Source organism: Ruegeria sp. BE9 (assembly GCF_056538765.1).
In genome coordinates this window covers 339356-394803 of sequence record NZ_JBQFTS010000001.1, presented here as the reverse complement: position 1 = coordinate 394803, position 55448 = coordinate 339356, and the positions used below count along the sequence as shown (strand labels likewise).

The 55448-nt window shown below is 56.0% G+C and carries 59 protein-coding genes and 1 tRNA gene (2 of these 60 running past the window's edge); 31 read left to right on the top strand and 29 right to left on the bottom strand.

Annotation, left to right across the window (positions count from 1 at the left end; all coding sequences use genetic code 11):
• Positions 1 to 725, top strand: partial view of an MFS transporter gene (locus ACR0EO_RS01905; protein ID WP_480686729.1) — the 3' portion only. It extends 541 nt beyond the left edge of the window; the window shows 725 of its 1266 coding nt (coding positions 542-1266); the start codon falls outside the window, past its left edge; its stop codon occupies positions 723 to 725.
• 90 nt (positions 726 to 815) lie between these two features.
• Positions 816 to 2069, top strand: coding sequence for a tyrosine--tRNA ligase (gene tyrS, locus ACR0EO_RS01900; protein ID WP_480686727.1), 1254 nt, complete (start codon positions 816 to 818; stop codon positions 2067 to 2069).
• Positions 2070 to 2155: 86 nt separating this feature from the next.
• Here tyrS and ACR0EO_RS01895 read toward each other — a convergent pair whose 3' ends face one another.
• Positions 2156 to 3061 carry a hypothetical protein gene (locus ACR0EO_RS01895; RefSeq protein WP_480686725.1) on the bottom strand — a complete coding sequence of 302 codons (906 nt, stop codon included), beginning with the start codon at positions 3059 to 3061 and terminating at the stop codon, positions 2156 to 2158.
• A gap of 208 nt (positions 3062 to 3269) precedes the next feature.
• On the opposite strand from ACR0EO_RS01895, the gene ACR0EO_RS01890 reads away from it, so the two are divergent.
• Together ACR0EO_RS01890 and ACR0EO_RS01885 are read left to right on the top strand one after the other, a co-directional pair.
• Entirely contained in the window at positions 3270 to 4025 is a 756-nt protein-coding gene (locus ACR0EO_RS01890) for a 3-hydroxyacyl-CoA dehydrogenase (RefSeq protein WP_480686724.1), read from the top strand.
• Between the two features lie 10 nt (positions 4026 to 4035).
• Positions 4036 to 4587, top strand: a complete 552-nt coding sequence (locus ACR0EO_RS01885) for a sugar O-acetyltransferase (RefSeq protein WP_480686722.1) — start codon at positions 4036 to 4038, stop codon at positions 4585 to 4587.
• On the opposite strand, the gene ACR0EO_RS01880 is transcribed toward ACR0EO_RS01885, so the two are convergent.
• From ACR0EO_RS01880 to ACR0EO_RS01870, 3 genes are all read right to left on the bottom strand, one after another.
• Positions 4584 to 6392 (bottom strand): ABC-F family ATP-binding cassette domain-containing protein, encoded by a 1809-nt coding sequence (locus ACR0EO_RS01880; RefSeq protein WP_480686720.1) that lies wholly within the window; start codon positions 6390 to 6392, stop codon positions 4584 to 4586. The genes ACR0EO_RS01885 and ACR0EO_RS01880 overlap by 4 nt on opposite strands.
• Before the next feature lie 41 nt (positions 6393 to 6433).
• Positions 6434 to 7168: a GNAT family N-acetyltransferase gene (locus ACR0EO_RS01875; RefSeq protein WP_480686718.1), complete on the bottom strand. Its 735-nt coding sequence runs from the start codon at positions 7166 to 7168 to the stop codon at positions 6434 to 6436.
• A gap of 96 nt (positions 7169 to 7264) precedes the next feature.
• Entirely contained in the window at positions 7265 to 7741 is a 477-nt protein-coding gene (locus ACR0EO_RS01870) for an outer membrane protein assembly factor BamE (protein WP_480686717.1), read from the bottom strand.
• Between the two features lie 85 nt (positions 7742 to 7826).
• Here ACR0EO_RS01870 and ACR0EO_RS01865 point away from each other — a divergent pair, with 85 nt between their 5' ends.
• From ACR0EO_RS01865 to ACR0EO_RS01830, 8 genes are all read left to right on the top strand, one after another.
• Positions 7827 to 8363, top strand: coding sequence for a YceD family protein (locus ACR0EO_RS01865; protein WP_480686715.1), 537 nt, complete (start codon positions 7827 to 7829; stop codon positions 8361 to 8363).
• Between the two features lie 206 nt (positions 8364 to 8569).
• Positions 8570 to 8776 carry a 50S ribosomal protein L32 gene (gene rpmF / locus ACR0EO_RS01860; RefSeq protein ID WP_037316137.1) on the top strand — a complete coding sequence of 69 codons (207 nt, stop codon included), beginning with the start codon at positions 8570 to 8572 and terminating at the stop codon, positions 8774 to 8776.
• Between the two features lie 23 nt (positions 8777 to 8799).
• A complete protein-coding gene (gene plsX / locus ACR0EO_RS01855) occupies positions 8800 to 9888 on the top strand; it encodes a phosphate acyltransferase PlsX (protein ID WP_480686713.1) in 1089 nt (362 codons plus the stop codon).
• A gap of 21 nt (positions 9889 to 9909) precedes the next feature.
• Positions 9910 to 10881 carry a beta-ketoacyl-ACP synthase III gene (locus tag ACR0EO_RS01850; RefSeq protein ID WP_480686711.1) on the top strand — a complete coding sequence of 324 codons (972 nt, stop codon included), beginning with the start codon at positions 9910 to 9912 and terminating at the stop codon, positions 10879 to 10881.
• A gap of 96 nt (positions 10882 to 10977) precedes the next feature.
• Entirely contained in the window at positions 10978 to 11280 is a 303-nt protein-coding gene (gene ihfA / locus ACR0EO_RS01845; RefSeq protein ID WP_008755922.1) for an integration host factor subunit alpha, read from the top strand.
• A gap of 18 nt (positions 11281 to 11298) precedes the next feature.
• A complete protein-coding gene (locus ACR0EO_RS01840) occupies positions 11299 to 11946 on the top strand; it encodes a MerR family transcriptional regulator (RefSeq protein ID WP_480686709.1) in 648 nt (215 codons plus the stop codon).
• Positions 11947 to 12007: 61 nt separating this feature from the next.
• Positions 12008 to 12084, top strand: a tRNA-Pro gene (locus tag ACR0EO_RS01835).
• A gap of 61 nt (positions 12085 to 12145) precedes the next feature.
• A complete protein-coding gene (locus ACR0EO_RS01830; protein ID WP_480686708.1) occupies positions 12146 to 13225 on the top strand; it encodes a 2'-deoxycytidine 5'-triphosphate deaminase in 1080 nt (359 codons plus the stop codon).
• Here ACR0EO_RS01830 and ACR0EO_RS01825 read toward each other — a convergent pair.
• The 6 genes from ACR0EO_RS01825 to argS form a co-directional block, all read right to left on the bottom strand.
• Positions 13222 to 13446, bottom strand: coding sequence for a hypothetical protein (locus ACR0EO_RS01825; RefSeq protein ID WP_480686707.1), 225 nt, complete (start codon positions 13444 to 13446; stop codon positions 13222 to 13224). The genes ACR0EO_RS01830 and ACR0EO_RS01825 overlap by 4 nt on opposite strands.
• A gap of 64 nt (positions 13447 to 13510) precedes the next feature.
• Positions 13511 to 14167, bottom strand: coding sequence for an SMC-Scp complex subunit ScpB (gene scpB / locus ACR0EO_RS01820; RefSeq protein WP_480686705.1), 657 nt, complete (start codon positions 14165 to 14167; stop codon positions 13511 to 13513).
• Complete coding sequence (locus ACR0EO_RS01815; RefSeq protein ID WP_239343554.1) at positions 14160 to 14954, bottom strand: segregation and condensation protein A; 795 nt, start codon at positions 14952 to 14954, stop codon at positions 14160 to 14162. The genes scpB and ACR0EO_RS01815 overlap by 8 nt, the downstream gene beginning before the upstream one ends.
• Positions 14944 to 15951, bottom strand: a complete 1008-nt coding sequence (gene nagZ / locus ACR0EO_RS01810) for a beta-N-acetylhexosaminidase (protein WP_480686704.1) — start codon at positions 15949 to 15951, stop codon at positions 14944 to 14946. The genes ACR0EO_RS01815 and nagZ overlap by 11 nt, the downstream gene beginning before the upstream one ends.
• A complete protein-coding gene (locus tag ACR0EO_RS01805; RefSeq protein WP_480686702.1) occupies positions 15948 to 17012 on the bottom strand; it encodes an SPOR domain-containing protein in 1065 nt (354 codons plus the stop codon). Before ACR0EO_RS01805 ends, nagZ begins: the two co-directional genes overlap by 4 nt.
• 88 nt (positions 17013 to 17100) lie before the next feature.
• Positions 17101 to 18846 (bottom strand): arginine--tRNA ligase, encoded by a 1746-nt coding sequence (gene argS, locus ACR0EO_RS01800; RefSeq protein WP_480686700.1) that lies wholly within the window; start codon positions 18844 to 18846, stop codon positions 17101 to 17103.
• A 133-nt stretch (positions 18847 to 18979) separates the two neighbouring features.
• Between argS and ACR0EO_RS01795 the strand changes: the two genes are divergently transcribed.
• On the top strand, positions 18980 to 19531 hold the full coding sequence (locus ACR0EO_RS01795) for a putative pterin-binding protein (protein ID WP_480686698.1): 552 nt from the start codon (positions 18980 to 18982) through the stop codon (positions 19529 to 19531).
• Here the strand turns inward: ACR0EO_RS01795 and ACR0EO_RS01790 are convergent, their stop codons facing one another.
• On the bottom strand, positions 19532 to 20674 hold the full coding sequence (locus ACR0EO_RS01790; protein WP_480686697.1) for a deoxyguanosinetriphosphate triphosphohydrolase: 1143 nt from the start codon (positions 20672 to 20674) through the stop codon (positions 19532 to 19534). It lies immediately after the preceding gene.
• A gap of 76 nt (positions 20675 to 20750) precedes the next feature.
• Between ACR0EO_RS01790 and ACR0EO_RS01785 the strand changes: the two genes are divergently transcribed.
• Positions 20751 to 21074, top strand: coding sequence for a HesB/IscA family protein (locus ACR0EO_RS01785; protein ID WP_058277565.1), 324 nt, complete (start codon positions 20751 to 20753; stop codon positions 21072 to 21074).
• A 60-nt stretch (positions 21075 to 21134) separates the two neighbouring features.
• A complete protein-coding gene (xth, locus tag ACR0EO_RS01780; RefSeq protein ID WP_480686696.1) occupies positions 21135 to 21914 on the top strand; it encodes an exodeoxyribonuclease III in 780 nt (259 codons plus the stop codon).
• A 4-nt stretch (positions 21915 to 21918) separates the two neighbouring features.
• Here xth and ACR0EO_RS01775 read toward each other — a convergent pair whose 3' ends face one another.
• Positions 21919 to 23070, bottom strand: coding sequence for an FAD-dependent monooxygenase (locus tag ACR0EO_RS01775; protein WP_480686695.1), 1152 nt, complete (start codon positions 23068 to 23070; stop codon positions 21919 to 21921).
• Between the two features lie 71 nt (positions 23071 to 23141).
• Positions 23142 to 23564, bottom strand: coding sequence for an RNA polymerase-binding protein DksA (gene dksA / locus ACR0EO_RS01770; RefSeq protein WP_170382828.1), 423 nt, complete (start codon positions 23562 to 23564; stop codon positions 23142 to 23144).
• 373 nt (positions 23565 to 23937) lie between these two features.
• On the opposite strand from dksA, the gene ACR0EO_RS01765 reads away from it, so the two are divergent.
• The 5 genes from ACR0EO_RS01765 to ACR0EO_RS01745 all read left to right on the top strand — a co-directional run bounded on the left by ACR0EO_RS01765 (position 23938) and on the right by ACR0EO_RS01745 (position 28072).
• The gene (locus ACR0EO_RS01765; protein WP_480686694.1) at positions 23938 to 24783 is read left to right on the top strand and encodes an AAA family ATPase; all 846 of its coding nucleotides are present in this window, start codon (positions 23938 to 23940) and stop codon (positions 24781 to 24783) included.
• Between the two features lie 116 nt (positions 24784 to 24899).
• Entirely contained in the window at positions 24900 to 25349 is a 450-nt protein-coding gene (locus ACR0EO_RS01760) for an N-acetyltransferase family protein (protein WP_480686693.1), read from the top strand.
• A complete protein-coding gene (locus ACR0EO_RS01755; protein WP_480686691.1) occupies positions 25346 to 26707 on the top strand; it encodes a DUF2927 domain-containing protein in 1362 nt (453 codons plus the stop codon). The genes ACR0EO_RS01760 and ACR0EO_RS01755 overlap by 4 nt, the downstream gene beginning before the upstream one ends.
• 6 nt (positions 26708 to 26713) lie before the next feature.
• Entirely contained in the window at positions 26714 to 26884 is a 171-nt protein-coding gene (locus ACR0EO_RS01750) for a hypothetical protein (protein WP_480686690.1), read from the top strand.
• Between the two features lie 3 nt (positions 26885 to 26887).
• Positions 26888 to 28072 carry a vWA domain-containing protein gene (locus ACR0EO_RS01745; RefSeq protein ID WP_480686688.1) on the top strand — a complete coding sequence of 395 codons (1185 nt, stop codon included), beginning with the start codon at positions 26888 to 26890 and terminating at the stop codon, positions 28070 to 28072.
• Between the two features lie 8 nt (positions 28073 to 28080).
• Here the strand turns inward: ACR0EO_RS01745 and ACR0EO_RS01740 are convergent, their stop codons facing one another.
• Positions 28081 to 28530 carry a hypothetical protein gene (locus ACR0EO_RS01740; protein ID WP_480686687.1) on the bottom strand — a complete coding sequence of 150 codons (450 nt, stop codon included), beginning with the start codon at positions 28528 to 28530 and terminating at the stop codon, positions 28081 to 28083.
• Positions 28531 to 28741: 211 nt separating this feature from the next.
• Between ACR0EO_RS01740 and ACR0EO_RS01735 the strand changes: the two genes are divergently transcribed.
• The gene (locus ACR0EO_RS01735) at positions 28742 to 29431 is read left to right on the top strand and encodes a M48 family metallopeptidase (protein WP_480686686.1); all 690 of its coding nucleotides are present in this window, start codon (positions 28742 to 28744) and stop codon (positions 29429 to 29431) included.
• 42 nt (positions 29432 to 29473) lie between these two features.
• Here ACR0EO_RS01735 and ACR0EO_RS01730 read toward each other — a convergent pair whose 3' ends face one another.
• From ACR0EO_RS01730 to ACR0EO_RS01710, 5 genes are read right to left on the bottom strand one after another with little or no spacing between them, the layout of a single operon-like run.
• Complete coding sequence (locus tag ACR0EO_RS01730) at positions 29474 to 30016, bottom strand: RSP_2648 family PIN domain-containing protein (RefSeq protein WP_480686684.1); 543 nt, start codon at positions 30014 to 30016, stop codon at positions 29474 to 29476.
• A complete protein-coding gene (locus ACR0EO_RS01725; protein ID WP_480686683.1) occupies positions 30013 to 31215 on the bottom strand; it encodes an RSP_2647 family RNA methyltransferase in 1203 nt (400 codons plus the stop codon). The genes ACR0EO_RS01730 and ACR0EO_RS01725 overlap by 4 nt, the downstream gene beginning before the upstream one ends.
• A gap of 38 nt (positions 31216 to 31253) precedes the next feature.
• Positions 31254 to 31526, bottom strand: a complete 273-nt coding sequence (locus ACR0EO_RS01720; protein ID WP_480686682.1) for a hypothetical protein — start codon at positions 31524 to 31526, stop codon at positions 31254 to 31256.
• A complete protein-coding gene (locus tag ACR0EO_RS01715; protein ID WP_480686681.1) occupies positions 31513 to 34302 on the bottom strand; it encodes a [protein-PII] uridylyltransferase family protein in 2790 nt (929 codons plus the stop codon). Before ACR0EO_RS01715 ends, ACR0EO_RS01720 begins: the two co-directional genes overlap by 14 nt.
• Positions 34299 to 34751, bottom strand: a complete 453-nt coding sequence (locus tag ACR0EO_RS01710; RefSeq protein ID WP_480686679.1) for a DUF4440 domain-containing protein — start codon at positions 34749 to 34751, stop codon at positions 34299 to 34301. The genes ACR0EO_RS01715 and ACR0EO_RS01710 overlap by 4 nt, the downstream gene beginning before the upstream one ends.
• 84 nt (positions 34752 to 34835) lie before the next feature.
• Between ACR0EO_RS01710 and ACR0EO_RS01705 the strand changes: the two genes are divergently transcribed.
• From ACR0EO_RS01705 to ACR0EO_RS01685, 5 genes are all read left to right on the top strand, one after another.
• The gene (locus ACR0EO_RS01705; protein WP_480686678.1) at positions 34836 to 35258 is read left to right on the top strand and encodes a DUF2852 domain-containing protein; all 423 of its coding nucleotides are present in this window, start codon (positions 34836 to 34838) and stop codon (positions 35256 to 35258) included.
• A gap of 66 nt (positions 35259 to 35324) precedes the next feature.
• A complete protein-coding gene (locus ACR0EO_RS01700; protein ID WP_480686677.1) occupies positions 35325 to 35756 on the top strand; it encodes an RDD family protein in 432 nt (143 codons plus the stop codon).
• Between the two features lie 77 nt (positions 35757 to 35833).
• A complete protein-coding gene (locus tag ACR0EO_RS01695) occupies positions 35834 to 36658 on the top strand; it encodes an arginyltransferase (protein ID WP_480686676.1) in 825 nt (274 codons plus the stop codon).
• Between the two features lie 6 nt (positions 36659 to 36664).
• Positions 36665 to 37066, top strand: a complete 402-nt coding sequence (locus ACR0EO_RS01690) for a VOC family protein (protein ID WP_480686675.1) — start codon at positions 36665 to 36667, stop codon at positions 37064 to 37066.
• A gap of 245 nt (positions 37067 to 37311) precedes the next feature.
• On the top strand, positions 37312 to 38670 hold the full coding sequence (locus tag ACR0EO_RS01685; protein ID WP_480686674.1) for a dicarboxylate/amino acid:cation symporter: 1359 nt from the start codon (positions 37312 to 37314) through the stop codon (positions 38668 to 38670).
• 41 nt (positions 38671 to 38711) lie between these two features.
• Here the strand turns inward: ACR0EO_RS01685 and ACR0EO_RS01680 are convergent, their stop codons facing one another.
• The 3 genes from ACR0EO_RS01680 to ACR0EO_RS01670 all read right to left on the bottom strand — a co-directional run bounded on the left by ACR0EO_RS01680 (position 38712) and on the right by ACR0EO_RS01670 (position 43214).
• Positions 38712 to 41066: a TRAP transporter large permease gene (locus tag ACR0EO_RS01680; RefSeq protein WP_480686673.1), complete on the bottom strand. Its 2355-nt coding sequence runs from the start codon at positions 41064 to 41066 to the stop codon at positions 38712 to 38714.
• Positions 41067 to 41083: 17 nt separating this feature from the next.
• Positions 41084 to 42010 carry a TRAP transporter small permease subunit gene (locus ACR0EO_RS01675; protein ID WP_480686671.1) on the bottom strand — a complete coding sequence of 309 codons (927 nt, stop codon included), beginning with the start codon at positions 42008 to 42010 and terminating at the stop codon, positions 41084 to 41086.
• A 121-nt stretch (positions 42011 to 42131) separates the two neighbouring features.
• A complete protein-coding gene (locus ACR0EO_RS01670; RefSeq protein ID WP_480686670.1) occupies positions 42132 to 43214 on the bottom strand; it encodes a TRAP transporter substrate-binding protein in 1083 nt (360 codons plus the stop codon).
• A gap of 247 nt (positions 43215 to 43461) precedes the next feature.
• Here ACR0EO_RS01670 and ACR0EO_RS01665 point away from each other — a divergent pair, with 247 nt between their 5' ends.
• Together ACR0EO_RS01665 and ACR0EO_RS01660 are read left to right on the top strand one after the other, a co-directional pair.
• Positions 43462 to 44895 (top strand): cache domain-containing protein, encoded by a 1434-nt coding sequence (locus ACR0EO_RS01665; protein ID WP_480686668.1) that lies wholly within the window; start codon positions 43462 to 43464, stop codon positions 44893 to 44895.
• Positions 44892 to 45539, top strand: coding sequence for a response regulator transcription factor (locus ACR0EO_RS01660; protein ID WP_480686666.1), 648 nt, complete (start codon positions 44892 to 44894; stop codon positions 45537 to 45539). Before ACR0EO_RS01665 ends, ACR0EO_RS01660 begins: the two co-directional genes overlap by 4 nt.
• 58 nt (positions 45540 to 45597) lie before the next feature.
• Here the strand turns inward: ACR0EO_RS01660 and ACR0EO_RS01655 are convergent, their stop codons facing one another.
• Positions 45598 to 45981, bottom strand: a complete 384-nt coding sequence (locus ACR0EO_RS01655) for a bleomycin resistance protein (protein WP_480686665.1) — start codon at positions 45979 to 45981, stop codon at positions 45598 to 45600.
• A gap of 45 nt (positions 45982 to 46026) precedes the next feature.
• Positions 46027 to 46872: a HalD/BesD family halogenase gene (locus tag ACR0EO_RS01650; protein WP_480686663.1), complete on the bottom strand. Its 846-nt coding sequence runs from the start codon at positions 46870 to 46872 to the stop codon at positions 46027 to 46029.
• 422 nt (positions 46873 to 47294) lie between these two features.
• Between ACR0EO_RS01650 and ACR0EO_RS01645 the strand changes: the two genes are divergently transcribed.
• The 3 genes from ACR0EO_RS01645 (at position 47295) to ACR0EO_RS01635 (ending at position 50727) form a co-directional block, all read left to right on the top strand.
• A complete protein-coding gene (locus tag ACR0EO_RS01645; protein ID WP_480686661.1) occupies positions 47295 to 49046 on the top strand; it encodes an acetolactate synthase 3 large subunit in 1752 nt (583 codons plus the stop codon).
• A 67-nt stretch (positions 49047 to 49113) separates the two neighbouring features.
• Complete coding sequence (gene ilvN, locus ACR0EO_RS01640; protein ID WP_480686660.1) at positions 49114 to 49674, top strand: acetolactate synthase small subunit; 561 nt, start codon at positions 49114 to 49116, stop codon at positions 49672 to 49674.
• Positions 49675 to 49974: 300 nt separating this feature from the next.
• A complete protein-coding gene (locus ACR0EO_RS01635; protein WP_480686658.1) occupies positions 49975 to 50727 on the top strand; it encodes a helix-turn-helix domain-containing protein in 753 nt (250 codons plus the stop codon).
• A 14-nt stretch (positions 50728 to 50741) separates the two neighbouring features.
• Here the strand turns inward: ACR0EO_RS01635 and ACR0EO_RS01630 are convergent, their stop codons facing one another.
• The 5 genes from ACR0EO_RS01630 to ACR0EO_RS01610 form a co-directional block, all read right to left on the bottom strand.
• The gene (locus ACR0EO_RS01630; RefSeq protein ID WP_480686657.1) at positions 50742 to 51506 is read right to left on the bottom strand and encodes a DUF2189 domain-containing protein; all 765 of its coding nucleotides are present in this window, start codon (positions 51504 to 51506) and stop codon (positions 50742 to 50744) included.
• A 26-nt stretch (positions 51507 to 51532) separates the two neighbouring features.
• Entirely contained in the window at positions 51533 to 52933 is a 1401-nt protein-coding gene (locus ACR0EO_RS01625; RefSeq protein ID WP_480686656.1) for an amidase, read from the bottom strand.
• A gap of 95 nt (positions 52934 to 53028) precedes the next feature.
• Entirely contained in the window at positions 53029 to 53712 is a 684-nt protein-coding gene (locus ACR0EO_RS01620; RefSeq protein WP_480686655.1) for a M50 family metallopeptidase, read from the bottom strand.
• A gap of 24 nt (positions 53713 to 53736) precedes the next feature.
• Positions 53737 to 54864 (bottom strand): peptide chain release factor 2, encoded by a 1128-nt coding sequence (prfB, locus tag ACR0EO_RS01615; RefSeq protein ID WP_480686653.1) that lies wholly within the window; start codon positions 54862 to 54864, stop codon positions 53737 to 53739.
• Positions 54865 to 54954: 90 nt separating this feature from the next.
• Positions 54955 to 55448 carry the 3' portion of a penicillin-binding protein 1A gene (locus ACR0EO_RS01610; protein WP_480686651.1) on the bottom strand. 1993 nt of this gene lie beyond the right edge of the window, so the window shows 494 of its 2487 coding nt (coding positions 1994-2487); its start codon lies off the right edge, out of view; it ends in the stop codon at positions 54955 to 54957.

Below are 55448 nucleotides of genomic sequence, written 5' to 3'. Positions count from 1 at the left end.
ACATCGTTGTTCTGTGGTGCGGAGTATTTGCCATGTTCGCCGCGGGAATAAGTTTTGCCGGTGTTCGACTACTGGAAGAAGAGCAAAAAAATGCCCCAGATAAGCCTGACAAAGCAAAGCCACTGGCGGAATTGGCTACCGGATTTAAAACCGGCATGGCCTACAAGTGGTATCGGAAGTTCCTAACCGCTCGGCTTGTGTTTGTCTCGGTTGAGTTGGCGATGCCGTTCTACACCATACATGCTGCTACCTTTCACGTAGGGACCAAACACTCGCTTAGCTATTTCGTTATGGCGGCCAGCCTCGGGATGGTAATTGGCTCAGTCTTGTGGGGATGGCTCAGCGGTCGAATTTCGGTCAAACCCGTAATGTGGCTGGGGTGCCTAATCTCGGCTTTCTCTGCCGTGTTGGCGCTCGTCTTTGCCTTCCTGGGTTACGCGCAGGACGTATGGCTTTACGCGCTGGTCATTCTTCTTTTGTCCCTGGGCGGCAATGGCGTGATCTATGGACGCTACTTGTACGTCATCGAGATGACGTCCGAAAAAGAGCGCCCTTACCTAGTTGCCCTCGGTGATGTTTGCGCTGGGTTGGTCGGGATGGTCTTTGCAGCAATCCTCGGAGCCGTCGCGCATCTGCACGATCCAATTACCCCGATTTTCGTATTGGCGGTGCTAAACCTCATCGCAATGCTATACGCCTTTCGCCTTCCCCCAACCAAAAGCTAGAACAGGCGCGTTTTTCTTGGAAAAGGTGCCTTTTCCTTGGCTCCAGCGCCCCCTATACAGTGCCCGCAACTTCAACCCAAAGGGCACGATATGACCTACCATCCCAAATCGGATTTCATCGCCACGATGATCGAGCGCGGCTTTCTCGCCGACTGCACCGATTATCAGGGCCTTGACGAAGCGCTGATCAGTGGATGCAAACCGGCCTATATCGGCTTTGATGCAACGGCCAAGTCGTTGCATGTGGGCAGCCTGATCCAGATCATGATGCTGCGCTGGTTCCAGAAAACCGGCCACCAGCCAATAACGCTGATGGGCGGCGGCACAACCAAAGTGGGTGACCCCTCGTTCCGCTCGGACGAACGCCCTCTTCTGGGCCCCGAACAGATCGACGAGAACATCGCCGGCATCAAAAAGGTATTCTCGGCCTACATCGATTATGACTCAGACGCCGAGAACAAGGCGTTAATGCTGAACAATGCCGAATGGCTGGACGACCTGAACTACCTCGATTTCCTGCGGGACATCGGACGGCATTTCTCGGTCAACCGGATGCTTTCGTTCGAGTCCGTGAAATCGCGGCTGGATCGTGAACAATCGCTAAGCTTCCTCGAGTTCAACTACATGATCCTGCAGGCCTACGACTTCCTTGAACTGAACCGCCGCTATGGCTGCGTTCTGCAGATGGGCGGGTCGGACCAATGGGGCAACATCGTTAACGGTATCGACCTGACCCGCCGCGTGCTGGATCACGAGATTTACGGTCTGACCTCGCCCCTGTTGACCACCAGCGACGGCAAGAAGATGGGCAAGTCTCAGGACGGCGCGGTGTGGCTGAACGCCGACATGCGCTCGCCCTATGAGTTCTGGCAGTTCTGGCGCAATACCACTGATGCAGATGTCGGGCGGTTCCTGAAGCTCTACACTGAAATGCCGGTGGATGAGTGCGACCGTCTGGGCGCGTTGCAAGGGTCCGAGATCAACGAGGCCAAGATCCGTCTTGCCAACGAAGTAACCACCCTTGCCCACGGTGCCGAAGCTGCGGCGACCGCCGAAGCCACCGCGCGCGAGGTTTTCGAAAGAGGTGGTGTTGGCGGTGACCTTCCAACTCTAACGCTCAGCCCTGCCGAGTTGGGTGACGGAATGTCTATTGTACAGATCATCGTAAAATCGGGTCTGGCGAAGTCAGGGAAAGAGGCCAAACGCCTGATCGCCGAAAACGGCGCAAAGTTGGATGACGCGCCACTGACTGATGCAGGACTTATGATTGACGCAGGCGCGCTGTCGTCGCCGATCAAGCTGAGTGCGGGTAAAAAGCGCCACGCCTTGGTTCAGCTAGGCTGATCAGTACTTAAATAAACGCACGTAACGGCCACCCAAACGGGAGGCCGTTCTTTATTGCTAGAGGCTTAATGCCTGCGGCAGTGCGGCTACTTCTTTCCGCCTTTGCCGCCACCATGGCCACCTTTACCGCCGCCTTTTCCATCGCCGCCTTTACCGCCGCCATGGCCACCCTTCCCGTCGCCATTGCTGCCACCATTACCGTGACCGCCGCCGCCGTGACCGGAACCATTGCCGTGGCCGTTGTTCCCCCCACCGTTACCGGTGCCGGGGCCAGAACCACCATTGTTCCCTCCGCCGTTACCGGGGTTACCGTTGTTTCCGTTGCCGTTACCGGGGCCACCGTTGTTTCCGCCGTTGCCACCGCCGTTATTGCCGCTGTTGCCGCCGCCGTTGTTTCCAGCGTTGCCACCGCCGTTGTTTCCACCGTTGCCGCCACCATTGTTTCCGCCGTTGCCGCCGCCGTTGTTTCCGCCGTTGCCGCCACCGCCATTGCCGGGATCACCGCCGCCGTCACCAGGATCGCCGCCGCCGTCACCGGGATCACCACCTCCGTCGCCAGGGTCGCCACCTCCGTCACCGGGACCACCTCCACCGTCACCAGGGCCACCACCGCCATCGCCGGGACCACCGCCGCCTCCGTTGTCTGGGTCGGCCTGAGCAAACTGCTCATTTCCGCGGTTCTCTCCCGGATTTGCCGAAGCCCCAATTGAACCTGTAGGCATATCCGTCAGCAAAGAAGCCAGTCCGGGACATTGTGCTGTGGTGTTGCGAAGGGTCGCTCCAAAGTCGGAACGAGATTGCAACTTTTGTAGGAAACTGGGGGTAACATGCGTACAATCACACATTGCCTGATAGTCCCCGCGATTTGCTGCATCCCGCGCGGTTCTCCAATCGCAAACTTCGGTTGACGCGGATGCACCGCTTGCGGCGACCACCGCCATAAATGGTGCTGCAACCAAGGCAGACAAACCCAATTTCATACTCTTACCCATAACGCTTTACTCCTTGTCCGGCGCTCACTCGACTCGATAAATCTCTGATATCGATGTGAGACTCGCGTATTAAGCAAAGTTAAAAGTCTTATGAGAAAGCTTTGAGAAACGGCGCTAAGCCCTGACGTGTTCACCAAATCTGTGGACAGAGCCCTGTCTCTCAGATTAAATGAACACACGTTCAAATCCTGATGAGAAGGAACCTGTCATGCACTTGTCCACCACAGCCGCAATCGTAACCGGTGGAGCGTCAGGGCTGGGTGAAGCCACCGCACGTCACTTTGCTGAACAGGGCGCTCAAGTCACAATTCTGGACCGAGATACTGAGCGCGGAACAAAAGTCGCCTCTGAAATTGGCGGGTACTTCGCAGAAACAGATGTGACAGACGAGACCTCCGTAGCGGCAGCCGTCGGTTTGGCGAAGGACAAAATGGGCAAGATTTCGGCCGCCGTGAACTGCGCCGGTATTGCCTATGGCATCAAAACGGTCGGAAAAGACGGACCTCACCCGCTAGACGCATTTCAGCGCACCATCGATATCAATCTAGTAGGTACGTTCAACGTTTCGCGCCTGGCCGCAGCAGAAATGGCCAAAAACGATCCGGAACCGGACGGCGCGCGTGGAGTTATTATCAACACTGCCTCGATCGCAGCATTTGACGGTCAAAAGGGTCAATCTGCATATGCGGCGTCTAAAGGCGGTGTGGTGGGAATGACCTTGCCTATGGCGCGCGATCTGGCCTCGACCGGAATCCGGGTGATGACCATCGCACCGGGGATATTCATGACTCCGATGCTGGCTGGCCTGCCCGAAGAAGTGCAACAACAATTGGCAGCTGATGTGCCAAACCCTGCCCGCCTAGGTGACCCGAGAGAATATGGCCGTCTGGCCGGGTTCATTGTTGAAATGGGTTACCTCAACGGAGAAGTGATCCGCATCGACGGCGCCTTGAGGATGCGGTAAATCGGTTAGAATGACCGAGAGGGAAAAAATGCAGGCTGGGCAGTGGTATTGCTGCCTGGATCCGGAACTGGACGAAATGCGCGCAAAAGCGCGCCGCGCGGTTCATGCACACAACACCTGCCCTCCGGACACCCGTGGCGCCATTTCGCCTGAGCTTGCTGATCTGTTCGCTTCAGTCGGACACGAATGCTTTCTAGAGGCACCGTTCCATTGCGCTTATGGGGTGAACGTTCACCTCGGAGCACAAGTCTATTTCAACGCCGGTTGCGTCGTACTGGATACGGCTCCGGTTCGGATCGGCGACAACACTATGTTTGGCCCACATGTTCAGATTTACTGTGCGCAGCACGCCAAAGACCCGACTGAACGAGCGCAAGGGCTGGAGATCGGGCTACCAGTGACCATCGGACGGAATGTCTGGGTCGGCGGAGGCGCCATACTAATGCCGGGTATCACTATCGGTGACAACGCGACCATCGGTGCAGGTAGCGTCGTGACCAAGGACGTTGCGGCCGGAGAAACGGTAGTCGGCAACCCTGCCCGACCGCTGGCCCGCCCCTAAGCGCCTTCGGACTTTTCTTCCAGCGTTAGCCACTCTTCCTCAGCCGCGGCCAGTTTTTCCTGCCGTTCAACCAAAGCATCAGTCGCTTTTTGGAACTTGACCGGTTCGCGCGTGAAAAGCTCGGGGTCAGACATCAGTTCTTCCAGTTTACCGATTTCGGCCTCAAGGCGTTCAATCTCCGCCGGCAGCTTCTCCAACCTGTGCTTTTCTGAGAATGATAGGCCGGGCTTCTGTTGGCTCTCTTGCTTTACTTTCGGCTTGGAAGCTTTTGGCTTGTCAGCTTTCTTTTCAAAAACATCGCCCCTTTGTGCGATGTAGTCCGACCACCCTCCGGCATAGACTGTTGCGCGACCATTGCCTTCCATCGCGATGGTCGTAGTGGCGATCCGATCCAGAAAGTCGCGATCGTGGCTGACCAGCAGAACCGTGCCGTCATAGTCATCCAAGAGTTCCTGCAGCAGATCCAGCGTCTCGACATCCAGATCGTTGGTCGGTTCGTCCAGCACCAACAGGTTCGACGATTTCGCCATCAGCTTGGCCAACAACAGTCGAGCTTTTTCCCCGCCAGATAGAGACTTAACAGCCGCTCTTGCCTGACGTTCGTCGAACAGAAACTCTTTGAGGTAACCGACCACATGCTTGGGCTGCCCGCCGACCATTACCTGATCGGCCTTTCCAGAAACCCGCATCTCGGGGTCGCCGGTCAGGCTGTCCCACAAGCTCATCTCGGGGTCCAATTGTGCGCGGGTCTGGTCAAAAACAGCGACCTCAAGATTGGTGCCCAACGCAACCGAACCCTCATCCGGTTGTTCCTGCCCCAGCAACATCTTCAACAGCGTCGTCTTGCCCACGCCGTTGGGTCCGACAAAGGCTACTCGATCGCCACGCTGCACCAAAAGATCAAAGTTCCGAACGATCTGCTGTGCTCCGAAAGACTTCGCTAAACCTCTGGCTTCAATAACTTTTCGACCGGACTTTGGACCGGCCTCCAACGTCATCGCGGCAGAACCTTGGCGTTTGATCTGCGAGGCTTTCTCGGCCCGCAATGCCTGCAACGCGCGTACGCGGCCCTGATTGCGTTTGCGGCGCGCGCTGATGCCTTCGACGGCCCACTTGGCCTCGGACTTGATCAGCCGGTTGAGCTTGTGGCGCTGTTGATCTTCTTCTTCCCAGATCTTGTCGCGCCAGGACTCGAAAGCGTCAAAGCCCTGCTCTTGCCGCCGCACCATTCCGCGGTCGATCCACAACGTCGCGCGGGTAAGAGCGCGCAGGAACGCGCGGTCGTGCGAGATCAGGACGTAGGCTGCTCGGGTGGCACCCAACTCTCGCTCCAACCAAGCGATGGCTTCGATATCCAAATGGTTGGTCGGCTCGTCCAGCAGCATTAAATCTGGTGCTTCGGCCATTAGCTTAGCCAAGGCTGCGCGCCGACGCTCACCGCCAGAGGCGGTTTCAACTGCGCGGGATGGGTCAAACTTCAACCCCTCTCCTGCGCGCTCAACCTTATAAAGCTCGCCGGGTTCAAGACCGCTTGAGGCATAGTCGCCCAGTGTCGCAAAGCCTTCCATACCCGGGTCTTGTTCCATGTAACCCACCGACTTACCAGGAGGAATCACAATGTCACCGTGATCCGGCTCAACCAAGCCAGCCATAACTTTCATAAGGGTGGATTTACCTGACCCATTCCGCCCTACCAGCGCAACACGGTCGCCCGGCTGAACCACCAGATCCAGCCCCGAAAAAACCGGATCGCCCCCGAAAGTCAGGGAAATGCCGGACATCTGCAACAAAGGAATTCTCGCCATACCCGCCAGCTAAACCGGCAAAGTCAAAGCGTCAACGCCGATTACCTCGCCACCGCTCGCAACAACCGTTTCCGTGCCGGTGGAATAGCTCCGATTTCCAAACCGGTGAAAACATGCAAAGTGTTCATATGGCGATCGACCACCGCATGGTCACTGACCCACCCCCCCATCATCAGATAGGTCCGCAGCAAAGGTGGCATGCGCAGCATCGCCTTTTTCACGTCTGGACGACGGCGAAGACGTGCAGCAAACCGAAACACGTCCGGAGCTTTCACCCGAGGCAACCAACGTTTAGGCGCAAGGTGGCGGTGTTTGAGCATTGCAAACGCGTCAAGGTACTCCGCTGTCTCAGTCCCGGCAAATGACGAACACCCGAACAGCATTCGAATGTCGTTCTGATCAACATACGTGGTCATTGCCCCCCACGCGACGCGAAGAATATCAGGGTCCGTCCAATTGGGATGAATACAGAACCGCCCCATTTCAACTAACCGCCCCTCAAAGCATTCGAGCGCGGAAAGGTCATAGAACTGGGCCGAATAGCTGCGGTGTATTTCAGCCCCGTGCTGCATTGCAAGCATGCGAAAACAACAAACCAGCTGCCCTCCTTCGCGCATGTCTTCGACAAGGATGTGGTCACAGATCGGATCGAAATCGTCCTGATCTGTTTGATCCGTTCCAAAGGCCAGCGTGCGCAGTTGCTGCGCAGCGTCCAAGTCCTGCGTCGAATGCGCAAGGCGCGCTCGGTATCGACCCTTGCCAAGCAATAGTGCCATGGTCGCATCCTCCGCGGTTGCTGACCTGAATTCTTGCTGTGTCTCTATCATAAGACGTGTGAACGTCCTGTGACGGAGACAAGAGCCGACACGGAATTAATTCGAAGCGCCCGGTATATTGGCTGGGTTGAAGTTGCCGATATTACCCAAGAGCTGACGGACCAAGCCCTGCCCCTGAATCGTGGATTCTGTGATACGACGATCCAGCTGAACGACGATGCCATCCTCAAGTCCGAACCGCTCGATGTTGCGGACCACGCCGCGACTGTCAAAACTGATTGCTACCAGCTCGCGCGAAACCACTTCGGGCTTCTTGGGTCCATAGTGGCGAATGCGTGACCGGACATAGTAAAAGCCGGAATCGCGCACCACACCCGACGAACTGGGCGCTCCGACCGCTTCGACCACGCTTTCGCGGGTGTCTACCCCGACCTTGATCTCGGCCAAGTCCTCGGCAGGTGGAATGTATCCATGATTCTTGAAGATCGGCGTACATGCACCGGCGGCTGCCAGGCAGGCCGCAAAGACAAGCGTTTTAGACGCCGGTTTCAACCTGTTCACAACCTTCAACATTTACACCCTCTTGCCTTGCCCCCTTGCGGACCCTATCCGATTACATCAAACCGCAGCCCCGGTTCAACACAGGAAAGGGTCACGAATGAGCAACCATACTTCTCTGCGGGTGGCCGACCTGCCCCAAAACACCCCCACCCCCTTCGAGCTACGCCCTGATGCAAAGGGTTTGGACACCATTAAAGAGGATCTTGGCCTATTGGGCCTCCGCAAACTCAGCTTTGTAGGTGACGTAAGGGCACAAGGGAAACGAGACTGGATTCTGAACGGAAAACTGGGCGCAACGGTGATACAACCTTGTGTCGTGACCCTTGAACCAGTCACCACGCGCATCGACATTCCGGTCGCTCGAGTATTCGTTGCAGATTGGGAAGACCCCGAAGAACCCGAGTTCGAAATTCCTGAAGGGGACGAAACCGAGCAGCTGGGTACCGAAATTGATCCTGCGCTTGTAATGGTCGAAGCCCTATCGCTGGCGCTTCCTCAGTATCCTCGCAAAGATGGCGCGGAACTCGGTCAGTCCGATTTCACAGAGCCGGGAAAACAAGCCATGACCGATGAGGACGTCAAGCCATTTGCCGGACTGGCAGGTTTGCGCGATGCGATGAAAAAAGACGAGTGACATAGGTCTGTTTTCCTGTCATAGCACGCCCTCAGAAAAATCGCTTGAACATGTCGAGAATCGCAGTATTTTCGCGCGCTCATCGGAATTTGGGTTGGACATTGCGGGGCTCGTCGCCTAAACGCGCGTCAAACCACGAGAAAAACGAAGAATGAAACCCGGTCGGCGGCGAATCTGCTGACCCTCAGTAGACAAAGGTTGAGACCATGGCCGTCCAACAGAACAAAGTTTCCAAGTCGCGTCGCAACAACCGCCGCGCACACGACGCTCTGGTTGCTGCAAACCCGAACGAATGTGCAAACTGCGGTGAGCTGAAGCGCCCGCACCACGTCTGCGCGTCCTGCGGCCACTATGATGACCGTGAAGTCGTCGCTCAGGCCGACGAAATCGACCTGGACGAAGACGCGGCCTAAGCCTTTAAAAGCGCAGGCTCGGCATGACAGAACAGCCCACGCAGGCCGATCGGATTACCATCTCGGTTGACGCTATGGGCGGAGATTCGGGGCCCGCAACTGTGGTTGCGGGCATTGCCAAATCGGCAAACGTAAACCCGGAAATCTCCTTTATCCTGCATGGGCCTGAAGAGGTGCTGCGTAAACTTGTCGCCAAACGGCGTGTCCTTCAGGGGCGCGTCGTTTTTCGTGATTGCCCAGACGTGGTCACGATGGAGGACAAGCCAAGTCAGGTTGTGCGCAGCGGGAAGCAGACGTCGATGTGGTCGACGCTGGATTCGGTTCGCAATGGCGAAGCGCACGGAGCCGTGTCCTGTGGCAACACAGGCGCTCTGATGGCGCTTTCGATGATGCGTTTGCGCAAACTGCCGGGTGTGAACCGCCCGGCAATTGCGATTCTGTGGCCATCACGCAACCCGCAAGGGTTCAACGTGATGCTGGATGTTGGGGCAGATGTACGCGCCGACGCCAAAGATCTGCTGCAATACGCACTGATGGGCGCCTCTTACGCTCGGAATGGCATGGCCTTGGAGCGCCCCCGCATCGGGTTGCTGAATGTCGGCACCGAAGAACACAAGGGCCGCGCCGAATTGAAAGAAGCGCACGCAATGATCTCAGAGTTCGCAGAGCAGGCGAACTTTGATTTTGTGGGCTTTGTGGAAGGCAGCGATATCCCCGGCGACAAAGCGGATGTCATTGTAACCGATGGGTTTACCGGCAACGTTGCAATTAAGACGGGTGAAGGTACAGCCAGCCTGATTGGAGATCTCCTGCGCGAGGCCTTCAAATACTCGCCCCTTTCACGATTGGCTTCGGTTCTGGCGATCACCTCATTGCAGCGTTTGAAAAAGCGCATCGACCCACGCCGTGTGAACGGTGGGGTTTTCCTTGGCCTCAACGGAACAGTGGTCAAATCACATGGTGGCGCAGACGCCACCGGAGTATCAGCGGCAGTCAAGCTGGCCTTTACATTGGCCCAGTCGGGTTTCGCCGAAAAATTGGCGGCACGGGTTGCATCAACAGCCGAGCTTGCACAAGATGCCGCCCACACACCGCCAAAGGCGGGCGAATAACAATAAAGGCAGTAACCCCAAATGGCAGGCCGTTCAGTTGTTGTAGGTGTCGGACACTATTTGCCAGAGCGCATCGTTCCGAATTCCGAATTTGAAAGTAAGCTCGATACGACGGACGAGTGGATCAGAACCCGCTCGGGTATCGAACGCCGCCATTTTGCCGCCGATGACGAGACAACATCTGATCTGGCCACCAAAGCGGCCGAAGCCGCACTGGCGGATGCTGGCCTAACAGCAGACGACATCGACGCCATTGTCCTCGCAACATCAACGGCGGATCTGACATTCCCTTCTGCGGCCACTATGGTTCAGGCGCGTCTTGGAATGACGAAAGGCTTTGCGTTTGACGTTCAGGCCGTCTGCGCCGGATTCGTTTTTGCGCTTAGCAATGCCAACGCCTTGATCCTGTCGGGCCAGGCCAAGCGGGTTCTGGTAATTGGGGCTGAAACCTTCTCACGAATCATGGATTGGTCCGACCGTTCCACTTGCGTTTTGTTTGGAGACGGAGCCGGCGCACTGGTTCTCGAACTGCAGGACGGCGAAGGAACATCGCAAGACCGCGGAATTCTGGCGACCGATCTCAATTCGGACGGTCGCTACAAAGACTTGCTGTATGTCGATGGCGGGGTCTCGACCCAATCGACAGGTCACTTGCGCATGCAGGGCAACCAAGTCTTCCGCCATGCCGTTGAAAAGCTGGCAAAAACTGCAGGTACAGCCCTAGAGACTGCAGGGCTCAGCAGCTCTGATGTCGACTGGATCGTACCACATCAGGCCAATATCCGAATTATTCAGGGCACAGCCAAAAAGATGGGCCTGCCAATGGAAAACGTTGTGGTTACCGTTCAGGACCACGGAAATACGTCGGCCGCGTCTATCCCACTTGCTCTTTCCGTTGGCAAACAGCGTGGGCAAATCAAGCAGGGTGATCTGATCGTCACCGAAGCTATCGGTGGTGGCTTGGCCTGGGGCGCTGTTGTCCTGCGCTGGTAACCGGCGCAAAACGGCTTACACACAGGCTTGCAATTCATTGATATTGACAGTGAATTTGCCTCCACCATATTCTTTAGTATCAACAGGGGAAATGGTATGGGCGATAAAACACTGACCCGAATGGATCTGAGCGAGGCCGTCTTTCGTGAGGTTGGCTTGTCACGCAACGAAAGTGCGCAGCTGGTTGAGAGTGTTCTGAATCACATGTCCGACGCGCTGGTGCGCGGCGAACAGGTTAAGATTTCGTCTTTCGGCACCTTCAGTGTTCGGGACAAAACAGCTCGTATCGGACGCAACCCCAAAACCGGCGAAGAGGTTCCTATTCAGCCCCGCCGCGTTCTGACATTCCGCCCGTCGCACCTGATGAAGGATCGCGTCGCCGCAGGGAACCGCAAGTAAGATCAGGACAACACGATCATGAGCAAGTCCCCCGACGCCTTTCGCACCATCAGTGAAGTTGCGGACTGGTTGGGTGTTCAGGCTCATGTCCTGCGCTTCTGGGAAAGTCGCTTTAGTCAGGTTAAACCAGTAAAACGTGCCGGTGGTCGACGTTACTACCGGCCCAATGACATGCGGCTATTGGGGGGCATCAAGAAGCTGCTGCACGAGGATGGAATCACCATCAAAGGCGTCCAACGCATCCTACGGGAACAAGGCGTTGCGCATGTCGCCTCGCTGTCTCAGGGCCTGGACGAAGTTGCCGCGCCCGAAACACAGCCGGACGACAACGTTGTTGTCCCTTTCACATCCAAACCCTCTTCGGGCAACGGTCAAATCGATTTGGATTTGGGCGATTCTGTTTTGCCCGCTGAACCGGCGAGTCCCTCGGCGCCTACCGCAGAACAACCACCTGCCGAAGCTCCGCAAGCTGAGCCTGAAGTAGCAGAGCGGGCAACTCAGAAGGTTGAACCGGACTTCTTGGATGAGTCTCCCCTACTTGGTGGGATCGCGACTCAAGCCTGGAATAGGACCGAGTTCGACGACCGGCTGTTGAAACAAATTGCACCAGTGGCAAAGGACCTGCGGGCCGTTTTGGACCGCATAGAAAATCGATCGGCAGGATAAGAAAAAAGGCGATGATTTCCTCTTGCCCCTGCCGGGAAAGTCTTTATGAACACCTCAACGTCGGGCTATGGCGCAGCCTGGTAGCGCGTCCGTCTGGGGGACGGAAGGTCGCAGGTTCGAGTCCTGCTAGCCCGACCAAATCACACCGACGTTTATGGCACACAGGCCAGATCCCACTCTGGCATCAGGGGGGATCGGAATGACAGGTGTATGCCCAAACCAACAAATCGAAACGATGATTGCACGCGGTGAAATCGCCGCCAGCCCAGAAATCATCCCAGAACAGGTTCAACCCGCAAGCCTTGATTTGCGATTGGGAACAGTGGCTTACAGGGTGCGTGCATCCTTTCTGGCGGGTGAAGGTCGCTCTGTCGCTGATCGGTTGACGGAGTTCGAGATGCACCGCATCGACATCTCAGACGGTGCCGTGTTGGAAAAGGGCTGCGTCTACCTCGTGCCTCTCATGGAATCTCTGGCGCTGCCTGCGGATGTGACCGCCGTTGCAAACGCCAAAAGCTCGACCGGCCGCCTGGACTTATTGACCCGCACCATAACGGATGGAGGCACCGAATTTGATCGTGTGCCAGCGGGCTATACTGGTCCGCTGTACGCCGAAATCTGCCCTCGCTCCTTCTCGGTACTGGTGCGTCCGGGCATGCGGTTAAACCAGATTCGGTTCCGCCAGGGACAAGCGGTTCTCAGCGATGTTGAGTTGACGGCGCTGCACAACGACTCACCGCTGGTTGACGGCCCTGCGGTCATACAGGACGGGTTGGGCTTTTCTGTTGATCTGCAATTGCCCGAAACCGATCTGGTGGGTTATCGCGCCAAGCCACACACCGGCGTCATCGATCTAGACCGGATCGGCGAATACGATCCGCAGGAGTATTGGGAAGAGGTACGTACCAGAGATGGCCGCATCATTCTTGATCCCGGTGCGTTTTACATCCTCGTCAGCCGTGAGGCGGTTCACATCCCGCCCCTATACGCCGCAGAAATGGCGCCGTACCTAGCAATGGTCGGCGAATTCCGTGTGCACTATGCTGGCTTCTTCGACCCCGGTTTCGGGCATGCCGCTGCCGGTGGCGCGGGATCACGCGGGGTGCTTGAAGTCCGCTGCCACGAAGCACCGTTCGTGTTAGAGCACGGACAGGTCGTTGGCCGATTGGTCTATGAGAAAATGTCCGAAATGCCTACACAACTATATGGCGCGGGCATCGCATCAAACTATCAGGGACAGGGCCTGAAGCTTTCGAAACATTTCAAAGCGGTTGGTTAAAACTTCATGAACCGGCGCATCTGGCGGGACATCCGCTGCGCCTGTTTAACATTCTGCGAAGGGCGTTGCCCTTTGTTTTGCGGACGATTGCGCCCACCGGATTCTTGATCCGACTTGCCGCCCATACGGCTGGCTACGTCAAACCCTTTGTCCATGCCTTTGTTGACGACGCGGCGCATGACTTGGCGCACTATCATGTCGATGATTCGATTGGCATTCATTGCTCAACTCCGTGTTCTGTCCACCTACATAAGCAAATTGTAGCGGAGAAAAAGGGGACTTAGATCACTCTTCCTCGAACAGTTCAGTCTGATCCTCATCTTCTTCGTCATCACGCCCTTCACCCAAAGGAATCGTTCCTGGCGGCGGACGGTTCTCAAGCAATCCTGCCGCGCGCAACTCTTTGAGACCGGGCAGATCGCGGGCGTTCTCTAGCCCAAAATGGTCAAGGAATTGCGGTGTCACAACGAATGTGACTGGTCGACCCGGAGTCATGCGACGCCGTCCCAGACGAATCCACTCCATCTCAAGCAATTGATCGATGGTCCCACGCGAGACTGAGACTCCGCGAATTTCTTCAATCTCGGCACGCGTACAGGGCTGATGATAGGCGACGATTGCAAGCGTTTCGATCGCCGCACGGCTGAGTTTTCGTGTCTCAACCGTTTCTTTCTGCATCAAAAATCCCAAATCGGGTGCTGTGCGGATTGCCCATGCCTCACCCACACGCACAACGCGTACGCCACGCCCCTCGTAACGTTTTCTAAGTAGATCGACTGCCTGTGCTGCGTCGCTGCCATGGGGCATTCTTGCCTCAAGATCCGAGATTGTTACAGGCTCAGCGCTGGCGAACAGGACAGCTTCGACCATGCGTTCCTGTTCGGCCAGTGGCGGAGCTTCAAACAGGGTGCCGGTGCCTTCGTCTTCGGGGGCGTCAGTCACGTGTTTCAGTCCTCTTACGCAAATGGATCGGAGCAAACGTCTCGCTCTGCTTGATCTCCATATGTCCTTCTTTCACCAACTCCAGCGAGGCCGCAAAAGTCGCCGCTGTGGCCGAGCGGCGGCGCACAGGATCCGCGTCCCAGCCGTCGGGCAAATAGGTCTCCATATCTGTCCAAGTGCCAGCAAATCCAATCAGCGGACGCATTCGTTCCAGCGCCTGCTCCATCGTGAACACCGCATCGCGATCCATCACAAAGGGGCGGAATTCGTCCCGAGTACGAATACGGGCATAGCCCTGCATCAGGTCCAACAGCGTAGCGGAATAAGTCACGGTGCGGATGCGGGTGATGTCCTCACCCTGCCCCCGCTTGAAGAAATCGCGGCCAAGCTGATCGCGTGCCATCAGTCGGGCGGCAGAATCGCGCATAGCCTGAAGACGCTCCAACTGGAACGCCAGGTGCGCAGCAAGTTCTTCACCCGAAGGCCCTTCGTCATCGGGATCAGGAGGAAGCAACAATCGGGATTTCAGGAATGCCAGCCACGCGGCCATCACCAGATAATCGGCGGCCAGTTCAATCCGCAACGCACGGGCCTTTTCCACAAAGGCCAGGTATTGCTGTGCCAGCGCCAGAACAGAGATTTTCCGGAGATCAACTTTTTGCGTCCGCGACAAGGTCAGCAAAACGTCCAGCGGGCCTTCGAACCCGTCGACATCAACGATCAGCGCTTCGGCCGCAAGACGATCTGCGACCGAGACCGGGTCTTCGCTGAAAAGGTTATCGTTCATATACCTGCCCGCCCATTAGGGCAGATAGTTCAGCCTCGGCGGCTTGGATGTCAAGTTCCTGTGGTGCTTTACGCATCGCCAAGGCGCGTTCGGCCCGGGTTTGCGCAGCATCGGACATTGCGCCTGCGGCCTCCATCACCTCGGCGCGCTCCGCAAAACTGCCATTGCAGTGCAGAACGACGTCGCACCCAGCTTGCAGCGATTTTTGCGACAAGTCCGACAAAGACCCGCTGAGCGCCTTCATCGAGATATCATCCGTCATTATCAGCCCATCAAAGCCAATCTTATCGCGGATAAGGCCGATCATCGTCGGTGAAATCGTCGCCGGTTGCGGATCGATACGGTCATAGACCAGATGCGCGGTCATCCCCATCGGCAGGTCATTCAGAACACGGAAAGGGGCAAAGTCCTGACTGTCGAGTTCTTCCAACGGCAAATCAACATGAGGCAGGTCATAGTGGCTGTCCAAAGTCGCAAGACCATGACCCGGCACGTGCTTGACCACTGGTAAAACACCTCCGTCCAGATGTCCTTGCGCGACAGCCCGGCCAATTCGGGAAACCGCTTCAGGATCCGCCGCATAGCAACGGTTCTTCAGGAAAGCGTGCGTCCCTTCGCGTGCAACATCAACCATAGGCGCGCAGTTGCTGTCGATACCAAGGCCGAAAAGCTCATCCGCGATCAGGCGATACCGCAAGTACATCGCCCGTTCGGCCTGATCACCAGCCTGTTCAGCGTGATCCAGCGGAGGCATCCACTCCCGAGCGATAGGTGAACGCAGACGCTGCACTCGGCCACCTTCTTGGTCGATGGTAATGGGACAATTTCGACCTACAGCCTCGCGGAAATCATCGCACAGGGCTCGGACCTGATCCGCCGTTTCGATGTTTCGGGCAAACAAAATGAACCCGAACGGGTTCATTTCACGGAACAACCGCTTCTCTTCGGATGTCAGGCGCAGGCCTTCTGCATCAGTGATCGCTGCGCCAAAAGTCAACGAGCAGCCACCGGAATACAATCGGCGCCCCGTGCTTCGAGTGCGGCGCAGAATTGACGAGAGTCACTCAGGTCATCAAACCCAAGTACACGCAGACGATAGAAAGTCCGTCCACCGCGCGAAGTTTTCTGAATAACCCGCTGTTTTCCGTCCATATAATCGCCGAATTTTGAGTTCAGGCGGCTCCATTCAGCACGCGCCACATCAGAGCTTTCGTATGCGCCAAGCTGCGCCATACGTGTTCCCTTGGACAAAGTGCTGGGATCGACATCCACACCAACGGCAGCTTTCACCGCGGCGTTTATCGCATCTTCGGTGCTGCTGTTTGCTGAAACCCCGCTGCGGACCGTCCGAGCCGGACGTGTAATCGGACGCAACGAGCGGCGAACACCGGGCAGAGCAGCCAACTCTGGATCGGGCAACTGAGCAGCCAAATCGGCAGGGTCAATTGCGGGCTCTTCCTCTGGCGTCGTCAGAGAAGCCAGCTGCACGCCTTCCTCTGTCGGTTCGTCGATTTTTGCGGCCTCTCCAGCCAGTTCAGCAACCAGCGCATCAACAGAGCCTTGACGCAGTTGCGCAGCCTCTTGGTTCGAGATCTGTTCCTCGACCACGTGCACAGCAGGAGTCGGCTTCAGGGGCTCAATTGGCGTGTCCTCATCAGCCAGGGACACAGGACGCGGCGCAAGGATCAAACGATCCGCCGGTGGCGCTGCGGTTCCGACAGCGGCAACAGCGTTCACAGCCAACCCTTGGTGATCTGCAGGAGTTCCACCCGGGTTATCCGGCTGGATACGCATCGGTCCCTCAATCGCCCGGACAACCGGCACACCGCTGACGTCGCGCATGATAAGTTTATAACCCCAGACGCCGATACCAGCGACAAGAGCCAAAGACGCAACAGCACCCAACGCATTTACGATACGGCCCAGCCCCGCGGCGCGTGGTGCTTCTTCGTATCCGTGCATGTCATCGGAATATTCATACCCATCCTGAGGATGCGCTTGATTCGTGTAATGCATCTGCTCGGGGCGCATTTGCCCCGAGTAATCGTAACTAGCCATGTCCGCCTCACCGCCCGATTCACGCCGGAAAATAAGGCGCGCGGGTCATTTCTTGCCTACCTCGTACCGGCGCGTCGGGCGGAGTTTGTTACCGCATCTCCTGCGCCGGAGTGACGCCAAGAATACCCAAGCCCGCTGAAATCACAACAGAAACAGCCCGGGCCAATGCGATTTTTGACTGGCTTGTGGCAACATCGCCATCCTGGATGAACCGCAGTTGCGTTTCGTCATTGCCCTTGTTCCACAGGGCGTGGAAATCCCCTGCAAGTTCATACAGGTAAAATGCAACGCGGTGTGGTTCATTGGTGCGCGCGGCAATCTCGACAAGACGCGGCCATTCGGCCAGCTTCTTCGCGACGGTCAGTTCAGAGGCGTGGTCGTTCTTGCTAAGATCAGCCCCCTTGAGGGTCGCATCATCGGCGGCGATATCAGCTTCGGCAGCACGACGCAGGACGCTCATAACGCGAGCATGGGCGTATTGCACGTAGAACACGGGGTTCTCTCGGCTCTGCTCAAGCACCTTGTCGAAATCGAAATCCAAAGGCGCGTCGTTCTTACGTGTTAGCATAACGAAACGGGTCACGTCGGGGCCAACCTGATCGACAACGTCGCGTAAGGTAACAAAATTCCCCGCCCGTTTTGACATCTTGAACGGCTCGCCATTCTTCCACAGCTTCACCAACTGTGTCAGCTTGATATCCAGCGGCACCTTGCCATCGGACAGCGCTGAAACTGCCGCTTTCATCCGTTTGACATAACCGCCGTGATCAGCACCAAACACGTCGATCAGCGCATCAAAGCCACGGCTCACCTTGTCATAGTGATAGGCAATATCCGGAGCGAAATAGGTCCAGCTGCCATCCGACTTCTTAACCGGGCGGTCGACGTCATCACCATGCTCGGTGGACTTGAACAAGGTTTGCTCGCGCGGCTCCCAATCCTCGGGTTTCTTACCCTTCGGCGGTTCCAGCACGCCTTCGTAGATTAGGCCTTTCTTTGTCAGCGATGCCAAAGCAGCCTCGATCCGACCGGTGCCATAGAGCGATTTTTCCGAGAAGAACACATCCATCTCTACGCCCAGCGCCTTCAGGTCTGCGCGGATCAAATCCATCATCGCGTCGGTGGCGAAGTTGCGCAGGTCTTCCAGCCATTCGCTTTCTGGCTTGTCAATCAGACTGTCGCCATATTTCTCTTTCAGCGCTTCGCCGATCGGGATCAGGTAGTCGCCGGGGTAAAGCCCTTCGGCAATCTCGGGGCTAAGGCCATTGGCTTCGCGATAGCGCTCATAGGCCGAGCGCGCCAGTACATCCACTTGCGCGCCGCCATCGTTGATGTAGTACTCGCGGGTCACGTCGTGGCCGGAATAGGCCAGCAGGCTCGCCAGCGCGTCACCAAAAACCGCGCCCCGGGTATGGCCAACATGCAGCGGGCCGGTCGGGTTGGCGGAGACGTATTCTACGTTGACCTTCTGCCCATGGCCCATAGCCGAGCGGCCATAATCGGTACCCTTCTCAAGAACCGCCGCAAGCACTCCTTGCCAAACCGACGGCGCAAGCCGCAGGTTCAAAAAGCCCGGTCCGGCCACTTCGGCACTGGTGATGCGGTCATCAGCTGCCAGTTTCCCGGCCAACACATCGGCAATGTCGCGCGGTTTCATTTTGGCCGGTTTCGCCAGCACCATCGCAGCATTGGTCGCCATGTCGCCATGCGCGGCGTCGCGCGGCGGTTCGACCGCCACGTTATCAAAGCTCAGCCCCTCGGGCAGCGCGCCTTCGGACTGCATCTGTGCAAGCGCGTCCAGTACGAGGCCGCGGATCTCGGAAAACAGGTTCATTTCGGATGTCCTTTTGCTTGCCGGGCGGTTTATCACGAGAAGCGGTAAGGTCAATGGAAGCGATCAGTTTCCGCTTGGATTAGCCGTAAACGGGGCTAAGGTCACAGGAAATCAATGCTTCGGAGTCCGTTTGATGCGCCTTGCCCTGCCCTTTACCCTTTTGCTGACAACATCCTTGCCTGCATGGGCCGACATCCCGGAACCCACAGGCCATGTCCTGCTGACACTGGGCGGAGCAGTTACCGAAGCAAATCTACCCCCACGCGGAGAAAACGACGGCGGCCTGCTAGGGTATCTTGAGGTTCAACACGACGGTGCGGCAGGTTTCGACGCCGCCATGTTGGATGGTCTGGAACAGGTTGAAATCAGAGTCACCTATGGCCCGGAAAACAACCGCCGCGACATCGCGTTTTCAGGTCCTTTATTGTCGGATGTTATGACAATGGCCGGGGCGGCGGGAAAAACAGCCAAGCCCATGGCTCTGGATGGTTATCAGTCCGAAATTCAGTGGGATAGCATCACAGCACACCAGCCCATTGTTGCCACGCATGCAGATGGGGCTCCTATGGGTATTGGGGGTTACGGGCCTACCATGATCGTATTCCCCCCAACCGAGGATGCGGAACTGGCGCAAGAGCAGGCCGGCCAACAGGTCTGGGCACTTGCCTATATCGGGGTCGAATAATTATCGCCCTATTAGCCGTTTATGGTCCTGTAGGGCGAACCGATCGGTCATTCCGGCAATATAGTCCGACACAATCCGGGCCAAAGCAGTTTCGTCTGGCGCAGCGTCGATATCGCTGTGCCAACGCTCGGGCATTTGCTTAGGGTCACTTAGGTAAATCGGAAACAAGTCACGCACGACCGAGCTGACTTCGGCACGAACCACCATCACGCTGGGGGCACGATACATCCGTTTAAACAGGAATGACCGAATTTCTTTAAGCTGCGCCCAAAGGGCCTGGGAAAACTGAATAACCGGGTAGCCCAGATGTCGAATGTCTTCGACTGTATTGGCCCCCGATCCGGCAATCAGCGCGCGCGACGTGTCGATTACATCCGCAACCATCACACCAAATACACGCCTTAACGCTTCGTGCCGTCTGCGATAAGGATCAAGGCCCGGGTATTTGCGGTCGACCTCGGCGTAACACGCATCTATGATTGGAAGCTGCTGGATTTCATCGTCCGTAAAAAGGTTTGCGCGCAGACCATCCAGCAAATCGTGGTTGTTGTAAGCAATGTCGTCGGCCAGTGCGGCCACTTGTGCCTCGGCACTTGCGTGTGTGTGAAGCTCGAGATCAAAGGCGCCGTTGCATTCTGCCAGGGCCCAAGGAAGCTGGCCCGTAACAGGCCCGTTGTGCTTGGCAATTCCCTCAAGACACTCCCAGGTCAAATTGCAACCGTCGAACTCGGCATAGTGCCGCTCCAAACTTGTAACGATCCGAATGGCCTGTGCGTTATGATCAAACCCGCCATACGGCTCCATCAAGTCATGCAACGCGTCTTCACCAGTGTGCCCAAAGGGCGTGTGTCCCAAATCATGCGCTAAGGCCACTGCTTCTGTAAGTTCGGGGTTCAGGCCAAGCGCACCTGAAATCGTCCGAGCCACCTGTGCAACTTCGATCGAATGAGTTAGGCGTGTCCGATAGCTATCCCCTTCATGCTCAACAAAAACCTGAGTTTTGTGTTTAAGCCGCCTAAACGCGCTGGCATGAATGATCCGGTCTCGATCACGCTGAAAGCACGACCTGAAACTGTTCTCTTCCTCCGGCACAAGCCGCCCTCTCGCGCGGCCTGGGTCCGAGGCAAAACCCGCTCTGTCCAAAGGTCTTGTCCTTGTCGCCTGTCCTAACGTTCCATATATTGTAATGTGCTTAGGAAATAAACCTTTGGAGTCTGGCATGAATCTGCCCCCAACAGTCACTGAACGCGCCTTTGAACGACTCGCCGAAATTGGCGCGGCGGATCAGGGGCAAGCTTTGCGCGTCGCGGTGGAAGGCGGCGGATGTTCCGGTTTTCAATACGAAATCGCGCTGGACGAACCAAAAGAAGATGATCTTGTTTTGGAAGGCAAAGGCCAAAAGGTCATCGTGGACGCGATTTCATTGCCGTTTCTTGAAAACGCGGTCATCGATTTTACACAAGAGTTGATCGGCGCGCGGTTCGTTATCGAGAACCCCAATGCGACCTCATCGTGCGGTTGCGGCACTTCATTTTCAATGTGACCTTGCCCTGCTCGCACGGTTGAGGGATAGATCAACCGGCAGCCAGCCGGAGGATCGCGCATGAAAATCGCCACGTTCAACATCAATGGCATCAAAGCGCGGGCCGAAGCCCTGCCCCGGTGGCTGGACGAAGCGCAACCGGATGTTGCGCTGCTCCAAGAGATCAAGTCGATCGACGAGAACTTTCCACGCGAAATGCTCGAAGAGCGTGGCTACAACGTCGAAACGCACGGGCAAAAAAGCTTTAACGGCGTTGCGATCCTTTCGAAGCTGCCCCTCGAGGATGTCTCGCGTGGCTTGCCCGGCGATGACGAGGATGAACAGGCGCGCTGGATCGAGGCAACGGTGATTGGCAAAAAGGCGCTGCGAATTTGCGGCCTATATCTGCCCAATGGTAATCCGGTTCCCGGTCCGAAATACGACTACAAGCTGGCCTGGATGGAACGCCTGTATCACCGAGCACGCGATCTGATGGCAAGCGAAGAGCCCGCGCTAATGGCAGGTGACTACAACATCATCCCACAGGCCGAAGATGCGGCCAGACCGGACGCTTGGCGCGAGGATGCGTTGTTCCGCCCTGAAAGTCGGGCGGCGTTTCGTAAGATTCTGAACCTCGGGTTCACCGAAGCCTTCCGGGCGCGCACCCAAGGCCCCGGCCACTATTCGTTTTGGGATTATCAGGCCGGCGCCTGGAATAAGAACGATGGTATTCGCATCGATCACTTTTTGCTCACTCCGCAAGCCGCTGATCTGATGCGTGACTGCCAGATTGATGCTGCTGTGCGCGGGCATGAAAAGCCTTCGGATCACGTACCGGTTTGGGTCGACCTCGACCTGTAAACCCTCAAGCCGTTGCGTCGTAGCTGTAAATCCATTCGTATTTTTTCGCCAGTTGAGCACCAACTGCCATAAGCGCCAACTGTGCTGCCAACCGCATCGGTCCGCGCAGGTGGAAATTCCGCGCGTTGGCTCCGGCGGCCGCAACCACCCGACTTGCTCTTGTGCGTCGTTGAGCTTCGTAGGCGGCCAAAGCCTGCGTTGCACCCGATTGCTCCTTGAACGCTCGCGACAGAACCCATGCATCCTCAAGCGCCAAACAAGCGCCTTGAGCCATAAAGGGCAGTGTTGGATGCGCAGCATCACCTAAAAGAGCCAGACGTCCGTTCTGCCAGTTTTGCGCGACCGGGCGCAGGAACAGAGCCCAAAGATGGGTTTCGGTCACTTCGCCGAGAATCTCGGCTACAGGACCACCGAAATCCGCAAAGCGCGCGCGAAGATCGTCGGGGTTGCCTTGCAGACGCCACCCTTCTTCCTGCCAGTCCGATCGTTCTTCTATCGCGACCACGTTCATCAGACCTTGATCGCGTAGCGGATAGGTGACCACGTGGCGCCCCGACCCCATTGTCAGAGAAGCGCGCGGCATCTCTTCGCGCTGCGACCAAGGGATCGTGGCGCGCCAAGCAATCTGATGCGTGAATTGAGGCGCTTCGGCTCCGTTCAGAATTGGCCGGATTGCACTGCGACCACCATCTGCAGCGACAACGCATTCCGAAACAAGACGTTGGCCATCCTCTAGAACAACCTCTGCCTCATTTGGATGTTTGACAACACTGGACACACGCGCACCCAGACGCACGTCGACACCCGCCTCTACCGCCGCCCTGTGCAACAGATCAAGTAAGTCGGCACGATGGTAATAGTATGTTGGACCTGCTGCAGGAGCTGGGATTCTGCTGATCACACGACCCTTGCGGTAGTCGCGCAGTATCGTTCCATGCGAAAGCTGTCCGCCTTCGGGCACGTTCCCCACAACGCCAAGAGCCCTTAGAACCGCCATCCCGTTTGCGCTGATCTGAAGGCCAGCGCCTACCTCAGTCAGGGCTGGCGCCTGTTCCAGAACCGTAACAAGAGCCCCGCGTTGTCGCAGCGTCAGAGCGGCAGCGAGCCCTCCTATTCCACCGCCAATGACACTGAATTTCAGACCGTCGATATTCATGGCACTGCCATAACGCAAAAACGCCGAGGCTACAGGCCCCGGCGTTTGAGAATTCCAGTATTTCCCAGCGATCAATCGTCGCGGTGAACCTTCTCGCGGCGCTCATGACGCTCTTGCGCCTCAAGCGTCATCGTCGCGATAGGACGCGCATCCAGACGTTTCAGCGAAATCGGGTCACCCGTCATCTCGCAGTACCCATATTCACCTTCGTCGATACGGCGCAGCGCCGAGTCGATCTTGGCGACCAGCTTGCGCTGGCGGTCACGCGTACGCAGTTCCAGCGCGCGGTCGGTTTCCTCGCTTGCGCGGTCGGCAACGTCCGGAATGTTACGGGTGTTGTCTTGCAGCCCTTCGATCGTATCGCGGCTGCCTGCCAAAAGTTCGTTTTTCCAGTCCAGCAGCTTACGACGAAAATACTCAAGCTGCTTGTCGTTCATAAATGGTTCGTCTTCGGCTGGACGATAATCCTCGGGCAGAAATACTTCCTGCTTCATTTTTGCTCCCTCGGTGCGGCCTGCAACGCCGGTCTCTCTCTCATTTCCCGACATGCGGCATTCCCCTTCTGCGGAGCGTTTATCCGACGACGCAGCGAATGTCACTATCCAAACGTCGCTCCTCCGCGGCGTCACCACACACCGTCTAAATATGAGACTACAAACAACAAAACCTTGTTTTTCTGTGAAAATTGGCAGGCGATTTTTGGGCAACTCCAAAAATGTCGCGGAGCCTGTTAGCGCCCGAATCAACCAAAGGCACTGTAGTTGCACGGCAATTTCCCTCTGAACGACGCAGCGACGCCGCTTGTCAAATTTCTTGCCCCGCGATAACCCCGTGTCTGTAAGCAGGGCGACACTTGATGAGGGGCCAATGACCGCACGTTTCCAAGGTACAGCAGAATACGTTGCCACAGACGATCTGACCATCGCGGTGAATGCCGCCGTGACACTAGAGCGGCCTCTGCTTGTCAAAGGGGAACCCGGAACTGGCAAGACCGAGCTGGCCAAGCAAGTAGCAGGCGCACTGGGTCTGAAAATGATCGAGTGGAACGTGAAGTCCACAACTCGTGCGCAGCAAGGACTGTACGAGTATGACGCCGTAAGCCGATTGCGCGACAGTCAGTTGGGCGATGAACGCGTGCATGACGTTTCGAACTACATTCGCAAAGGCAAACTGTGGCAAGCATTCGATGCAGACGAAAAGGTCGTGTTGTTGATTGATGAAATCGACAAAGCTGACATCGAGTTTCCCAACGATCTGCTGCAGGAACTCGATAAGATGGAGTTCCACGTCTACGAAACAGCTGAGACGATCCGCGCCAAAAACCGCCCGATCGTCATCATCACGTCAAATAACGAAAAAGAGCTGCCTGACGCGTTTTTGCGCCGCTGTTTCTTCCACTACATCCGCTTCCCGGACGAAGAGACCATGCGCCGGATCGTCGAAGTACACCATCCCGGCATCAAGGATGCGCTTCTGACAACCGCGCTGACTCAGTTCTATGAAATCCGGGAAACGCAAGGATTGAAAAAGAAGCCGTCGACATCGGAAGTACTGGATTGGCTCAAGCTGCTACTTGCGGAAGACCTGACGGCAGAAGACCTTAAGCGTGACGGCGCAAACGCTTTGCCTAAGCTGCACGGCGCTCTTTTGAAGAATGAACAGGATGTGCATCTGTTCGAACGCCTTGCTTTCATGGCACGCAGTAAACGCTGACATTTCTGAACTTCCGGTGATCCCTGCTTGATTTGAGGATGGCCGGATGTCAGCATTGTCCGACCGCCGCTCGGTTTTGCCGGGCGTTTCTGACGCGACTGTAAGAGGCTTCTTGATTGGCTGACACCCTGACAATCCGCGCGCTGCGCCCAGAGGATCGCGCCGAATGGTACGATATGTGGCGGGACTACCTAGCTTTCTATGAAACAACGGTTGCGGATGAGATCTACGACAGCACTTTTGCCCGGCTGCTTGCAAATGATCCGCATGATTTTTCGTGTTTTGTCGCGGAGAGCGACGGACGTTTGGTTGGGTTAACCCATTACCTGTTCCACCGTCATGCGTGGAAAGTTGAATCTGTCTGCTACCTGCAAGATCTTTTTACCCGTCCCGAGTCACGCGGCACTGGTGTTGGGAAGGCTCTGATCGAAGCCGTATATGACGAAGCCGACCGCCAAGGCGCTCCGTCCGTTTATTGGCTCACGCAAGAGTTTAACCATACGGCGCGCAAGCTATATGACCGCATTGGCAAGCAGACGCCATTCATCCGGTACCAGCGCCCATGATGCGATGGGCCGTGATCCTTTTTGGCGCGGCCCTAACCGGATGTGCCTCAGTCGACCCACCGGACACGCCGACCAAAGTTCAGGCGATTGAAGAAGCGCCTTTGCCCAAGGCATTTACACGCGCGACCCCTACCCCGCCAGCTCGTTCGAATAAGAACATCGCAGCAGACTTTATCTCGCTGCATTTCGCACTTGAGAGCGGCACAAGTTTACCTGCCTTTACCCGGTTTGATCCCCCGGTCTCTGTGCTTTTGACGGGCGCAGCCACACCAACAATGGAACAGGACTTAGATCTGCTTCTGAATCGCCTGCGGCGTGAGGCAGGCATAGATATCCGTAAAGTCAAAAAGGGACCGGCGAACATTACCATCACAGCGGTCAGCAAGGAGCAGATCGCGGACGTCTTACCTCAGGCTGCCTGTTTTGTTGCCTTGAACGTGACGACCCTCGAAGAGTACCGCCGCGACCGCATGAAGCCGAAAAGTGACTGGGCCAAGTTGCGACGTCGCGAAAGGCTGGGCATTTTCATCCCGTACGACGCCAGCCCGCAAGAGAAGCGCGATTGCCTGCACGAAGAGATCGCTCAGGCTCTTGGGCCACTCAATGATCTGTATCACCTGCCGGATTCTGTGTTCAACGATGACAACATTCACAGCGTCCTGACCGGTTTCGACATGCTCATCCTACGCGCAACCTATGCCCCTGAACTGCGTAACGGCATGACCCGAGACCAGGTAGAGGCTGTCCTTCCGGGTATCCTGACCCGCCTCAACCCGCGCGGCGACCGTGTGCCAGCGCAGCAGGTTTCTGAAACGCCGCATAATTGGGTGAAGGCGATCCACAAGTCCTTACACCCAGATCGCAGTGCTGAGAGCCGCCTGAGGTTTGCAGAAAAAGCTGCCCGAATTGGCCAAAGAGAGGGCTGGACTGACCACAGACGTGCCTACCCTCATTATGTAATCGGCCGCATGGACCAGTTCGAAAACCCTGAAGAAGCGTACATCCAGTATGAAACCGCCCTGCAGTATTTACGCGCTACTCCGGGCACCGAACTACATCAGGCCTATATCACTGCTCAACTGGGTGCCTATGCTCTGGCTCAAGGACGAGGCCCCGAACTTTTACCCGAACTGGACGATGCAATCGACACCATGACTCAGGCCCAAAATGCATCGCAGCTCGCAATACTCCTCTTGCTGAAGTCCGAAGCGCTCAGCCAGGCCGGTCGGTTCGAAGAGGCACGCCCCGTCAGGCTGGACAGTCTGAGATGGGCACGATACGGATTTGGCTCGGGAAAGTTGGATCGGATGCTAAAGCAGGACGATGCTGACAACTCGACCAATGAGATAGAAAGATAACGCAACATGATCGTGGTTCTGGGAATGGCGGTGCTCGGGGCAATCCTGGGGGCGCTGACAGCGCGCAAACGCAATGGAAACAGGGCTGATATGGCTCAATACGCAGCCGGTTATGGCATTGCTTTCGCGCTTGTCGGATTAGTGTTGTCTCTGATCCTTGTGCGTTTCGTGGTGTAACCGATGTTTCTCCCCTTTTTCGAAAACCTCCGCAAAGCTGGCATTCCCGTTTCCCTACGCGAATACCTGACGTTTCTGGAGGGCATGAAAAAGGGCCTGGCCACCTATGACGTCGAGGCGTTCTACTACCTCGCGCGCGTCTCGATGGTGAAAGATGAACGCAACATCGACAAGTTCGACCGTGCCTTTGCAGCGAGTTTCGAAGGTCTGAACGAGATCAGCTTTGATCAGGTTCTCGAGGCAGTTGATATCCCCTCGGACTGGTTGGCCAAGATGGCCGAAAAGCACCTGTCTGAAGAAGAAAAGGCCGAGATCGAGGCGCTTGGCGGCTTTGACAAGCTGATGGAAACGCTGCGCGAGCGTCTCAAGGAGCAGCAAGGTCGCCATCAGGGCGGAAACAAGTGGATTGGCACCGCCGGTACATCACCGTTCGGGGCCTATGGGTACAATCCCGAAGGCGTCCGCATTGGCCAAAAGGAAAGCCGCCACCAACGTGCAGTCAAGGTCTGGGATAAGCGTGAATTCAAAAACTTAGACGACACAGTTGAACTAGGAACCCGCAACATCAAGGTCGCCCTCAAGCGGCTGCGTCGTTGGGCTCGTGAAGGCGCTGCCGAGGAACTGGATCTCGACGGAACTATCCGCGCCACCGCCGAGCATGGCTATCTGGATGTGAAGACCCGCCCCGAACGTCACAACGCGGTAAAGGTACTGCTGTTTCTGGACGTCGGCGGATCAATGGACCCGCACATCAAAGTGGTTGAGGAACTATTCTCGGCCGCCCGGACCGAGTTCAAGCATCTAGAATACTACTATTTTCACAACTGCCTCTACGAAGGTGTCTGGCGCGACAACCGACGCCGTTGGGATCAGCAGACCCCTACCCATGAGGTCCTGCGCACCTATGGACCGGACTACAAATGTATCTTCGTAGGCGACGCCTCGATGAGCCCGTATGAGATCGCCTACCCAGGCGGTGCAAACGAGCACTGGAACCAAGAATCCGGTCAGGTCTGGTTACAGCGTGCGCGCGATCAGTGGACATCAAATCTGTGGATCAACCCCGTGCCCGAAAAATACTGGGGGTACACGCATTCTATCGGCATGATTCAAGAGATTTTTGAAGATCGTATGGTGCCGATGACACTAGCTGGGTTGGAACAGGGTATGCGCGAGTTAACGCGGTAACTCAAAGCTCATCTGCTCATGCGTGAGTGGCGAAGGTTGCGCAAGTCGGCGCTTGTCGTCGGTTCCACCGGTACCGGGGCATTCGTCTGGGTCGGCGGATTGGATTTACCTTTGCTTGGCCAAATCCCATAGATCAGCGCAGCCCAGCCCATCACATTCCCCAACACCAAAGCTGGCAGAGCGATCAGTATCGACAGAGATTTGCCTAAATCTGACTCCAAACCCAAGGGCACGACAATCGTCATCGCCACTACACCAAACAGAAGCATCAGCGGGCCCGAGCCAACAAAGATGATTATCCCCTTTAGTATGCCGTCCGGATCAGCAAGCCAATTAGGCCTCAACCTTGAAAGGCCCATTGTCAAACTCAGACCAAACGCAATTACCGTGGAAAAGATCAGTGGCCCAATGTGAAACCCGTGAGACAGACCGTAAACCAGCATCCCGGCAGCAGCCACAGAAAGGAGAATTCCGTAATGCCCAAAAGATCGAAGGCACGAACTGTAAACCCGTAAACAGAAACCCTTCATGAGCAACTCAACCTTACTAAATTTCCCCTGCGAGTTTCGGGCTATAAGGAAATTCTGACGAAAATAGGACGCCCACTCTTTACCGCACAAATGTGCTAGCCCGGTTGCCTATCCTGCCGCCCAGAGCCATATCAAACGTATGCTTCGTTTAACCCCGATCCTTTTGGCAATTGCCTATGCTTTTGTGATGTACCGGATTTCCGTCTGGCGCACTCATCGCGAACTGGACGCAAAGTCGACCGAACTGGCCGATCCGGCACTAAAGCGTATGACCGACCGCTTGGCAGCCGCGCTCGAGATCGACCGTGTACCTGTCTACATTTACGAGATTGATCCGGTGAACGGCTTAGCCGCCCCTGACGGGCGAATTTTCATCACTCGTGGGTTCTATCGAAAGTTCCTTAACGGCGAGGTCTCGGCCGAGGAAATGGCCAGCGTGATTGCTCATGAGTTGGGTCACGTAGCGCTAGGTCATGCGCGACGTCGAATGATCGACTTCTCCGGCCAGAATGCCATGCGCGCGGCGCTGATGATGTTGTTAAATCGGTTCATCCCTTTTATCGGTGCATGGATTGCCAATATGCTGACCCACTTGCTGGCTTCGCGCCTGTCGCGTGGGGATGAATATGAGGCGGATGAATACGCCGCCGCCTTGCTGACCAAAGCAGGCATCGGCATCGGGCCGCAGAAATCCTTGTTCCACAAATTGGAAGACCTGACGCAGCAACGTGCAGGTGTTGTCCCTGCTTGGTTAATGAGCCACCCCAAAACGGACGAACGCATTGCGGCGCTCGAGGCACTAGAGCAGCGCTGGAATACAGGCGAATAGCTTCCTTTTTTGTAGGCAAAACCCCTCCAAGTTAAAGAGGGCCTAAGACGTGAGGGCCTTGCCCAGCCTTGGAAGACGTGCCTTTTTCATCAAGGCTCGCAAATCCCATTGGCTACCGGAAAGGCGGTTCGCTTCGGACAAAACACGGTTCGCTATTTCGGCCATACCATCAGGATCGCTCTGCCAGATACCTTGTAGCAGTCCATCGGGGTCGCGTCGATCAAGCCCTTCTTCCAGAAGGATGTTATTGGGAAAATCCTTGGCGTTCACCGTCACGATTACATCCGCCGAGGCCGATACGGCCGTAGCCAGAACATGGATGTCAGCACTATCTGGAAGCCACAAACGTTGCTCTAACCCAGGAACCGCAGGATGTTCCGCTGCTGGCCAATGGGCGCGGGTCAACGCGATTTCACTGCGAGCCTGCGCTTCGCCGTTCGGGCCAAGTTTGCGAGCCGCGCGCGCCCATTCCTCTAGGATGCGAGCTGACCAGACAGGGGTGAAATGGCCTTGCCTTGCAGCGCCAAGAAGCATCTCTCGCATCACCGTAGGGTAGATGACGCAGGTATCAAGAACGGCCTTCACAACCGATAGAACACAGCTTTGAGGTATCCGCTTTCTGCCAACTGCGGTAGCTGCGGGTGATCCGGACCGGCAAAACCCGTGTGGATCAACTGTGCCTGGCGCCCCGCCCGGCCAATACCGCGCGAGGACGCATCGCGGAACCGCCCCAAATCGGCCGCATGAGAACACGAGCACAAACCTAAATAACCGCCCGGCTTAACCAACGGCGCGGCTAGACGTGCAATACGCTCATAAGCACGAAGACCTGCGTCCAGCGCCTGTTTCGAGGGTGCGAAAGCAGGAGGGTCGCAGATGACCACGTCAAATTGAGCACCCTCTTCACCCAATTGAGTCAGCACGTCAAACGCGTCTCCTTGCCGTGTCTGAAAGCGGTCTCCACAGCCTGTCGCTTTGGCTCCTTTCGCAGCCAACGTTAATGCAGCAGCAGATCCATCAACAGACAGCGCTTGTCCTGCTCCACCAGCCAACATGGCAAGTCCGAACCCGCCCACATGGCTGAACACGTCCAACACATCAGCGCCGGGCTTCACCAACTTTGCAGCAAAAGCGTGGTTTGGTCGCTGATCGTAGAACAGACCGGTTTTTTGACCGCCGGTAAGGTCGGCCATGTAGGTCGCACCATTCATGGGAACCGGTAAAGGCGCATCTGGCGCTGTGCCACACAGCGTTTGGTTAACTTCATCCAGCCCTTCGAGCCCCCGCGTCCGACCCGAAGCGTTTTTGAGAACGGTCTTTACCCCAGTGACCGCGACCAGTGCATCAGTGAGGGTTTCCAAATGCGTTTCGGCCCAGGCCGCATTTGGCTGAATCACACAAGCATCGCCAAAGCGGTCAATAATCACACCGGGAAAACCATCAGCCTCGGCGTGGATCAAGCGGTAGTACGGCGCATCGAAAAGGCGTTCTCGCATTTCCAGGGCGCGTTGCAACCGGGTTTCGAACCATTCGGAATTCAATTCCGCATCAAGATCGCGATCCAGAACACGGCACATGATCTTAGAGTCGGGGTTTACTGCGACCAGCGCAATTGGCGCGCGCTTCTCGTCTTCGAGGATAGCCAACGCTCCGGCCGGAATTTTGCGGGTCCGGCGGTCAGTGACGATGTCGTTGGCATAGACCCAAGGAAAACCATGGCGCAGACCGCGCGCGTTGGCTTTGGGTTTCAGACGAATACGGGGGCGGTCAGTGGCTTGGGTCATGACGCTCTCATAGTGGTGAACGCGCCGGGGGGAAAGCCCTAGCGCGGCCGGGAACGCCACCCTCCGCGCCGTTTCGGCGCCTGAGCCGATTGTAGACCTTCGGCAAGCACCTGTGTCATCGGATGATCAGCGTCCTGAGCAGAATATAGCGCGTGCAATTCGGTCAGGGCCTGATTTTGATCTCTGTCGGCAGGAAGGCTAAGTGCCCAATCCAAAAAGATGCTTCGGCATTCAGGCAAGGTAATCCCGTCAATCCGATACGCCTCGCGGATCAGGCCCTTGTGGTCGTTCGGATCGTCACTGCGCGCCATCTTCTTTCTCTCCGATCACGCGACCGATTATCTCGGCGGCGGTTGTATAGCTTTCCTGCAATGCGGCTTGCAACTGTTCGACTTGCTCGAAACCGGTAGCGCGGCACAGAAACGCCGAACCACCTTCGCCGATTTTGTCGGCTTCGATAACCTTGCCAGACAGCAACCGCGCCGCGCATTGCACCGACCAGCATAAATCGTAGCAGTTCGTGAGCGTTTGCGCCTGAGCGACGTCCAGTAAGTCGGCTGCGACAGCGCCATCTAACCCAGCATGGACATCACGTTGCGCGATGCCAGACATCAGCGCGCCGGTTTCGGCCATCAGCTCAATGTCCATCATTCGACCAGCCCCGTTCTTGGCATCCCAAATTCCCGCCGGGGACTTGGCCGCGGCAAGTCTGCTGCGCATCTCGGCCACTTCACACAAGACCTTTCCACGATCTTGACTTTGCGACAGCAAGTCAGCGCGAAAAGCTTCGATATCCTGCGCAAGCTCTGCGTTTCCAGCAATGACGCGGGCGCGGGTCAGGGCCAAATGCTCCCAGACCCAAGCTTCGTTTTTTTGGTAGTTCGTGAAGCTCGCCCAACTGGTTGCGACCGGGCCTTGGTTCCCCGAGGGGCGCAGGCGCATGTCGACTTCGTACAGCCGACCTTGGGACATGGGTGCCGAAAGCGCCGTAATCAGCGCCTGCGTGAACCGCGCATAATAGGTGCGCGTGGCAAGCGGACGCGGACCCTCTGACATGTCCTGATCCAGCGGATCGTAGATGACAATCATATCCAAATCAGATTGCGAGTTGATCCGACCCGCCCCCAGTGATCCCATACCCAACACTGCCGCACCGCGCCCCGGTGCCGGCCCATGCTTTTTAGCAAACTGTTCTGTCACACACGGCAGGATCGCTGAGATAACCGCACTCGCCAGTTCGGCGTATTGCTGTCCGGCTTGCACGCCATTGATCAAGCCACGCAAGTGGTGGACACCAATCCGAAAATGCCACTCTTTACACCAGCGCCGGGCGAAATCGAGTTGAGCTTCGTAGTCAGCCTCTTGCGACAGCGCCTGTGACAGTTCCGACTGCAAGGCAGGCTGCCCCGGCCAGTCATCAAAGAAACTGCCGCCAATTACAGCATCGAAAACGGCCGCGTTGCGCGACAGATGTGCCGCCAAGGCATGGGACGTGCCCACGATATCAACAAGCAGGTCGATCAGATGCGGGTTGGCTTCGAAAAGAGAGAACAGCTGAACCCCGGCTGGAAGGCCGGACAGAAACCCATCCAACGCTCGCAAAGCTTCGTCCGGTTGCGCGGTTTTGGCCAACCTTGAAAGCAGTTCGGGCTTAAGCCGTTCGAAAATGCGTGCGCCCCGTTGCGAGCGCAATGCGGGATAGGTCGTCCAACGGGCGAGTATGCCCTGATCAAAGCTCACCTCCCCGCTCGGCGCGGGCGCAGTGGAACCCGGGGCAAAAAAGCCTTCGGTCAGTTCATGCACCTCAGTCAGGCGACGGGTTAGATCAGCGGTCAAATCGGCACTGTCGATCCCCATCAGACAGGCCACACGTTCGATACCGTCCGCCGATTGCGGAACTTTGTGGGTCTGAGCATCGTGCACCATTTGAATTCGGTGCTCGACTTCTCGGTGCGCTCGGTAATGCTCAGTCAGTTTTTCGGCGACATCCTGCGGCACCCAGCTTTTTTCGGCCAATTCTGCCAAGCCGGGCACAGTTCCGCGAACACGCAGATCCGGATCGCGCCCCCCAGCGATCAATTGGCGGGTTTGCGTGAAAAACTCGATCTCACGGATGCCGCCCTGCCCCAGCTTCATGTCGTGCCCGGGAATGGACAATGCGCCCCCTGTGCCTTTGTTTTCCCGAATCCTCAAACGCATGTCATGTGCGTCCTGAATCGCCGCAAAATCCAGATGGCGCCGCCAAACGAATGGGCGCAGCGCGTCCAGGAAACGCTGTCCGGCGTCGATATCCCCTGCACAAGGACGCGCCTTGATATAGGCGGCACGTTCCCACGTTCGCCCAAGACTTTCATAGTAGCGCTCGGCTGCCTCAGCCGCCATACAGACCGGTGTTACGGCAGGGTCGGGGCGCAGGCGAAGGTCGGTACGAAACACATAGCCATCGGCCGTCTTGTCGCTGAGCGTCGCGCAAAAGTTCCGGGTCGCCCGAACCATTCCGTGCCGAGCATCATAGAAATCATCCGGGTCAAATCGGGTTTCATCAAACAATACGATGAGGTCGATATCCGAACTGTAGTTTAGCTCGTGCGCGCCCATTTTACCCATTGCCAGAATGATCATCCCGGCGGCGTTTTCGACATCATCATCGGTCATTCCCGGCAATTTGCCCCGCCGAATAAGGGCGGCAATCTCAGCCTTTGCCGCGACATCAGCCGCCAGCGCACCGAAGTCTGTCAGGGCGGCGGTTACTTTTTCCAACGGCCAAGCGCCTGCCAAATCTGCCAATGCCGTAATCAAAGCCATCCGACGCTTGGCTTGCCGCAGTCCGGGCTTCAACTGATCCGGCGGCAATGCGCGGACACCATCCATAACATCCGACAAAGCCTGATCTGGTTGGTGAAACGCCTGAGGCAGCCAGTCCTTTTCGTGGTCAATTAGGCTTTTGAGATACGGGCTGGAGCCTGCCGTACCAGCCACCAGCTCACCTTGTTCCGAGGTTATGCCATGCACAACCGCACGCGCTTCTTCACCCAAAGAGGCATCAAATGCACGCGGAATTCTTTGAATAGCTAGAGGTTCGGTCATTTGCTCTCCAGCGGCGTATCCTGACTGAAACTGTTGATCCAGGCATCCTCGCGACGCTCCCACAAGGATGAGACCATCATCGCCTCCCACAGTTCAGTTCCAGGACGCTGATAGTCGGCCCGATAGGACAGCAATACGATATCAGGCGTAAGCACTCGCAGTCGCGGATCGCTCAGTTCATAACGCTGCATCGTCGGAGCGTCTGCAAATTGGTCAACATGTTCGTCCCGGCCAGCAAAGCCAGAAGTATAAACCCCAAGAAAATCGGCACTCAACAATGCTCGGTCAGCGTCAGCATCACCATCCACCAAGGTCTGCCAAACCTGCTTTTCCAGCTTTAGGATATCATCGAGTGTCGGGGGCGTCGTTTCATCAACATGTTGCATAGGCGGAAAGTGCGCCCGTTCAAAGGGAACGTCAATATCTGCATTTCGGCAGATGTAAATCATTTTTACATTGACCTCTTGCAACTGCCCAAATTCACCCCATCTAGACAATGTGAACGCAATTTACATCAAACCCGGAGAACCCAAATGACCGCATTGTCCGACCACGCCGTCCCTGAAAATCCGGGGTGGCTATACCGCGTCGAAGCCTGGCTTGACGACAAAGGCAAAGGGGCCTGGATCGCCGTCATGGTCCTTGGTTTCATTTTCTTCTGGCCTGTCGGCCTCGCCCTTCTGGCTTATATGATCTGGAGCAAACGCATGTTCAGCAAGTCCTGCAGCCGTCGTAAATCCTGGCACAGCCACATGAGCGCAATGAAGCCCTCAGGCAATAGCGCTTTCGACGCCTATAAATCCGATACTCTGGCACGGCTTGAACGTGAACAGCAGGACTTCGAAGCGTTCCTGCGCCGCCTGCGTGAAGCCAAAGACAAGGCCGAGTTCGATCAGTTCATGGATGAGCGCGCCCGCGAAAACCGTGACGAAGCTGAAAACGGCGAACGCGCCTGATACAAACTTGCCCTGCCCCGGCGTTCGGGACAGGGTTATTCCAATCAACCACCCGGATTATCCTGAATGACTCACCTGCCAGATCCAGACAGTCAGCCCGAGTTTTATCGGTCTGTTGCGACCAAACGCTTTGTCGCTTGGCTCTTCGATATCGCCTTTATTTCCCTGCTGTGCATCGTGCCGATATTCCTGACGCTCGGCATGGGCGTGTTCTTTCTTCCCCTGATCTATGCCGTCATCAGTTTTGTCTACCGCGTTGTGACGATCGCAAACGGGTCGGCCACACTGGGAATGCGTTTCATGGGCATTGAACTGCGTGACGCGTTCGGCGCTCGCATGGATACGGGTAAAGCAGTGGCCCATACCGCGGGCTACTTTGTCAGCATGGCTTTCCTATTGGTTCAGGTGGTTTCGGTCATCATGATGCTGACAAGTTCAAGGTGCCAAGGCCTGACAGACGCGTTCCTTGGAACCGTTATGATCAACCAGCGGGCGTAAAAAATTCTGCAGCGTGAATCACTTGGCGGTTTGCGGAACCGTTGTTATCATCGGTTCACAGGAGACACGCGACCTTCATGCGACACACGCTGCCAATAGCGCCACAATTCTATGTGACGGCACCACAACCTTGCCCTTACCTCGAGGGCAGGATGGAGCGTAAGTTGTTCACCGCCCTTCAGGGTGAAGGTGCAGACCAACTGAACAACTCTTTATCGCAGCAAGGTTTCCGCCGGTCTCAAAACGTTCTTTATCGTCCTTCCTGCACGGATTGCGCTGCGTGTCTATCCGCTCGCATCGACGTATCGGCCTTTCGTCCAAGCAAAAGCCAGAAACGAGCAGTGAAGAAGAACGCGTATCTGCAGCGCAGGGCCAATTCACCTTGGGCTACAGATGAGCAATACGATCTGTTCCGGCGGTACCTGGACACACGCCACGCCGACGGCGGTATGGCCGACATGGATGTGTTTGAATTCGCTGCAATGATCGAGGAAACCCCGATCCGTAGCCGTGTCGTTGAGTATATCGACCCTGAAACCAGCAACCTGATAGCCGTCAGCTTGACCGACGTGTTAGACGATGGGCTGAGCATGGTTTATTCATTCTACGACCCCGAGCAACCTCAAAGCTCTTTGGGGACTTATATGATCCTTGACCATATAGACATCGCTCGAGAGGCGGGATTGCCGTACGTTTATTTGGGTTATTGGGTGCCCGGCAGCCCAAAGATGGGATACAAGGCCCGCTTTTCTGGCCTTGAGGCCTACATGCAAGGTGGATGGAAGCGTATCGATAACCCTTCGGGACTGAAGGACTCAGATCATCACCCGCTGTCCACTGCGCCGATCGCCGAGCAGGTCGCGAGTATTCAGCTGCCTGACCGTCATCCCACCAAAGGGTAAATCTCTATGCGACAGAGTCTTCATGCGGTGACGCTTGTCGTGCCGGATTACGACGAGGCTATTGCCTTCTACACCGGCACTCTCAACTTTACGTTGCTACAGGACATTGATCTGGGCGATGGCAAGCGTTGGGTTCGGGTCGCGCCTCCCGGCTCAAGCGGAGCGTCCTTGTTGCTTGCGAAAGCAGACGGAAGCAAACAAGCAGAGGCGATCGGCAATCAAACCGGTGGGCGTGTAGGGTTCTTTCTTGAGACCGATAACTTTTTCCGCGACCACGCTACCATGGTTTCAGCGGGCGTAGAGTTTGAGGAAGAACCTCGGCATGAACTTTATGGAACCGTCGCAGTCTGGCGCGACGCGTTCGGGAACCGCTGGGATTTAATTGAGTTCAAAAATCAGGCTAACTAACTGTTCTTAAATTTATTTTCCAAACCACCACGCGAAGGCCGCTTGCAAAGCGGCCAATTCAAAGACGCCAGAATTCTGCCCGTGTCGCCTCAAGTGGTTGAAAACTTACCTAGCGTCACCACTTAACCCTGACTTCGTGCAGTATCGCACACTTCGTCGGCCCGGATTGCAGGGTCTCAGTGACTTAATGATTGCAGCAACAGGTTCCCGACCTGCTGCTTTGGTTTTGGCAAAGGGGAAGATGAATGACAAATGTTGTGCGCAAACTGCTTTCAGCACATCTAACCACTCAGATTCTGGTGGCACTCACCGCAGGGGCGGTCGTCGGACTTGTGTTGAACTATTCTGATGTGCCGATCCTTCAAGAAAACCTGGTTAACGGTTTTTTCACCATGATTGGCCAGATGTTTCTGAATGCACTTCAAATGCTGGTCGTGCCCTTGGTTGTGTTCTCTCTGCTTTGTGGAGTGGTCGGGATCGGCGACATCAAGGTTCTGGGCCGCGTTGGGGGACTGACATTTGTCACATATCTGGTGACCACCGCGTTGGCGGTGACGACGGCCCTGCTGTTTGCCAATCTGATCAACCCGGGCATGGGCTTCGACAGTATGAACTTGGCGGATCAAGACGTCACGGTCGCATCGCAACAGACGACCTGGCAGATCTTGGCGAACATTGTTCCAAAAAACCCGGTTCAGGCGCTGGCCAATGGTGAGATGCTTCAGATCATCTTCTACGTCATTGTTGTCGGCATTGCCGTCCTTATGATTGGAAACCGGGCCAAGTCCTTTGTCGAAGGCTGCACGTTCATGAACGATCTCTCAATGAAGATCGTCGAAATTGTCATGGCGTTTGCTCCTATCGGTGTATTCTGCCTGATCGCCAAGACATTTGCGCTGGAAGGTTTTGGACTGTTCGCACCGGTTATTGGATATCTTGCAACTATCAGCCTTACACTGGTTTTCCATCTATGCGTAACGTTGATGGTCGTGCTGTGGGCGTTCACTGGCCTCAGCCCCCTCGCCTTTCTCCGCAAGATGCGATCAGCTCAGATCTTTGCGTTCTCAACCTCCAGTTCGAACGCAACAATCCCAGCAAGTATGCAATGCGTGACTCAGCGCGTGGGCGTAGACCGCTCAGTTGCTTCGTTCGGCATACCCCTGGGGGCGACGATCAACATGGACGGTACAGCAATCATGCACGGCGTGGCGACGGTATTTCTGGCCAATGCCTATGGCATTGATCTGGGTCTGGGGGGCTACCTGACGATCATCTCGGTGTCCGTGCTGGCCTCGATCGGTACTGCAGGTGTGCCGGGTGTTGGCATCGTTATGTTGGCAATGGTCCTGAATCAGTTGGGAATGCCCCTAGATGGGATCGCCATTATCCTGGCCGTTGATCGGATCATTGATATGATGCGCACGGTGGTCAACGTAACCGGAGATGCCGTCGTGACCACGATCGTTGCGGACCGCGTCGGTAAACTGGATCGGCAGGTTTTTGATGATCCTGATGCGGGCGCGATGACGACACCAACTCTGGATATCGATCACGAGGCCGAAAAGGCGTTCGCCCGGCTCACGCACGAAAAAGCCGATGCCTGAAACGAAAACCGGAGGCCTTTGGCCTCCGGTTACTGGTTTGGTTAGTTCGGGATCAGATCCGGTACGATTGTCACGATCGACGGGAAGAACCAGAGGATCGCGATACCAACCACCTGGATCAGCACGAACGGAATGATCCCGCGATAGATATGGCCCGTTGTGACCTCTTTCGGCGCAACTCCCCTGAGGTAGAACAAGGCGAACCCAAACGGCGGCGTCAGGAACGAAGTTTGCAGGTTCACCGCCACCATGATTGTCACCCATTTGGGATCGAACGACCCGCCATAGATGACCGGCCCCACAATTGGGATCACGATGTAGATGATCTCGAGGAAATCCAGAACAAAGCCCAGAATAAACAGAACCAGCATCACGATCAGGAAGACCGTGAACTCGTTGTCAAAGCTCTTCAGGAACTGTTGGATGTAATGCTCGCCCCCGAATGAAATCACAACAAGGTTCAGCAACTGTGACCCGATCAGGATTGTGAACACCATCGATGTCACCTTGGCCGTTTCACGCACCACCGGGGTCAAAACACCGCTTGTGAACAGAACCCAGCAGCCAAACAGCAGCCCGAACAACGCATAGATGTAGGTCGCATAGGCAAAGATGAACGCGATCCAGGTCTCTACGGTCACGGCCCCCTGATTGATGCGCAGGTCAAAGTTCACCCCAAGCAACAAGCAGATGATGACTGCGAATGTCGACCAGATGATCACGTTGCCTGAACGTCCCTGATCCTGCAGCTTGCGATAGGCGGCCAGCATGATCGCACCACCCGCACCAAGCGCAGCCGCCGGAGTCGGGTTGGTCACACCACCAAGGATCGAGCCGAGCACCGCAATAATCAGAACCAGCGGCGGGAAAACCACCCGGATCAGATCATTGGTCGCGCAGCGTGCTGCAGCCTCTTTGCAGCCGTAAATGGCCAATGCAAAAGGCAGCGCGAGCAACAGGAATGTAATCCCCGATGATGTCGTCGGTGCAATCAACAACACATCGACCAGAAGCATCAGCAACAATCCGATCGCGCCGAGGATCAAAGGCTGCGTTGGTTTGGACGGTGCGATACCGCGCCCCAAAACCAGCGTCAGCCCAAGCAGGACCACGATCACCGCAACCCCTGTTCCAATCGGAGCGGCGGCTGCAATCTTGGCATCACGCGCAGCCGTCAGTTCTTCTTCGCTCAAACGCTGAGCTTCGGCCGCACCACCTGCAGCATCAATAGCTTCCTGCTCGGTAACGGCCTGATCCCAAGCTGACTGACCGTGCAGTTCGATCATGGACAGCTTGCACTCTTCTGAAACATTGGTGCGAAGCGAAGCACCTGCCCCAACATCCGAGAAAGCCGAGATCGAAATGTTCTGACTACCGATTAGGCCTGCGCTGCCCAGCAGCACCGCACCAACGATCAAAGCAACCGGTGCACCCAGCAACCATGTTAAACCTTCAGCGCGCGTAATGGGTTCTCCGCTGCCACCCGACATTTCGACCGCCGGGGCCTTTTCGGGATTCAGCAACGCATAACCAAAGGCATAGAGCGCATAGAGCAGAGCCAGCATGATCCCAGGTAGCAAGGCAGCCTGGAACAGTGTCCCAACCGAAACCACCGCAGGCTCACCCAGATAAGTCAGCGCGTCAGTACACCCTGCTTCGACAGCTCGGGTTTCCTGAGCTGTCGAATAAAGGTCACCGGCTAGTGTCCCCAGCAGAACGATCACGATTGACGGTGGAATGATCTGCCCAAGCGTACCGGATGCCGCAATCACACCTGTCGCTAGTTCCGGCGAATAGTTGTTTCGGAGCATCGTCGGCAGCGCCAACAGACCCATTGTCACGACGGTTGCGCCCACGATACCCGTCGAAGCCGCGAGGAAGGCCCCCACAACAACAATCGATACAGCCAGACCACCCGGCAAGGGGCCAAAGACGCGCGCCATAGTTGTCAGCAGATCGTTCGCGATTTTCGAACGTTCCAACGTGATACCCATGAGGACGAACATCAGAACGGCCAAAAGAGTCTCAATGGACTGACCGGCCAGAACGCGTTCGTTCATGCGGTTCACGATGAAGGATACGTTGCGGTCCAGCGCGGTTTCCCAACCGGCGGCAAATACCGGCTCGGCGATCCTTGGTAAGTCCGGGTATCGGAAAACGGATATCACGTCAGGTTTGACGCCCGAGTTCACTACGTCCCGATAGGCTTGTGAACTGGTGTCAATCGCCTGATGGATCAGCAGTCCGGCGCTGTCCAACGCCGCGATAATCCCGAATGAGATGATACCGGCACCGCCGATGGCAAACGCCACAGGGAAACCAGAGAGGATGCCTCCGAAAAGGCAAAAGAAAACGATTATGAGGCCTATCTCGACGCCATCAAGTCCGAATAACATAGTCTGGGTCTCCGTCCCTAATGTGCGCCTTCGTAGGCTTCTTCACCCTCACCAAGGCTATCCTTGTCGAGGTACTTTCCAACGCTGTCAGGTCCTTCGACGTATTCCAGGTACGAACGGTACAGGAATGCGATGGCGTGAAGGAACACCATGCCCGCAAAGGCAATCAGCAAGATTTTAAACAGGAAGTAGGCGTTGAACCCGTTGGGGCTGAAACCGATGGTTTCAACATTCCAACGCAGCGCGCGAGACTTCATCACCAAACGGTCCAACGTGTCACTGGCCGACGGTTTCGGCACGATCAGATGCCGCCACATGAAGTACCAGCCGTACATCCAAGTCAGCACCGCCATCGGCATCATGAAAAGCAACGCGCCCAACATGTCGACGACGCGCTTGGCGCGATGGCTGATTCCTGCATAGATCAGGTCAACACGCACATGGCCGCCTTGAACAAAAGTGTATGTACAACACAGGCACACAACCATTGCGTTGTAGAGCTTGAGCTCTTCGGCATACCAGCTGATGTCCATCTGGAATGGAATGCCCAAGCCAAAGGCCATATCGGGGCGCGCAAATACACGCTGCATAAACACGATAACGATCTGCTGGATCACCATCAGCAGGCCCGCCCAGGCAAAGAACCGGCCAGTGGTGTTGGCAAAGCCCTCAAGCCCGCGCACCATCCCCCACATGAAATTCCGGTAGTAAAGGCCGATGGCCGTCAAAACCAGGAAGATCGTGAAGATCACAAAGAAGAACTCGACTGACCCACCATAGTAGACAAAGCGCATGATCGCTTCTTTGTCCGACCAGTTCAGCCAGAGTTGCGGATGCGTGATGGCGTATCCGAAATTATAGAAGGCTTCGGCAATGTTCTGGACGAACCACACAAGTCCGTTCCACAGGGCGCCGAAAAACGAGATACCGTTATCGTCCTGCATGTTGTCCCCAGGTCGTATCGGTTGCACTGTTATGTTTTGCGGCTTTGTCCGAACCGCTCATGTGCAACAAGAAAGGCTTCCCCACTATTGTGGGGAAACCATTTTAGCATAATTTCAACGATTAGCCGCGTACGCGGTTACGCTGTGTCGTGTAGACACCCGACGACAGGTCCAGCCAACCGGCCGACGATGCCGACGACGCCATTGCGCTGTCGTGGATCTTTTTGAACAGGTCGTCGCCCATGTTCTCGTCCAGAACTTCCTGGCTGGCCGCACCGAAGGCGTCCCAGACGCTGTCCGGGAATTCCATGACCTTTACGCCACCCGACTGCAGACGCTGCAGCGCGGCACCGTTGTTGGCCAAGAATTGCGCCAGGTTCCACTGGTGCGCTTCGCCCGCTGCGATCTCGATGATCTTCTGCTGTGCAGGTGTCAGGCTGTCGAAAACGTCACGGTTGGTTGCCAGAGACAGGCCCGCATTCGGCTCGTGGAAACCGGCGGTGTAGTAAACCTTGGTGATTTCCTGGAAGCCAGCCTTTTCGTCAGCCCAAGGACCGATCCACTCGGTGCCGTCGATCGCACCCGAGGACAGCGCCTGATAAACTTCGGAGCCCGGAATGTTCTGAACCGATGCGCCCAGTTTACCCAGAGCTTTACCGCCCAGACCCGGCATACGGAATTTCAGACCGTTAAAGTCATCGGGGCTGTTGATCTCTTTCGAGTACCAGCCACCCGCCTGCGCGCCGGTGTTACCGGCCAGGAACGATTTCAGGCCAAAGATCTGGCCCAGTTCGTCATGCAGCTCCATGCCGCCGTCTTGGTAGTACCAGTTCACCATTTCCTGTGCGGTCATGCCGAACGGAACAGCGGTGAAGAATGCGTAGCCAGGGTGCTGGCCAACAAAGTAGTAGTCTGCCGCGTGATACATGTCGGCTTGGCCCGACGATACAGCGTCGAAAACTTCAAAGGCGCCAACCAGTTCACCGGCAGCTTTGATGTCAACGGTCAGGTTGCCATCCGACATCGCCGTGATGCTGTCCGCACAACGCTGTGCACTGTCGAAAACGCCAGCCAGACCGCGACCCCACGAGGTCACCATGGTCAGCGTGCGCTTGCCCTGTGCATATGCCGGTGCCGCCAGTGTGGTGGCTGCAGCTGCCGAGCCGCCCAGAGCAGAAGTTTTTAGAAATGAACGACGATCCATTTAGGTGTTCCTCCCCTACATATTCAAAACCCGGACGAAGCCGGGCGCAGTCGTTATCAGTGCGCGACAGATTAAAGAGCGGTTTTTGAATGTGAATACCTATTACTACGTAGAGGGTCGGGTTTTTGGCCGGTCCCAGATCAAATTCACCAAGAAAGACCAGCGTTTCCGGGAGTGACAGCCTTCCGATCCCCCCTTTCGTTCAAAATTTTTGCATTTTCGTGAACTCTTGCGTATCGATTCGACCATGAGGGGATTCCGAAATCTGATTTCGCTGACTTACGGCCAGAAGCTATCGCTCATTGCCGCGATTCCACTCGTCGCTGCTGTGGCGGCCATTGCGCTGCTCGTTGCATATGAATCCCGGGCGACTGCTGAACGCGAAATTCAGGCGCTGGAACGGCGCCTGATCGAGGCGAAAAAGGAAGAGCTCAAGAATTACGTCACACAGGCCAGAAATGGTTTCGCATATATCTATGGACGAGCGTCGCCAGACGACGCGGTTGCAAAGAACCTCGTGACGCAAATCCTGTCGGCCATGATCTATGGGAAAGACGGGTTCTTTTTTGTCTATGACTACGACGGCAAGAACCTTGTCAGCCCACGACAGACACAGTTCATCAACCGTAACTGGGAAGGTCTGACAGACAGCGATGGCACGCCCATTGTTGAAGAGTTTATCAATCTGGCCCGCCAAGGGGCGGGATGGCACAGCTTCATGTGGCAAAAGCCTTCGACCGGAGAAGAGGCCCAAATGATCGCCTACGTCGTTGGCCTTCAAGATTGGCGATGGGCGGTTGGAACCGGAGTATTCATCGATGACATCGTTGCGACCGTCGCGACGGCGCGCGCCGAGGTCGAGGACCGGGTTCAGCGAACATTTATGTATATTGGCGGTATTGTCGTGGCTGCAGTTCTGATCGTATTCGCTTCAGGCATGCTCCTTAATGTAAGAGAGCGGCGACTAGCGGATGCCAAGCTCAAGGAACTGACACAGCGCGTGTTCGACGCACAAGAAGAAGAGCGCGGTCGTGTAGCGCGAGAGCTGCACGACGGGATCAGCCAGATCCTTGTTGGTGTTCGCTATGCGCTGGACAATGCGCGACGAAGATTGGAACGCGGTGATGAAGGTGGCGCGCGCGATCCACTAGACAAAGGGATTGATCATTTGGGCACCGCCATCAGCGAGGTTCGCCGCATCAGTCGCGACTTGCGTCCGGGGGTGCTAGATGACTTGGGTCTCGGTCCTGCTCTAAAGGCACTCACCGAGGACTTCCGCGAGCGCACCGGGATCGAGACCGAGTTCTCAACAGTCGTTTTCCGTAACCGGCTGGATCAGGACAGCAAAATTGCCCTTTACCGCATCGCACAAGAAGCTCTGACAAATATCGAACGCCATTCTGGGGCCACCCGTGTTACTATTGACCTGCGCGGCCACCAAAAAGGGGCAACAATGCGCATCACCGACAACGGCCAGGGGCTGCCCAGTGGATCGGGTCAGGTCAACACCGGGATTGGGTTGCGCAATATGCAAGAACGCATCGAACAACTTGACGGATCGCTGCGCATTCTGTCATCACGCGGCCCACGCAGCGGCACAGTGATCGAAGCCAGCCTGCCCCTCAGTCACTTGCTGCCGCCGCAGGAAGACTCGCCATCCAACCGAAAGGCCGGCACATGAGCGAACAAACGATCCGCGTCCTTATCGTAGACGACCACCCGATGGTGGCCGAAGGGATTCAATCGATCCTTGAAAGCTATACCGAAATTGAAGTCGTCGGAACGCTCAGCAGCGGCCAAGATGCGGTCGATCAAGCCTTTGATCTATCGCCAGATGTGATCCTGATGGATCTGAATATGCCCGGACTGGGTGGTCTGAGCGCTACAGAAATCATTCTGGAGCGTTTGCCGGAAACACGGATTTTGATCCTCTCTATGCACGACAGTCCCGAATACATCTCCACCGCACTCAGCCACGGCGCTAAGGGCTATGTGCTCAAGGATGTGCCTACTGATGAAATCAAACAGGCTATCGACGCGGTCATGAGGGGTGAACAATACCTTTGCACAGGCGCCAGCGGTTCATTGCAGCCGAAAGGGGGCAGCACGCGCGAGGCATTGACCGGGCGAGAGCAGACAATTCTCTTGGAATTGGCGCAGGGCAAATCTAACAAAGAGGTTGCAAGCGCGCTCGAGATTTCGGTCCGCACGGTCGAAACCCACCGCAAGAACATCAAGCGCAAGCTGGGTATTTCCTCGACTGCAGGCCTCACAAGATACGCGCTTGAACATGGTGTACTGCAAGGCACTAGCCCAGGCTTTTGAGCGGCCAAATCACCCAGAGAAGATGCAGCGCAGAAGCATCAGCTAAGTGCAGCATAAACTACTCTCTAGGCCGAATGTCTTCCCCGAAGAAAATCAAAGTGCCATCTTCGTCGATTACGTGGAACTCTCGCTGCTGATACGGCTGATCGAAAGGCGCACGCACGCGGCCTTCTGGCAAGGTAGCCAATCCGGGTCTCAGGGTTTCGTACAGTTTGTCGATTTCTTCGACATCCACATAGAACGACTGGTTTTCTCCCAACGGGCGGCCATCTTCGCGTGGTGGGCATTCCAACAACCGAATGGCCACCGGACCTAAGGATAAGAAAGCGTAATTGTCCTGCCTGAAGCCGCAGGCAAAGCCCAAACAGTCACGATAGAAATCTATTTGCTTCTGCAAATAAGAGCAAAGAACAAACGGCGTTAGCTGTAAAATACGAGGCACCTTGCCCTCCGAGCCGATAGGTTTACCGCTTCAGCGTAACACAGCTCAGTCCAGCAGATGGTCCTTTCTCAACCCTGCCCGCTCATAATGATGCGGTAAGACGCGCCCATAGAGTTGTTGCGTGCGCTCTACGCCGCCACACATTCCTTCCACCTCGACAAAAGAGAAGATCCCGACATATCTGCTCCGTGCCCCCTTTACTGGCGCGACACGATGAAGGGCGTACCGGCCTTTGAATAGCTGCAAGTCACCGGGCTGCAATTCCAGTTCACGCACTTTCGACCTGTTTCCATCAAGGATTGCGGCCACCTCCTTGAAGTTCTCGTCCTCTGCTGTTCTCAGGTTAGGCACGTATTCAAACGCACCGCCGGCCTCTCCGTTCTGAATTGCCAAGGTGACGGTGTAGTTGTTCGTGTCAAAATGCCATGGGAACCCCTGCCCTTCTTCCACCACGTTGATGATCACGTCGGCCAACGGGTCATCGTAGCGAAAGAACCGGCCGTCGGGTTCGTTCAGGGCGTCACGTATGAACGGCATAAAGCCTTCGAACTCATAGATGCGCCGAAGCGGTCCGGACTCAGAGAAGTTGTCTGCGGGAACAAACGCGTTCGACCGATCGTAGAAACGGCGAGCCGGGTGCCCAATTCCCAACTTTGGATTGTCCTTAGTGAAATAGGCATTTGTTCTGTTGAAAGAGCGATGCGCAAAAGGCGCGACTTTGTCAGCCTCCTTTACCAGAGCTTCAAGTCCCGACGTGTGGACAAACCCGGGTAAAACTGCGCATCCATCCAGATCCAAGTCCCGCCTTAAATCCGCAATCATCTGATCATAGGCACGCGAGTCTGGGCGATCGATAGGATACCGCCCCAAATCAACTAAATCCGTTAACATAATCCGCCTCCCTTATACCTGCTTTTGGATTCAGCGTGGCGCAGGCGAAGGGGGTTCTCATGTCAGTTTAAGACATTGCGCTGACGCAATCTGACAAGTGCAATTGCAGATTCTCCCACTCAAAATGAGCCCAAATTGACGGAAATTCCGCACCTGCGGCAATCTGCGCAATAAAATGTCGCAAAATCCACTGCCCAGGTTACAAAATTGGTGCATTTGCCTGTTGACGCTCCGTCGCCCCACCAATAATGTCCCCCCCAAGCTAAAAGGAGCCTCTGGCGATGAGAACGCTAGTCGTAATCGTAGGAAACATGCGCATGGGCCGGTAACGGTAAACCATAATTGAACCCATGCGCCTCCGAAAACCTCGGGGGCTTTTTTTTGGCAAACGCAAGACACATGTCGCGAACGGAGCAAAGCAGATGACACGTGAGATGACCGGCGCAAAGATGGTAGTTCAAGCCCTCAAAGATCAGGGCGTGGACACAGTATTCGGATACCCCGGTGGCGCCGTCCTACCGATCTATGATGAGATCTTTCTGCAAAACGACATCCGTCACATTCTGGTGCGGCATGAACAGGGCGCGATCCATGCTGCCGAAGGTTATGCACGGTCTACCGGCAAGCCGGGCGTTGCACTGGTAACTTCGGGCCCCGGCGCGACCAATGCCGTAACCGGATTGACGGATGCGCTGCTGGACTCGATCCCGATCGTGGTTCTGACTGGTCAGGTTCCAACATTCATGATCGGCTCGGACGCCTTTCAAGAAGCGGACACAGTTGGCATCACCCGCCCCTGCACCAAGCATAACTGGCTGGTTAAGGATACAGACTCGCTGGCTGAAACGCTGCACGAGGCCTTCCATGTCGCAACTTCGGGCCGCCCCGGTCCGGTGCTTATCGACATCCCAAAGGACGTACAGTTTGCGTCAGGTGACTACCAAGCGCCCAAGCCGTCGACTTCGCACTACCAGCCCGTACTGAAAGGTGATCTGGAAGAGATCACCGAATTGGTTGCAGCCATCGAGACGGCCAAAAAACCTGTCTTCTATACCGGCGGCGGCGTTATCAACTCTGGTCCCGCGGCCAGCCAATTGCTGCGTGAACTGGTCGACTCGACCGGTTTCCCGATCACTTCTACCCTGATGGGTCTTGGCGCGTATCCGGCGTCGGGTGACAATTGGCTGGGCATGCTCGGTATGCACGGCTTGTACGAAGCGAACTTGGCGATGCACGACTGCGACCTGATGATCAACATCGGTGCACGTTTTGACGACCGGATAACCGGCCGGATTGATGCGTTCTCGCCGAACTCGAAAAAGGCGCATATCGACATCGATCCTTCGTCGATCAACAAGGTGATCCGCGTGGATATACCAATTGTTGGCGATGTCGCGCACGTGCTTGAGGATATCCTCAAGGTTTGGAAGGCGCGTGGTCGGAAAACCGACGCTGCTGCCGTTGCCAAATGGCAGGAACAGATCAGTGACTGGCGCAAGGTTAACTGTCTCGCCTACACTAACTGCGAGAAGACCATCAAACCGCAATATGCGCTGCAACGTCTTGAAGAACTGACCAAAAAGCATGACCGCTACATCACGACTGAGGTCGGTCAACATCAGATGTGGGCCGCGCAGTACCTTGGTTTCGAGGACCCTAACCGCTGGATGACGTCGGGTGGCCTGGGCACAATGGGCTATGGCACTCCGGCTTCGATCGGCGTGCAGATGGCGCATCCCGAAGCGCTGGTCATCAACGTGGCTGGTGAGGCCTCGTGGCTGATGAACATGCAGGAAATGGGCACTGCGGTTCAGTATCGCCTGCCCGTCAAACAGTTCATCCTGAACAACGAACGTTTGGGCATGGTTCGCCAATGGCAGGAACTGCTGCATGGCGAGCGGTACTCGCATTCGTGGTCAGAAGCCCTGCCCGACTTCGTCAAGCTTGCCGAAGCATTCGGCGCCAAAGGGATTCTGTGCTCTGACCCCGCCGATCTGGACGAGGCGATCATGGAAATGATCAACTACGACGGTCCGGTGATCTTTGACTGTCTGGTTGAAAAGCACGAAAACTGCTTCCCCATGATCCCGTCGGGCAAGGCGCATAACGAAATGCTGCTGGGCGAAGCCGAGACGCAGGGCGTGATCGACTCCAAAGGCTCGGTTCTGGTTTAACAACATTCGACGAATTTTGTCGGGCGCCGCAGCGCCCGGCCATCTCAGGATGATGAAAGGGACATAAATGTCTGCCCTACATATCAAAAAAGGCTCCAGCCGTCATTCGGCCTACAACCTACGCCCCACCTTCTCGGACGTGCAGGAACGTCACACGATCGCTGTTCTGGTCGAAAACGAACCCGGCGTTCTAGCCCGCGTAATCGGCCTATTCTCAGGCCGCGGGTACAACATCGAAAGCCTAACCGTGGCTGAGGTCGATCACACTGGTCACCTCAGCCGCATCACTATCGTCACCACCGGAACCCCGCAGGTGATTGAACAGATCAAAGCGCAATTGGGCCGTATTGTTCCGGTTCACGACGTACATGACTTGACCGTCGAAGGTCCTTCGGTCGAGCGTGAACTGGCGATTATCAAAGTCGTTGGCGAAGGTGACAAACGCGTCGAAGCGCTGCGGCTCGCGGATATCTTCCGCGCCAACGTTGTTGACAGCACTCTGAACTCTTTCATCTTCGAGATCACCGGAGCGCCAGACAAAATCGACGCCTTTGCCGATCTGATGCGCCCATTGGGACTTATCGAGATTGCTCGCACAGGTGTTGCCGCCCTCTTGCGCGGCGAATAAGAACACCCCCGCCCTGTCGCAAGAACGATAAGGGCGGGGAAATCCGATCCACTTTGGATGGATCACGTACTGAAATTGCTTGCAGCAACCGCTATCAAGGCAAATCAGTCCAAAAAGATCATGCAAAAAAGAAAATAAACCCTATTGCGTTTGCCGCGTCGGACATTAGCCTCAAGGGGTGATGAGGCGTTGGGATGCGCCCATCGGTGTCAGCAGTACGATTGCTTTAATCCGCGTTCGACCGAAAGGTCGGTTGCGTTGCGGTATTAGAAAAACAAGTGGTAAGAACCTGGGGCAACAATGAACAAAGAGATCCGCAACCCGGCCGAGCTGCGCAAGATGTTCGGCGCAAATCTCAGACGTCTTGCCCAACAGTACTCGTCGGTCTCAGAACTCTGCCGGCAGCTTGGGATCAACCGGACACAATTCAATCGATACCTCGGCGGAGAGAGCTTTCCGCGCCCAGACGTGCTGGACCGCATTTGCCGGTTCTTTGAAGTGGACGCTCGAATTCTGTTACGCCCTCTGGATGAGATCGAACGCGTTCCGGCCCACCCGGCAGCTTCCGCGCTGAGCGACTTTCTCGGCTCAGGGCCAAGCACTTTGACAGAAAGCCTTTTCCCGGCGGGTTTCTATTATGCTTCGGAAACTGAACTCGACGAAACGACGCCTTCACGCCATCGCCTCTTTCACGCGAGGCGCTTGCCTCAATGCACTTTGGTGCGCGGTTACGAACCCCGCCCTGTGATGCCGAACCTGCCGCCCCCTGCCCGCGAAGTACAGGGGATTGCGGCTTGTGCTGGTCGCCAGATTTACATCTTGATGTCCTGCCGGTCGTCGCAGAACAGCCGAATTTATCTGGTGACGCGCGGAACAGAAGAATACGCGGATCGCTGGCGTGGCGTCGCCATTTGCTTGTCAAAAACTACGGCCAGCGCGACCACGATGCGGCGAGTGCTGCTGAGACACTTGGGTAGTGACACGAGTACCGTCATGGCCGCAGCGCGCACCGCCCGCAGTTCAGAACAAGCAACACCGCAACTGGTAAGGTGACGCTGCCTTTTTCGTCAGGCCTGAGTAATCAGGCGGTATAAGTGCCAGCTGGCGTGCCCCAAAAGCGGTAGGACGATGAGCAGCCCCAAAAACCATGGGATCATCGCCAGAAAAGTCAAAACAGCGATAAAAATACCCCAACCCAACATAACCTTGGGATTGGCCCTGACATAGCCAAAGCTGGCGATCATCGCCGTCACGAAGTCCAGCTCGCGATCCAACAGCATCGGGATGGACAGCACAGTGATCATGTACAACACAGTCGCGAACACTGCCCCCACGGCCGACCCGACAAGCAACATCGTCAGACCGTTTGTCGTCAAATACACCTCAAGAGAGGATGAAACGTTAGTCATCGTTGATAGCCCCATGAAAAGGGCGAAAATCATGTGCCCCAGAAAGAACCAGAATAGAAACATCACAACGATAATTGCGCAGATTGAAGGTAACTGTCGGCGGCTTTGCTGAACAACAACACCGAAGATCGCACTAAAATCCAAGGGCTCGCCCTGCTCTAACCTATGAGAGACTTCGTAGAGACCAACGGCAGCAAACGGTCCAAGCAGGGGAAAACCGATTGCTGCAAGGACCAACCAATATGACGTGCCCGTCTCAACCGTCACCCAGGCCATGGCCCAGCCGGCCAGGACATAGAAGCTGGCGAACAACAGGCCAAACACCGGGGCGCGCCGAAAATCGCCCCATGCCCGCCTCAAGGCCAGCCGCAGCATTTCGACATCCACGGGCCCCATCTTGGGAACGCCAAATTGCTTATCCATGAACTCTCTCTCCTCCCTTTCCAGCCCTAGTGGCGGGCCGGTCTTTTTTGTGGCCACTGCGTAGCGGCATGATAGGCAGCTCCGATCCCTAGAATCCTTGCATCAGACCCGCGCGGACCGAAAAGCTGCATCCCCATCGGTAAGCCTTCGACACCGAAACCCACAGGGACCGACAAACACGGCAGGCCGGTCAAACTGACCGGAACAACAACCTGCATCCATCGGTGATAAGTATCCATTCTTTTCCCATTAATTTCAGTGGGGTACGGATTTTCCACCGAAAATGGCCAGACCTGAGCCGAAGGTAGAACGAGGGCGTCGTAGTCCTCGAACAGCTTAACTGCCCGACGAAACCACTCAGAACGTGCGACGCTTGCACGATGCACCTGCATCGCGGTCATGGCCAAACCCCGATCCAGCTCCCATAACGCGGTGTCTTTCAAAGACGATCTGTGCTGCGTGAGCGGTGCAAGGCTCGCGGCAACGCTCCACGACCGCAACGTTGCCCAGCTGTCCCACATTCTCTCAGCCTCAAACGGAGCGGCAACGGGCTCCACCTCGGCTCCCAGATCGGTAAAGACTGACAATGCGCTTTGACAAAGTTCTTGAATCCCGTCTTCGTAAGGAAACGCACCGCCCCAATCATCCAGCCAGCCAATCCGCATTCCCTTCAAGTCCAACGTCTGAAGCGGCGAGACCGGAGTGCTTGGCACTTCATGGGGTTGCAGTGGTTCAGGTCCGGAAATTACATCCAGCAAAAGACCCAAATCCTGTGGATCACGCGCCATGGGGCCAAGAGTGGAAAGCTGGTGCAAGAACCCATCCCCCTCGGGATGGGAAGGCACCCGCCCCCAACTGGGGCGAAATCCATAGACATTGTTCCAAGCAGCTGGATTGCGCAGGCTTCCCATCATGTCCGACCCGTCAGCCAGGGCGACCATACCAGTCGCCAGCGCGACAGCCGCGCCGCCAGACGAACCACCACAGGTGCGCGCATCGTTGTATGGATTGCGCGTCGCCCCATAGACCGGATTAAAAGTATGAGACCCCAATCCAAATTCCGGTACGTTGGTCTTGCCGATTAGAATTGCTCCAGCTGCCCTCATCCTCGCAGCAATCAGATCGTCATTTTGCGGTACAAAATCCCGAAAGATAGGTGATCCCTGTGAGGAAACAACGCCGGCTACATTCACCAAATCCTTCACTGCAATTGGTAATCCGTGCAGCGGGCCGCGGTTAGGTCCTGCATCCATTGCCCTTGCTTCGGCTAGTAAGTCATCTGGCTCTCGCATTGAAACGATTGCGTTTGCCGCGCCGTTTACATCGGCAATCCGATCCAATGTCCGCTGCATCAGTTCGGCCGCTGACAACCGCCCTGCAGCCATCGCATTCAGCAGTTCGATCGCAGTTACTTTGCTCAGATCCATCCCTAGCTCGCTCCTCTTCGAGGATCAGCCTAGCCGGGGCACATGCCTATTTAAACCCACTGTTTGAATACATCTTTTGGCGAAAGCTGTTGTGATCAACGGGTCTCTTGGCCAAATCGCAAGTTGCTGTCGTCGCCAAGGAAAAACTTTAGGCACAGGAAGATCGAAATGAGGCTGAGAACAAGCCACAACGCGCCCCACAGCATAGCGGTGCCGCCGAATTCCTCAGCCAGCATAAACGCGTCTGAGCGTATGCCCGAGCGTCGGATCGTGTCGTCAAAAATATCGTAAGGAACATAGATCATGCTGGTCAGTGCGATGACCCGCAGGACCAGATCACATAGTGGTCGGCTCAGATACCAACCCATTGCAACCATCCCGGCACCCACGACGCCGCAGAAGAGCATCGCGAATGGCTCTCGAACATAAAGCAGCGTTACCAACAGCATGACGCCGCCGAAACCTCCAAGCTCGGCCCGATCCCAATGCGTGCGCAGCGCTACAGCCAGCAATCCCATACCAAGCGCTAATGATCCGAGATAGCCCGCCGACAAGCTCAGGAAGCGACTGCCACCTCGTGCAGTTACAAGTCCACTCTGTCGTGGAGAGATAGTGAAGCTTTCCACCGATCCGCCTGTAACAACAACTGCGATCGCGTGTGATAGCTCATGCAGGAAAACAACCAGTATCTTTAGCGGAAGAACAACCGAAGTATTCCAAAGCGCAAACACCAGCGCGACGATTAAGATCAATTGCCAGTGGCCCTTGATCACGCTCATCAATTGTATCCTGAAGGATTGAAGTTAACCTTCACCCTGCGCCTCAGAACGGCTTTTTCCTGCGACGTTCAATGCCAGCGTGGCCGCCATGAACCCATCCAGATCACCGTCCAGCACCCCTTTGGTGTCCGAAGTTTCAAAGTTCGTCCGCAGGTCCTTAACCATCTGATAGGGCTGCAAGACGTAAGACCGGATCTGGTTACCCCAGCCCGCATCACCCTTGGCTTCGTGGGCTGCGTTGATATCTGCGTTACGGCGATCCAGTTCTTGCTGGTAAAGGCGCGATTTCAGGGCCTTCATCGCAATGTCGCGGTTTTGGTGCTGCGACTTCTCGGATGACGTCACCACGATCCCTGTCGGAATGTGCGTAATCCGAACCGCCGAGTCCGTGGTGTTGACGTGCTGTCCACCGGCGCCCGAGGACCGATAAGTGTCGATGCGGATATCCGACGGGTTCACTTCGATCTCGATATTGTCGTCAACCACCGGATAAACCCAGACTGAGCTGAACGACGTGTGCCGTTTGGCCGCCGAGTCATACGGAGAGATGCGGACCAGTCGGTGTACGCCGCTTTCCGATTTCAGCCAGCCATAAGCGTTGTGGCCCGAAATCTTGTAGGCGGCAGATTTGATACCTGCTTCTTCACCCGCTGTTTCAGACTGAAGCTCGACAGTATAACCCTTTTTCTCAGCCCAGCGTACATACATCCGCGCCAGCATCGATGCCCAGTCGCAGCTCTCTGTTCCACCAGCACCCGAGTTGATCTCAAGGAAGGTGTCATTGCCATCCGCCTCGCCATCCAGCAGCGCCTCAAGTTCTTTCTTGGCGGCTTTGCTTTTCAGCTTCTTGATGGCGTCTTCGGCGTCGGTGACAACCTCTTCGTCCTCTTCCATCTCGCCCAATTCGATCAGCTCGATATTGTCGCTCAGATCGGTTTTGATGGATTCATAAGTTTCGATGGCATCAACCAGCATCTGACGCTCACGCATCAGTTTCTGCGCGTTTTCCGGGTTGTCCCACAGGTTGGGATCCTCGACACGCGCATTGAATTCCTCAAGACGATGAGGAGCGGTTTCATAGTCCATGCGCTGCGCCAGCAGCTCCAGCGACTTTTCGATTTCCGCCACGGTATTCTGGGTTTCGGCGCGCATGGTCTTGTCCCAACTTGCTCAATCAGGCCTGCGTGATAGCAAGAGGTTCAGGGCACCACAAGACAGCGGAGCCCTGAAACCCATCAGTTGTTAGTAAAGGCCGCCACCCTGCAGGTCACCTTGGCTAGCATTGGGGCCGACGGTAATGGTGTTGCCGGTGGACGTGGTGACCTGACGACCCGAGCTGGCCTCTTCAAACAGCGGCAGGTCGGAACCCATTGCAAAGCCACCATCATAGACCCGATCGATGAAGCCATCGACACCGTCGCGGAAATACTCTGCCACCACATAGTCGCCCGTTGCATCTGCAGGCAGACGCGCGCCGCTGAAACGGTCGATCTTGATAAAGTGTCCACCCTCAGGCACTTCGAATGGGCCACCACCGTATTTCGCAACAGCTGTTTCCATAAAGCTTTGGAAAACCGGTCCGCACATGGTTCCACCATAGGCACCCCGGCCCATTGGGCGGGGACGGTCATAACCGATATAACAGCCTGCGACGATGTTCGAAGTAAAACCAATGAACCACGCATCCTTGGATTCGTTGGTTGTACCCGTCTTGCCTGCAGTCGGAACCGGAAGGT

What these genes read in the sequence shown, in the direction of transcription:
- tyrS (WP_480686727.1), top strand. Translation starts at nt 816, where the DNA reads ATGACCTACCATCCCAAATCGGATTTCATCGCCACGATGATCGAGCGC.
- ACR0EO_RS01895 (WP_480686725.1), bottom strand. Translation starts at nt 3,061, where the DNA reads ATGGGTAAGAGTATGAAATTGGGTTTGTCTGCCTTGGTTGCAGCACCA.
- ACR0EO_RS01890 (WP_480686724.1), top strand. Translation starts at nt 3,270, where the DNA reads ATGCACTTGTCCACCACAGCCGCAATCGTAACCGGTGGAGCGTCAGGG.
- ACR0EO_RS01885 (WP_480686722.1), top strand. Translation starts at nt 4,036, where the DNA reads ATGACCGAGAGGGAAAAAATGCAGGCTGGGCAGTGGTATTGCTGCCTG.
- ACR0EO_RS01880 (WP_480686720.1), bottom strand. Translation starts at nt 6,392, where the DNA reads ATGGCGAGAATTCCTTTGTTGCAGATGTCCGGCATTTCCCTGACTTTC.
- ACR0EO_RS01875 (WP_480686718.1), bottom strand. Translation starts at nt 7,168, where the DNA reads ATGGCACTATTGCTTGGCAAGGGTCGATACCGAGCGCGCCTTGCGCAT.
- ACR0EO_RS01870 (WP_480686717.1), bottom strand. Translation starts at nt 7,741, where the DNA reads ATGTTGAAGGTTGTGAACAGGTTGAAACCGGCGTCTAAAACGCTTGTC.
- ACR0EO_RS01865 (WP_480686715.1), top strand. Translation starts at nt 7,827, where the DNA reads ATGAGCAACCATACTTCTCTGCGGGTGGCCGACCTGCCCCAAAACACC.
- rpmF (WP_037316137.1), top strand. Translation starts at nt 8,570, where the DNA reads ATGGCCGTCCAACAGAACAAAGTTTCCAAGTCGCGTCGCAACAACCGC.
- plsX (WP_480686713.1), top strand. Translation starts at nt 8,800, where the DNA reads ATGACAGAACAGCCCACGCAGGCCGATCGGATTACCATCTCGGTTGAC.
- ACR0EO_RS01850 (WP_480686711.1), top strand. Translation starts at nt 9,910, where the DNA reads ATGGCAGGCCGTTCAGTTGTTGTAGGTGTCGGACACTATTTGCCAGAG.
- ihfA (WP_008755922.1), top strand. Translation starts at nt 10,978, where the DNA reads ATGGGCGATAAAACACTGACCCGAATGGATCTGAGCGAGGCCGTCTTT.
- ACR0EO_RS01840 (WP_480686709.1), top strand. Translation starts at nt 11,299, where the DNA reads ATGAGCAAGTCCCCCGACGCCTTTCGCACCATCAGTGAAGTTGCGGAC.
- ACR0EO_RS01830 (WP_480686708.1), top strand. Translation starts at nt 12,146, where the DNA reads ATGACAGGTGTATGCCCAAACCAACAAATCGAAACGATGATTGCACGC.
- ACR0EO_RS01825 (WP_480686707.1), bottom strand. Translation starts at nt 13,446, where the DNA reads ATGAATGCCAATCGAATCATCGACATGATAGTGCGCCAAGTCATGCGC.
- ACR0EO_RS01815 (WP_239343554.1), bottom strand. Translation starts at nt 14,954, where the DNA reads ATGAACGATAACCTTTTCAGCGAAGACCCGGTCTCGGTCGCAGATCGT.
- ACR0EO_RS01805 (WP_480686702.1), bottom strand. Translation starts at nt 17,012, where the DNA reads ATGGCTAGTTACGATTACTCGGGGCAAATGCGCCCCGAGCAGATGCAT.
- argS (WP_480686700.1), bottom strand. Translation starts at nt 18,846, where the DNA reads ATGAACCTGTTTTCCGAGATCCGCGGCCTCGTACTGGACGCGCTTGCA.
- ACR0EO_RS01795 (WP_480686698.1), top strand. Translation starts at nt 18,980, where the DNA reads ATGCGCCTTGCCCTGCCCTTTACCCTTTTGCTGACAACATCCTTGCCT.
- ACR0EO_RS01785 (WP_058277565.1), top strand. Translation starts at nt 20,751, where the DNA reads ATGAATCTGCCCCCAACAGTCACTGAACGCGCCTTTGAACGACTCGCC.
- xth (WP_480686696.1), top strand. Translation starts at nt 21,135, where the DNA reads ATGAAAATCGCCACGTTCAACATCAATGGCATCAAAGCGCGGGCCGAA.
- ACR0EO_RS01775 (WP_480686695.1), bottom strand. Translation starts at nt 23,070, where the DNA reads ATGAATATCGACGGTCTGAAATTCAGTGTCATTGGCGGTGGAATAGGA.
- dksA (WP_170382828.1), bottom strand. Translation starts at nt 23,564, where the DNA reads ATGAAGCAGGAAGTATTTCTGCCCGAGGATTATCGTCCAGCCGAAGAC.
- ACR0EO_RS01765 (WP_480686694.1), top strand. Translation starts at nt 23,938, where the DNA reads ATGACCGCACGTTTCCAAGGTACAGCAGAATACGTTGCCACAGACGAT.
- ACR0EO_RS01755 (WP_480686691.1), top strand. Translation starts at nt 25,346, where the DNA reads ATGATGCGATGGGCCGTGATCCTTTTTGGCGCGGCCCTAACCGGATGT.
- ACR0EO_RS01750 (WP_480686690.1), top strand. Translation starts at nt 26,714, where the DNA reads ATGATCGTGGTTCTGGGAATGGCGGTGCTCGGGGCAATCCTGGGGGCG.
- ACR0EO_RS01745 (WP_480686688.1), top strand. Translation starts at nt 26,888, where the DNA reads ATGTTTCTCCCCTTTTTCGAAAACCTCCGCAAAGCTGGCATTCCCGTT.
- ACR0EO_RS01735 (WP_480686686.1), top strand. Translation starts at nt 28,742, where the DNA reads ATGCTTCGTTTAACCCCGATCCTTTTGGCAATTGCCTATGCTTTTGTG.
- ACR0EO_RS01725 (WP_480686683.1), bottom strand. Translation starts at nt 31,215, where the DNA reads ATGACCCAAGCCACTGACCGCCCCCGTATTCGTCTGAAACCCAAAGCC.
- ACR0EO_RS01720 (WP_480686682.1), bottom strand. Translation starts at nt 31,526, where the DNA reads ATGGCGCGCAGTGACGATCCGAACGACCACAAGGGCCTGATCCGCGAG.
- ACR0EO_RS01715 (WP_480686681.1), bottom strand. Translation starts at nt 34,302, where the DNA reads ATGACCGAACCTCTAGCTATTCAAAGAATTCCGCGTGCATTTGATGCC.
- ACR0EO_RS01710 (WP_480686679.1), bottom strand. Translation starts at nt 34,751, where the DNA reads ATGATTTACATCTGCCGAAATGCAGATATTGACGTTCCCTTTGAACGG.
- ACR0EO_RS01705 (WP_480686678.1), top strand. Translation starts at nt 34,836, where the DNA reads ATGACCGCATTGTCCGACCACGCCGTCCCTGAAAATCCGGGGTGGCTA.
- ACR0EO_RS01700 (WP_480686677.1), top strand. Translation starts at nt 35,325, where the DNA reads ATGACTCACCTGCCAGATCCAGACAGTCAGCCCGAGTTTTATCGGTCT.
- ACR0EO_RS01695 (WP_480686676.1), top strand. Translation starts at nt 35,834, where the DNA reads ATGCGACACACGCTGCCAATAGCGCCACAATTCTATGTGACGGCACCA.
- ACR0EO_RS01690 (WP_480686675.1), top strand. Translation starts at nt 36,665, where the DNA reads ATGCGACAGAGTCTTCATGCGGTGACGCTTGTCGTGCCGGATTACGAC.
- ACR0EO_RS01685 (WP_480686674.1), top strand. Translation starts at nt 37,312, where the DNA reads ATGACAAATGTTGTGCGCAAACTGCTTTCAGCACATCTAACCACTCAG.
- ACR0EO_RS01680 (WP_480686673.1), bottom strand. Translation starts at nt 41,066, where the DNA reads ATGTTATTCGGACTTGATGGCGTCGAGATAGGCCTCATAATCGTTTTC.
- ACR0EO_RS01675 (WP_480686671.1), bottom strand. Translation starts at nt 42,010, where the DNA reads ATGCAGGACGATAACGGTATCTCGTTTTTCGGCGCCCTGTGGAACGGA.
- ACR0EO_RS01670 (WP_480686670.1), bottom strand. Translation starts at nt 43,214, where the DNA reads ATGGATCGTCGTTCATTTCTAAAAACTTCTGCTCTGGGCGGCTCGGCA.
- ACR0EO_RS01665 (WP_480686668.1), top strand. Translation starts at nt 43,462, where the DNA reads ATGAGGGGATTCCGAAATCTGATTTCGCTGACTTACGGCCAGAAGCTA.
- ACR0EO_RS01660 (WP_480686666.1), top strand. Translation starts at nt 44,892, where the DNA reads ATGAGCGAACAAACGATCCGCGTCCTTATCGTAGACGACCACCCGATG.
- ACR0EO_RS01650 (WP_480686663.1), bottom strand. Translation starts at nt 46,872, where the DNA reads ATGTTAACGGATTTAGTTGATTTGGGGCGGTATCCTATCGATCGCCCA.
- ACR0EO_RS01645 (WP_480686661.1), top strand. Translation starts at nt 47,295, where the DNA reads ATGACACGTGAGATGACCGGCGCAAAGATGGTAGTTCAAGCCCTCAAA.
- ilvN (WP_480686660.1), top strand. Translation starts at nt 49,114, where the DNA reads ATGTCTGCCCTACATATCAAAAAAGGCTCCAGCCGTCATTCGGCCTAC.
- ACR0EO_RS01635 (WP_480686658.1), top strand. Translation starts at nt 49,975, where the DNA reads ATGAACAAAGAGATCCGCAACCCGGCCGAGCTGCGCAAGATGTTCGGC.
- ACR0EO_RS01630 (WP_480686657.1), bottom strand. Translation starts at nt 51,506, where the DNA reads ATGGATAAGCAATTTGGCGTTCCCAAGATGGGGCCCGTGGATGTCGAA.
- ACR0EO_RS01625 (WP_480686656.1), bottom strand. Translation starts at nt 52,933, where the DNA reads ATGGATCTGAGCAAAGTAACTGCGATCGAACTGCTGAATGCGATGGCT.
- ACR0EO_RS01620 (WP_480686655.1), bottom strand. Translation starts at nt 53,712, where the DNA reads ATGAGCGTGATCAAGGGCCACTGGCAATTGATCTTAATCGTCGCGCTG.
- prfB (WP_480686653.1), bottom strand. Translation starts at nt 54,864, where the DNA reads ATGCGCGCCGAAACCCAGAATACCGTGGCGGAAATCGAAAAGTCGCTG.